This window comes from Sphingopyxis sp. HIX, from assembly GCF_001468285.1.
Classification (GTDB): domain Bacteria; phylum Pseudomonadota; class Alphaproteobacteria; order Sphingomonadales; family Sphingomonadaceae; genus Sphingopyxis.
In genome coordinates this window covers 1-48,113 of sequence record NZ_LNSB01000040.1, presented here as the reverse complement: position 1 = coordinate 48,113, position 48,113 = coordinate 1, and the positions used below count along the sequence as shown (strand labels likewise).

Below are 48,113 nucleotides of genomic sequence, written 5' to 3'. Positions count from 1 at the left end.
GACCCCTCCACCACCCTGCGGGTGGTCCCCCTCCCCACGGCTTCGCCGCAGGGAGGATTAAGAGCGTCCGCCCCCCACCCCAAGACCGCCATCCACCCATTGCCATACGCCCTACTCAGCACCGGCCTTGCGCCCCCGGCGGCGCGGGCCTATCTGGCGCCGATGCGCGATGTTGCCGGAAAAACCCTGATCGTCCTCCTGTCGGGCGGCCTCGACTCGATGGTCTGTGCGGGCCTCGCTAAAGAGGCCGGCGCGCGCATCGTCGCGCTGACGATCGACTATAACCAGCGCCACCGCGTCGAATTGGCGTCGGCCGCGCGCATCGCCGACTATGTGGGGGCGTCCGAACATATCGTCCTGCCCCTCGACCTCCGCCGTTTCGGCGGCTCGGCGCTGACCGACGATATCGCGGTGCCCAAGGACGGGGTCGGCGATGAGGTGCCGGTGACCTATGTCCCCGCCCGCAACCTGATCTTCCTGTCGCTGACGCTCGGCCTCGCCGAGGCACGGGCTGCGCAGGACATCGTCATTGGGGTCAATGCGCTCGACTATTCGGGCTATCCCGATTGCCGCCCCGAGTTCATTTCGGGCTTCGAAAAGCTCGCGCGGCTCGCGACGCGCGACGGCGACAAGGGCGTCGATTTCCACATCCACGCCCCGCTCCAGCATATGACCAAGGCCGACATCGCCGCCGAAGCCGCGCGGCTGGGCATGGACGCGGGCATGAGCTGGTCGTGCTACGACCCGACCCCTGCAGGGCTGCACTGCGGCGCGTGCGACAGCTGCCGCCTGCGCAGCAAGGGTTTCGCCGACGCGGGGCTCGCCGACCCGACGCGCTACGCCTGACCATGGCCTATGCGGTCAAAGAGATTTTCCTCACGCTGCAGGGCGAGGGGGCGCAGGCGGGCCGCCGCGCGGTCTTCTGCCGTTTTGCGGGCTGCAATCTGTGGACGGGGCGCGAGAAGGACCGCGCCAAGGCGATCTGCCAATTTTGCGACACCGACTTCGTTGGTACCGACGGCACGCTGGGCGGCAAGTATAAGGACGCCGCCGCGCTCGCCGCGACGATCGCCGCCAGCTGGGGCGAGGGCGCGGAGGACCGCTATGTCGTGCTCACCGGCGGCGAGCCGATGCTGCAGGTCGACGATGCGCTGATCGGCGCGCTGCACGCCGAGGGCTTCACCATCGCGATCGAGAGCAACGGCACGCTGGCGATCCCGCGCAGCATCGACTGGATCTGCGTCAGCCCCAAGGCGGGCAGCGCGCTGGTGCAGACGAGCGGCGACGAGTTGAAGCTGGTCTGGCCGCAGCCGGGCAGCGACGTCGCGGGCCTCGCCGAGCTCGACTTCGCGCACCGGCTGGTCCAGCCGCTCGACGATCCGAACGCCGCCGCAAACGTGCAGGCGTGCATCGACCTGGTGATGGAAGACCCGCGCTGGCGCCTGTCGCTGCAGACGCACAAGAGCCTGGGACTGCGCTAGCCTATTCGCCGGCCTTCTTGGCCGCCGGCGCCGGACTTTCGGTCTTCTTGGCCACCGGCGTCGAAATCGCTTCGCCTTCGCCCGCGGTTTCCGACTCGGCGCCCTCTTCGGTCACCTCCTCGTCCTTCTTCTCGGCGGGCTTGGCGGTGCCGTCGTCGGGGACGCTGTTATCGACCGCGGTGCCGTCGCCGCTCGCATCGTCGAGGATGATCATCGAATCGCTGATCGTGCCGGGTTCGACCTCGACCGCGTCGAGCTTGGTCGTGGTCTTGCCCGAGGGCTCGTTGCCGCAGGCGGCGAGGGCGAGGATCAGCAGCGAGGCGATTGCGATACGGGTCATGGCCTTGTCCTAGTCGCTGCCCGACAGCTTGTCGAGAAAGGCGGGGAAGGCGGCTTCGAGCGCGGCGTCGACTTCGGCGAAACCCGCCGCCTTGCCGAGCGCGGCGAGGCTGGTAACCGGGAATTCGGCGATGCCGCACGGCACGATGCCGCCGAAATGCGCCAAATCGGGCGCGACGTTGAGCGAGAAGCCGTGAAGCGTCACCCAGCGTTTCACGCGCACGCCGATCGCGCCGATCTTGGCTTCGCGGCCGTTCTCGTCGTCGGTCCAGATACCGATCCGCCCCTCGGCACGCCGCGCTTCGACGCCGAGATCGGCAAGCGCGTCGATCACCCAGCCCTCGAGCGCCGAGACATAGGCGCGCACGTCGCGCCCGCGCTTCGCGAGGTCGAGCTGGACATAGCCGACGCGCTGGCCCGGGCCGTGATAGGTGTAGCGCCCGCCGCGCCCGGCGGCATAGACGGGGAAACGCGGGTCGAGCAGTTCGGCGGGATCCGAGCTGGTGCCGGCGGTGTAGAGCGGCGGATGCTCGAGCAGCCAGATACGCTCGCCGGAATCGCCGGCATAGATCGCCGCCGCGCGTTCTTCCATATCGGCGAGCGCGGCCGGATAGTCGGTCAGGCCCGGCGAGACGGTCCAGTGGGGTGCGGGGAGGGCGGTCATTGCGCCGCCTGTTGCCCCCGTCCGCGGCGCGTTGCAAGGGGCGGCGGCTAAATCCCTGACAGGGCTGGACAAGCGGCGCCGACGCGGCCACTCTCCCGCGCCACGACATCATAAGAACAACGGGGTATCGATGCCGAAATTCGACCTGGGCGCGGCGTGGGACGACAGCATGGTCTTGCTGAAGTCGCATATCGCGCTGACATCGACCGTCGCGGCGGTTTTCCTGTTCCTGCCGACGCTCGCGGTCAGCTGGTTCGGGCCGGTGCCGATCGAGCCCGCCGACACCGCGACCTTCGAGCAGATCATGGCCGCCGCGCGCACCAGCGCGATGCAGGCGGCACCCTACCAGGTGCTGGTCGCCGTGATCGCGGCGATCGGCGGCGTCGGCATCCTGCGGCTCTGGCTGTCGCGCACCGGGACGAGCGTCGGCGACGCCTTGGTCTTCGCGGTCAAGATGATCCCGACGATGATCGCGATCCAGCTGATCCTCGGCGTCGGGCTCGGCCTTGGCGCGGTGCTGCTGATCATGCCGGGCATTGCCGCGGGCGGCGGTGCGATTTCGGCGCTGCTGCTGTTCGTCGGGGTGATCGCGCTGGTCGTGATATTGCTCTATCTATGGGGCCGGCTCGCGGTCATCTCCCCCGCGCTCACCGACAAGGGCCTGTACAACCCGATCGCCGCCATCCAGGCGAGCTGGCAGCTGACCCGGGGCAATGGCTGGCGGATCTGCCTGTTCCTGTTTCTGGTCACCCTGATCGTGCTGATCGTCGCGGTGATACTGGGCGGTGTCGTCGCGGCGGTCGCGGGCACGGGCGAGGGCATCGGGCGTATCCTGACCGGGCTGGTCGAGGCCAGCGTCGCCGCCGTCAGCGGCTTGGTGACCACGGCGATCGTCGCCGCCACCTATCGCCAGCTCGCGAGCGGCGACGGCAAGGACATCTTCTCCTGACCCTTGGGGCAGGAACCCCGGGCTTTCCGTAACGTCAGGAAAAGTTCGCCAACGGGCCGGCAATCGGTTAACCAGAACGTTCGGGACGCAAAAGAAGGATTGCAAGCAGGTTCAACAAAAAGGGGGAAAATCATGGTCAAGATGAGTGTCGGTGCGGCCATTTCGGAAACCTTCGCGTTTCTGAGGGCCAATTGGATGCAGATGCTGATGTGGCTCGGCGGTGCGGTGGTCGTGGTTTGCCTGTTGGGTTGGCTGTTGCTGCGCAACGCGATGATGACCATGATGATGGCGCAGGGCGATCCCTCGGCCGCCTTCGGGGCGCTGGGGTCGTTTTTCCTCTTCGCGATCGTCGCCGGGACGATCGTCACCGCGGCCAGCCTGCTGATCTGGCGATCGGGGCTCGTCGGCGGCGAGCCGGCCGGCGACATCGGTTGGGGCCTCGGGGCCGGGGCGGCCTATATGTTAGCGATGATCGTCGTGTACATCGCGACGGTCATCCTGATGTACATCGTGCTGCTGATCGTCGGGCTGCTCGCCTTCGCGGTGTTCGGGGCCAGCGGGATGTCGATCGAAAGCCTGTCTTCGGGCGGGGCGTCGGCGGGGCTGATCTTCTTCGCGATCCTGATCTACGCCGCGATCATCATCTTCTTTACCTGGTTCTTCGGCCGTCTGTCGGTCGCCGGACCGCTGATGGCGGTAAACCGTTCGTCGAACCCGTTCACCGCTTTCGGCGAATCGTGGCGGCTGACCAGCGCGTCGCAGTGGACCATCGTCGGCTTCAACATCGTGATGGCGATCCTGTTCTTCGTCTTTTTCTTCGTCGTCTCGATGGTGCTCGGCGGGGTCATGGGCTCGGCGATGTCGTCGCCCGACGCGGGGGCGGGCGCGATGATCGTCGCGCTGATCGTCGCGCTCCTCATCTATGTACCGGTGGTGCTGGTATCGGTGTCGATGCCCGCCGCGGTCTATCGCTGCATCGGGTCCAAGAGCGGGACCGACGTCTTCGCCTGACCGGCAGGGCGCGAAGCCAGGAAAAGGGGCGCTCCGGAAGCGGGGCGCCCTTATCCGTTCAGCTCCATTTGGCGAGCGGCGGCAGGCTCATCAGGATCGCGTCGATATTGCCGCCGGTCTTGAGCCCGAAGAGCGTGCCGCGGTCGTAGACGAGGTTGAATTCAGCGTAGCGGCCGCGCCAGATCAGCTGCGCCTCGCGCTCGGCCTCGGTGAAGGGCAGCCCCATGCGCCGCCGCACGATCTGCGGAAAGATGTCGAGAAAGGCTTCGCCGACCGCGCGTGTCAGCTCGAAATTGCGGTCGAACTCGGCGTCGTCGCCGCATTCGAGATGGTCGTAAAAGATGCCCCCGACCCCGCGATGCACGCCGCGGTGCGGGATGTAGAAATAATCCTCGGCCCATTTGGCATAGCGTTCATAGACGTCGGGCCCGAAGGGCGCGCAGGCGGCGCGAAAGCGCGCATGAAAGGCGTCGGTATCCTCTTGATAGGGGATCGGCGGATTGAGGTCGGCGCCGCCGCCGAACCAGCGCCGCGTCGTGACCAGGAAGCGCGTGTTCATATGCACCGCGGGCACATGCGGGTTCGCCATATGCGCGACGAGGCTGATCCCGGTCGCGAAGAAGCTCGGGTCGTCGCCCGCGCCGTGGATCGACGCCGCGAAGTCGGGCGCGAACTGGCCCGCGACGGTCGAGACATTGACCCCGACTTTCTCGAACACCGCGCCGGTCATCACCCCGCGCACCCCGCCGCCGCCTTCGCCCGGCGCCAGCCCCTCGGCCTCGCGGTCCCACGGGGTGTAGGCGAAGCGCGCCTCGCCGCCCGCCTTGGCTTCGATCGCCTCGAATTCGGCGCAGATCCGGTCGCGCAGCGATTCGAACCAGTCGCGCGCGGCCTGTTGCTGGGGGTCGAGCGAAATCATGCGGGAAAGCCTTTCGTCTGCCGGAGCGCCTCGGCGAGCGCGATGCCAGCCGCGACCGCGACATTCAAGGAGCGAAAGTCTTTGTGCATCGGAATCGCGACCCGCGCCGCCGCGGCGGCATGGACATGGGGTGGCACACCCGAGGATTCGGCGCCGAGCAGCAACACGTCGCCCGGGCCGAAGCCGAAGTCGGGCAGGCGCGTCGCGCCGGCGGTGGTCAGCAGCACGATCCTCTTGCCCGCTTGGGCAGCCCAGGCCGTGAAGGCGGCCCAATCGGCGTGGCGCGTCACATTGGCGCGCGTCGCATAATCCATGCCCGCACGCTTCAGCGCCGCGTCGGAAAAGGGAAAGCCGCACGGCTCGATGATATGCGCAGGGCTGCCGAGGCACGCGGCGGTGCGCAGCGTGGTGCCGACATTGCCCGCGATGTCGGGTTGAAACAGGGCGATTTCCATGGCGCGGCCATAGCCGGGGCGGCGCGCGGAATCGAGCGCTTCGGCGCGATGCCTTGGTACAGTCAAAGAAGCGGAAATTGCCTGTTGGCAAGCCCCGGATGTGCGGCTATCAGGCCCGCAATTCCCGGAGGGGCCGCCGGGACGCGCCATTTCGTGCGCGCGCTGCGGGCGGCCGAAAATTCCGGGAAAATTGTCAGTTCAGCCATACAAGGGCAATCGAATGGCCAGTGAATCCGAACACAGCGCAGTCGTCGAAGATGGCGTGCGCCGCCGCGACTTCATCAATATCGCAGCGGTCAGCTTCGCCGGGGTCGGCGCGGTCGCCGTGGTGCTGCCGCTGGTCAACCAGATGAACCCTTCCGCCGACGTGCTCGCGCTGTCGTCGACCGAGATCGACATTTCGGCGATCGGCACCGGCCAGGCGATCAAGACCAGCTGGCGCAAGCAGCCGGTGTTCGTGCGCAACCTGACGGCGGACGAGATCAAGGCGGCGAAGGCCGTCCCGCTCGGCGAACTGCGCGACCCGCAGACGATCGACGAGCGCACCAAGCCCGGCAAGGAAAACTGGCTGATCACGCTCGGCGTCTGCACCCATTTGGGCTGCGTGCCGCTCGGCGCCGCCGAGGGCGAGAATCGTGGCGATTTCGGCGGTTATTTCTGCCCGTGCCACGGCTCGCACTACGACACCGCAGCGCGCATCCGTAAGGGCCCCGCGCCGACCAACCTGGTCGTGCCGCCCTATGAATTCACCAGCGACACCGTCGTGACGATCGGCTGAGGAGCGAGATAAGATGAGCTTTCCCTGGGCCAAGAATTACGAACCGCAGCAGCCGCTGATGAAGTGGCTGGACGAGAAGCTGCCGCTGCCGCGCCTCGTCTACAACGCGGTCGGCGCCGGTTACCCGGTGCCGCGCAACCTCAACTATTTCTGGAACTTCGGCGTCCTCGCCGGCGCCGCGCTGGCGATCCAGATCATCACCGGCATCGTGCTGGCGATGCATTATGCCGCCAATGCGGGCGTCGCGTTCAACTCGGTCGAGCATATCATGCGCGACGTGAACGCCGGCTGGTTCATCCGCTATGCGCATATGAACGGCGCGAGCATGTTCTTCATCGTCGTCTATCTGCACATTTTCCGCGGCCTCTATTACGGTTCGTACAAGGCGCCGCGCGAAATGGTGTGGTTGCTGGGCGTCGTGATCTTCCTCCTCATGATGGCGACCGCCTTCATGGGCTACGTCCTTCCGTGGGGCCAGATGAGCTTTTGGGGCGCGCAGGTGATCACCGGCTTCTTCTCGGCGATACCGATGGTCGGCGAGCCGATCCGCCAGTGGCTGCTCGGCGGCTTCGCGCCCGACAACGCTGCGCTCAACCGCTTCTTCTCGCTGCACTATCTGCTGCCCTTCGTGATCGCGGGTGTCATCATCCTGCACATCTGGGCGCTGCACATCCCGGGTTCGTCGAACCCGACCGGCATCGAGGTGAAGGACGAGCAGGACACGGTCCCGTTCCACCCCTATTACACCGCGAAGGACGGTTTCGGCCTCGGCGTCTTCCTGTTCGTGTTCGCCGCGCTGACCTTCTTCACGCCGAACCTCTTGGGTCACGCCGATAACTATATCGCCGCCAACCCGCTTTCGACGCCCGCGCATATCGTGCCCGAATGGTATTTCTGGCCCTTCTACGCGATCCTGCGCGCCTTCACGTTCAACTTCCTGTGGATCGACGCGAAGCTGTGGGGCGTCATCGCGATGTTCGCCGCGATCGCGCTGCTCTTCTTCCTGCCGTGGCTCGACAGCTCGCCGGTGAAGTCGTCGACCTATCGTCCGCTCAACCGCATCTTCTTCTGGATCCTCGTCGTCGACGTGCTGATCCTGGGCTATTGCGGCAAGAGCCCGGCGGAACAGCCCTATGTGATCCTCAGCCAGCTCGGCTCGATCTACTATTTCGCGCACTTCCTGATCATCCTGCCGATCATCTCGCGGATCGAACGTCCGCTGCCGATGCCGAACTCGATCACGGAAGCGGTCCTCGCAAAGCATGCCGACGACAAGTCGGCGGCCACGGCCTGAGCGCCGGACTTAAATAGGAGCTGATACAGCCATGGTTCGCCCGCTCGGTTTTCTCGTCGGCCTCGGCTTCATCGCCGCGCTGGTGCTCGCGATCTTGACGACGCCGCTCAAGAATGAGCCCAACGCCGCGCATGAGATCCACAAGCATCCGCGCCACCTCGCCCTGACCAGCGACGGCCTGTTCCCCCATTGGGACAAGGCCCAGCTGCAGCGCGGGATGCAGGTGTACAAAGAGGTCTGCTCGGCCTGTCACAGCCTGAACCTCGTCGCCTTCCGCAACATCGCGGACTTCGGCTACAGCGAGGGCCAGGTGAAGAGCTTCGCCAAGAGCTATGACACCATTCCGTCGATCAACCCCGACACGGGCGAGCCGGCGACGCGTACCGGCCTGCCGTCGGACCATTTCCCGTCGCCCTATCCGAACGAAGTCGCCGCGCGCGCTGCGAACAACAACGCGCTGCCGCCCGACCTTTCGCTGATCACCAAGGCACGCGAAGGCGGCAAGGACTATGTCTATTCGCTGCTGACCGGCTACCAGAACCCGCCGAAGGACCTGCCCAAGGAACTCCAGCCGGGCACCGGGCTGCACTACAACCCCTATTTCGCGAACCTCAACCTCGCGATGGCCAAGCCGCTGAACGACGGTCAGGTGACCTTCGCCGACGGCAGCAAGAACGACGTCGAGCATATGGCGCGCGACGTCACCGCCTTCCTCGTCTGGACCGCCGAGCCCAATCTGGTGAAGCGCGTGTGGACCGGCTGGGCCGTGCTGCTCTTCATCGCGATGTTCACGACTTTGACCTATCTGTCGTACCGCAACATCTGGGCCGACAAGAAGCATTGATCGGGCAGGGAAGGGCGCGTCACCCATGATCGCCCTTCCTCCCGCTCCCGAACTGGACCTTGCAGCGCTCGTCCGCACCATCCCCGACTTTCCGAAGCCGGGCATCCAGTTCCGCGACATCACCACCCTGATCGGCGACGCCGCCGGCTTTTCCGAAGCCGCGCGGCGTCTTTCCGTTCGCGCGGCGGAGTATCGCCCCGACCTGATCGTCGCGGTGGAGGCGCGCGGCTTCCTGTTCGGTGCCGCGATGGCGACGATGATGGGGCTGGGGCTCGTCCCGGTGCGCAAGGCGGGCAAGCTGCCCGGCGTCACCATCGGCGTCGATTACGAGCTCGAATATGGCAGCGACCGGCTGGAACTCCACGAAGGCGCGGTGTTGCCCGGTCACCGCGTCGTGCTGGTCGACGACCTGCTCGCGACCGGCGGCACGATCCTCGCGACCGCGGCGCTGATGCGCAATGTCGGGGCCGAGGTCGCGGCGGCACTGTTCGTGATCGACCTGCCCGATCTCGGTGGCTCGCAGCGGCTAAGCGCGGCAGGTCTGGCGTGCGAGACGCTGATCGCCTTCGACGGAGAGTAATGTCCGCGCCTCAAACGGTCAGTTGCGGCCCTCGACCCAGCGAATGACGCGAAGCCACAGCGGCAATATTGCCGAAAGGGCAATCAGGCCGAGGGCCGGCACCCAGATCAAAACGGAATAGCTGTACAGCTGGAATGCCAGGCCCGGATCACTCCTGTCGAGCGGTTCGACAATCGGAAACGCGACGGCCCGGATGATCGCGACCACGAGGAGGATCGTTCCCAATCTGAAAAGCCGTGCCGGTTGAAGCATGGCCCCTGCCTATCATGACCTAAGCCCCAAGCAAAACGCCCGCGCGGTCAGGCACGGGCGTTCGCAGCGTCCAAGGGGGATGGGCGCTTTAGAAGGGCAGCCAGCTCTGCTTCTTGCGGAACTTCATATAGCCGACATTGGCGCCGAGCCGCGCGCCGACGCCGACGCGGATCGGGATCAGCACGACATCGCCGCGGCGGAGGTACGAGGCATTGAAGCCGCCCACCAGATAGGCGGCGCCTTCGCCGGCGGGGTAGCGCTTGTAGAGATCCTCGCTGTCGAAGAGGTTGTAGACGAGGACGAAGGTATTGCCCGCATTGGCGCCGGCATCGAAGCCGATCGACGGGCCGGTCCAGTATGCAGGCTTTTCGCCCTCGACCTTGTGGAACAACGTGCCCGAGCCGTAGCGCAGCCCGAGGACCAGCGCGCCGCCGGCTTCGCGGCCGACGATATAGGCATTAGGTTCGCCCTGCTTCTTGAGCACATCCTCGATCAACCCGGCGAGCCCCTGTGCGCCCTTGCCGAACACGCCCTCGGCGGCGCCGATCAGGTCGTCCTTCTTGTAGGTCGTGCCCGGGGGCGCGGTGTTGGCGACGGTCCCGGTATCGGACGTGACCGTCGTATCGCCGGTGACGGTGACCTGGTCGTCGCCGGTCGCAAGGTCGCTGTCGTACGGGGTATCGCTGCCGGTCACCGTGTCGGTGGCAGGCGGTGGCGGCGGGGCGGGATTGTTGAGGTCGGCGTCGATTGCGGTGTTCGGATCGATCTCGGTCATCTGCGCCGCCGCGGGCAGCGCCGACAGCGCGAGGCCGAGCGACGCGGCGGCCGCCAGGGCGAAGTTGGTGATCGATGAACGCATATTATCCCCCAAATCTCGGGCCGTGGACGCGAAACCCTGTCCGGCACGCGTTTACCATGACTCCCCGATTGGCGCGCGGGCAATGAACCGGCGATGACCCGAGTCGATTTTGCGCCAGACCGAATCCTCTCGCGCGACCGGCCGACGCAGCGGCGCCAAAAAAAGGGCAATGTTAGGCGTTGCGGGGCGCGAGACTGCTGGCTATAGCGACCCGCCTAGGCCAGCCTGTCGTTAGCGCGATGGACCATGCGGAGACGTGGGTGAGTGGCTGAAACCAACGCTTTGCTAAAGCGTCGTACGGGGAACCGTACCGAGGGTTCGAATCCCTCCGTCTCCGCCACCTGGTCCTTGCCTGCCGCCATCCACCCGCTAGACCCGGACGATGCGCTATTTCCTCGATACCGAATTCAACGGCTTCTGCGGCGAGCTGATTTCGATCGCCCTCGTCCCCGAGGATGCGGCGCTGGCGCCTTTCTACGCGGCGATCGCGATCGACGAGCCGACCGACTGGGTGCGGACCAATGCGCTGCCGGTGTTGGCGACCGAGCCGCGGCCCCGCGAGGAAGTGCGCGATCTGTTCGCCGCCTATCTGATGAACGATCCCGCGCCCTTGCTCGTCGCCGACTGGCCCGAGGATATCGCGCTCGCAGCGCGGCTGCTGATCACCGGTCCGGGCTATATGAAGCCGGTGCGCAGCATAAGCTTCGAACTGGTCGATCCCGACATCATCGGCCCCGGCGTGCCGAGCGCGGTGCCGCATAATGCGCTGCACGACGCGGTCGCGCTGCGTGCCACGGTTCTGGCGTGGGAAGCGCGGATGGCGCGCTAACGCGGGCTCGGCTCGAAATGGGCGACCATGTCGAACATGTCGCCGCGAAACACCTGTCTTACCGTGGTGACCGGTGCGTCGCCGCGCCAGGTGCTGCGCTCGAGGATCAGGCAGGCGGTGCCGGCGGGGACGCCGAGCGCTTCGGCCTCGACCGAGGTCGCGCCCGCGGCAAGGATGCGGTGGCGCGCCGAGGTCCAGGGGATATGCGCGAGCAACCAGGTGCCCGGTGCGACCTCGGCGAAGCTTTCGGCCGCCGCGTCGGGGACTGTCGCAACCGTGATCGCGCGGGTTTCGAAGGCGAGGGGGGTGCCGTTCTCGAAATGGAGCCCCTCGACGTGCAGCTCCGGCCCGTCCTGCCGCCGTTCGCGGCAGTGCCAGCGATAGGCGTGACCGCGCGCGGCGATCAGCTGTTCGAGGTCGGGAACCTCAAGCACCGCCGAATGCACATGCTGGTCGGCGACGAAGCTGCCCGCCTTGCGCCGCCGCTCGATCAGCCCCGCGCGGTGCAGCGCCGCCATCGCCTTGCTCACCGTCGCCCGCGAACAGCCGTGGTGCGCGGCGAGTTCGTGCTCGGACGGCAGGCGGTCGCCGGGGCGCAGCGCGCCGCTGCGGATATCGCCCTCGATCGCGGCGCGGATGCGCGCGTCGAAACTCATGCGAGCAGGGCCTCGACCACAGTACGATAGCGCGCGGCGACGGCATCGCGCGCGACATGGCGCCCGCCCGCGACCCACTGGCGCCCGGCGTGCCACACGCCATCGATCACCGGCGCGCGCGCCGCGAAGATCCAGCGGTCGAGGATCGTGCGCTGGTCGGCGCCCGCGAAGACCGGATCCTCCGCCGCGAGGGTGAAGAAGTCGGCGGGTTGCCCCACGGCGATGCCGGTTCCTGCACGCGTCGCGCGTGCGCCGCCGGCCAGCGCCTCGCGGAACAGCCTTTCGCCGATCGACGGGATGGCGTCGCTGCCGAGCATCGCGCGGCGTCGGTCGCGGAGGCGCTGGCTATATTCGAGCGCACGAAGCTCGCCCGCGGCGTCGATCAGGATGTTCGAGTCGGTGCCGATGCCGATATGGCCGCCCGCCGCGAGATAGCGGGCGGCGGGGAAGATGCCGTCGCCGAGGTTCGCCTCGGTCATGGGGCACAGTCCTGCGACCGCGCCGCTCGCGGCGAGGCGGTCGCATTCGTCGTCGGTCAGGTGCGTAGCGTGGACGAGGCACCAGCGCGCATCGACCTCGGCATTGTTCAGCAGCCATTCGACAGGGCGCTGGCCGCTCCATTTGAGAGACGCTTCCACCTCGCGCATCTGCTCGGCGGCGTGGATATGGATCGGGCCGTCATCGGCTAGCGGCAGGATGGCGGTGAGTTCCTCGGCGGTCACCGCGCGGAGCGAATGCGGCGCGATGCCGAACGCCGCGTCGGCGGGCAGCTTGGCGCGGCTCGCCTCGACGAGCTTCGCGAAGCCGTCGACGTCCGCCAGGAAGCGCCGCTGGCCCGGCGCGGGCGACGCACCGCCGAAATCACCATGCGCGTAGAAGACGGGAAGGAGGGTCAGGCCGATGCCGCTCTCTTCGGCGGCGGCAACCACCGCACCCGCCATCTCGGCGGGGTCGGCGTAGCGGCCGCCATAGGCATCGTTGTGGAGATAGTGGAATTCGGCGACGCGGGTGAAGCCGCTTTCCATCATCTCGACGAAGGCGAGCGCGTTGATCGCGGCGATGTCCTCGGGGGTGAGCCGGTCGAGGAAGCGGTACATGATCTCGCGCCAGCTCCAGAAATCATCGTCGGGCCGCCCGCGCGTTTCGGAGAGGCCCGCCATGCCGCGCTGGAAGCCGTGGCAATGGAGATTGGCGAGACCGGGGAGGGCGATGGCGTGGCGTTCGTCGCCGGGCTGCGGTGCGGCGCCGATTTCGACACCGGAAATCCACCCCGCATTGAGCGTCAGGCGGACGTTTTCGGCCCAGCCATCGGGAAGGAGCGCCCGTTCGAACCAGAGTGTCGTCATGCCTCGCTCCTCGCCTGTCCGATATTATGTCTAGACATAATAATCCAAGCTGGCAAGTTGGCGCCATGGATCGACTCTGGACCAATGCGCGACTCGCGACGCTCACCGGCGATGGGCTGGGATTGGTAGAGCAAGGCGCGGTGGGCGTGCAGGACGGGCGGATCGTGTGGGTCGGACCCGCTGGCGAAGCGCCTCCCGCCGCGGCGGTGATCGATTGCGAGGGCCGGCTGCTGACGCCCGGGCTGATCGATTGCCACACGCATCTCGTGCACGGCGGCAGCCGCGCCAATGAATGGGCGATGCGGCTCGAAGGCGCAACCTATGAGGAGATCGCGCGCGCGGGCGGCGGCATCGTGTCGACGATGCGCGCGACGCGCGACATGGGCGAGACCGCTCTCGTCGCCAGCGCGCTCCCGCGCCTCGACGCGCTGCTCGCCGAGGGCGTCACGACGATTGAGATCAAGTCGGGTTACGGCCTGACGAAGGAGGACGAAATCAAGATGCTGCGCGCCGCGCGCGGGCTGGGCAAGTCGCGTGCCGTTCGGGTCGCGACCACCTTGCTCGCGGCACATGCGGTGCCGCCCGAATATAAAGCCGACCCAGACGCCTATGTCGATCTGGTCTGTCAGCAGATCATACCCGCGGCGGCGGGTCTAGCCGACGCGGTCGATGGTTTCTGCGAGGGCATCGGCTTCTCGCCCGAGCAGATCGCGCGGGTCTTCGATGCCGCCAAGATCGCGGGCCTGCCGGTCAAGCTCCACGCCGAGCAATTGTCCCACCTCGCGGGCGCCAGCCTCGCCGCTTCATACAAGGCGCTGTCCGCCGACCATCTCGAACATATCGACGATGCCGATATCGCGGCGATGGCCGACGCGGGCACCGTCGCCGTGCTGCTGCCAGGCGCCTTCTACTTCATGCGCGAAACGAGGAAGCCTCCGGTCGCAGCGCTGCGCGAGGCCGACGTGCCGATGGCGCTCGCGACCGACTGCAACCCCGGTACCTCGCCGACGACCTCGCTGCTGCTGATGCTCAACATGGGCGCGACCTTGTTCGGCCTGTCGGTCACCGAATGCCTGCGCGCGGTCACCGTCAATGCCGCCAAGGCGCTTGGGCTGCAGCGCGAAATCGGCACGCTCGAACTGGGCAAGGCGGCCGACTTCGCGATCTGGAATAGCAGCGAGCCCGCCGAGCTCGTCTACCGTATCGGCTTCAACCCGCTTCATACGCGCATCAAGGACGGAATATGCACCTGACCCCCGGTTCGATTGGCCTCGCCGACTGGCGCGAGATCTATGCGGGCGCGCCGGTGCGGCTGGCGCCCGAATGCCGCGCGGTGATCGCGGAAAGCGCTGCCGCGGTCGATCGTATCCTCGCGTGCGGCGAGGCGGTGTACGGGATCAACACGGGCTTCGGAAAGCTCGCGACGGTGCGGATCGAGGCGGGCGACCTCGAAACGCTCCAGCGCAATATCGTGCTCAGCCATGCTGCGGGGGTCGGCGATCCGATGCCCGAGCGCATCGCGCGGTTGATGATGGCGCTCAAGCTCGCGAGCCTCGCGCGCGGCGCGTCGGGCGTGCGCCCGGCGACGATCGAACTGCTCGAGGCGATGATCGACCGTCATCTGATCCCGGTGATCCCCGCGCAGGGCTCGGTCGGCGCATCGGGTGACCTCGCGCCGCTGTCGCATATGGCGGCGGCGATGATCGGCGAGGGCGATATCTTCGTCGATGGCGCACGCATCCCCGCTGCGCTCGCGCTCGCCGATGCAGGGCTGGAGCCGCTGGTGCTCGGCCCCAAGGAAGGGCTCGCGCTGCTCAATGGTACGCAATTCTCCACGGCCTATGCGCTCGCCGGGTTGTTCGAGGCCGAGCGGCTCCACGGCAGCGCGCTCGTCACGGGCATCCTCTCGACCGAGGCCGCCAAGGGCTCGGACACGCCGTTCGACCCGCGCATCCACGCGCTGCGCGGGCACAAGGGCCAGATCGAGACCGCCGCCGCGCTCGCCGCGCTGATGCAGGGCTCGGAAATCCGCGCCAGCCACATCCTCGGCGACGTTCGCGTGCAGGACCCGTACTGCCTGCGCTGCCAGCCGCAGGTGATGGGCGCCGTGCTCGACCTGCTGCGGCAGGCTGCGACGACGCTGCTGGTCGAGGCCAATGGCGTCTCCGATAATCCCTTGATCTTCCCCGACACCGACGAGGCGCTGTCGGGCGGCAATTTCCACGCCGAGCCCGTCGCCTTCGCCGCCGATATGATTGCGATGGCGTTGTGCGAAATCGGCAGCCTGTCCGAGCGGCGCACCGCGATGCTCGTCGATCCGGCGCTGTCGGGGCTGCCCGCTTTCCTCGTCGCCAAGCCGGGGCTCAATTCGGGCTTCATGATCCCGCAGGTGACCGCCGCGGCGCTGGTGTCGGAGAACAAGCAGCGCGCCTATCCCGCCAGCGTCGATTCGATCCCGACCTCGGCGAACCAGGAGGATCATGTGTCGATGGCGGCGCATGGCGCGCGGCGGCTGATCGAGATGGCGGCGAATGTCGATGCGGTGCTCGCGATCGAATTGCTCGCGGGCGCGCAAGGGTGCGATTTCCACGGCGGGCTGAAATCGAGCGAAGCGATCGAGCGCGTCCGCGGCCTGCTGCGCGCTACTGTGCCGACCCTCGATGAGGACCGCCATATGGCGCCCGACATCGCCGCCGCGCAGGATATCGTCCGTACCGGCAAACTCGTCGATATGGTCGGCGACCTCCCCGGAATCACGGCATGAGCTGGCTCCACGTCGAACGCGGGGACACGCCGCTGATCCTCGCATTTCCGCACGGCGGCACCGAGATTCCGGACGAATATCTGCCGGCCTTCCGCGCGCACGATCTCGCGCTGCTCGACACCGACTGGCACATCCGCCGCCTCTACGACGGGCTGGTCGACGCAACCTTCGTGTGGACCGATATTTCGCGCAGCGTCATCGACTGCAACCGCGACCCTTCGGGCGCCTCGCTTTATCCTGGGCAGGCGACCACGGGGCTTTGCCCGACCGAGACCTTCGACGGCGCGCCGCTCTACAATGACGGCGCGGCGCCCGACGTCGAAGCGCGGCGCCTCGCGTACCACCAGCCCTATCACGCCGCGCTCGCCAATGAGATCGAGCGGCTGCGCGCGCGTCATCCGCGCGTCGTCCTCTACGACTGCCATTCGATCCGCGGCGTCGTGCCGCGGCTGTTCGGTGGCGAATTGCCCGAGCTGAATGTCGGCACCGACAATGGCACGACCTGCGATATCGCGCTGAGCGACGCGGTGATGGCCGAATGCGGGCCGCGCTGGTCGATACTCAACGGGCGCTTCCGCGGCGGCTGGACGACGCGCCACTACGGCCAGCCCGAAGTCGGCGTGCACGCGATCCAGATGGAGACCGCGATGCGCGCCTATCTCGACGAAAGCCCGCTCGCTGACGGTCACGCCCCGGCGTGGGACAACGACCGCGCCGCCGGACTGCGCACCGACCTCGCCCGCGTCCTCGCCGCGGTGCTCGATTTTGCGAAAGGACGCCCATGACCCGTCTCGACAACAGCCGCCACATCCGCGCGGCGACCGGCCCCGAGCTGTCGGCCAAGAGCTGGCTGACCGAAGCGCCGCTGCGCATGCTCATGAACAATCTCGACGCGCGCGTTGCGGAGGCGCCGCAGGAGCTGGTCGTCTATGGCGGCATCGGCCGCGCCGCGCGCGACTGGGAAAGCTATGACCGCATCGTCGAGACGCTGAAGCGGCTCGAGGCCGACGAAACGCTGCTGATCCAGTCGGGCAAGCCGGTGGGCGTGTTCAGGACGCATGCCGACGCGCCGCGCGTGCTGCTCGCCAATTCGAACCTCGTGCCCAAATGGGCCGATTGGGAGCATTTCCACGAGCTCGATAAGGCCGGGCTGATGATGTACGGCCAGATGACCGCGGGCAGCTGGATTTATATCGGCAGCCAGGGGATCGTGCAGGGCACCTACGAAACCTTCGTCGAGGCGGGGCGCCAGCATTATGGCGGCGACCTCAGCGGCAAATGGATCCTCACCGCCGGCCTCGGCGGCATGGGCGGGGCGCAGACGCTCGCCGCGACGATGGCAGGCGCGTCGTGCCTCGCGGTCGAATGCCAGCCGAGCCGGATCGAGATGCGGCTTGAGACCGGCTATGTCGACCGCATGACGACCAGCCTCGACGAGGCGCTGGAGATCGTGACGACGGCGAAGACGCCGATCTCCGTGGGCCTGCTCGGCAATGCCGCCGACGTCTATCCCGAGCTGGTGCGGCGCGGGGTGCGCCCCGACCTGATCACCGACCAGACCTCGGCGCACGACCCGGTGAACGGCTATCTGCCGCAGGGCTGGACGCTCGACACCTGGTTCGCCAAGCGCGAAAGCGACCCGGCTGCGGTCGCCGCGGCGGCGAAGGCGTCGATGGCGGTGCATGTCCGCGCGATGCTCGATTTCAAGGCCGCGGGGCTGCCCGTCGTCGATTATGGCAACAATATTCGCCAGGTCGCCTTCGACGAGGGCGTAAGCGACGCGTTCGACTTTCCGGGCTTCGTTCCCGCCTATATCCGCCCGCTCTTCTGCCGCGGGGTCGGGCCCTTCCGCTGGGCGGCGCTGTCGGGCGATCCCGAGGATATCTGGAAAACCGACGCCAAGGTGAAGGAATTGCTGCCCGACGACGCGCACCTCCATCGCTGGCTCGACATGGCGCGCGAGCGTATCCACTTCCAGGGCCTGCCCGCGCGCATCTGCTGGGTCGGGCTCGGCGACCGCCATCGGCTGGGCCTCGCGTTCAACGAGATGGTCGCCTCGGGCGAACTGAAAGCGCCGATCGTGATCGGCCGCGACCATCTCGATTCGGGCTCGGTCGCCTCGCCCAACCGCGAGACCGAGGCGATGCGCGACGGCACCGACGCGGTGTCCGACTGGCCTTTGCTCAACGCCTTGCTCAACACGGCTTCGGGTGCGACCTGGGTGTCGTTGCACCATGGTGGCGGGGTCGGCATGGGCTATTCGCAACACAGCGGCATGGTGATCGTCGCCGACGGCACGCCGGAGGCAGCGAAGCGGCTCAAGCGCGTGCTGTGGAACGATCCCGGCACCGGAGTGATGCGTCACGCCGACGCGGGCTACGACATCGCCATCGACTGCGCGCGCGAGAAGGGGCTCGACCTGCCGAGCCTCTAGCCGGCGCTTGCGGCGGACGACCGGAAAATCGGGATTAATTGTTGTAATTGCGAATCACTCTCGATAGTGGCGGCGCAACGCCATCACAGAATGATTTCATGCACGCTCCCACCAAGTCCCGTCCGGCCCCGACCAGGAAGAGCCGCAAGGCCTTCTGGCTCAAGCAGTTGCACATGTGGCACTGGATGAGCTCGGCGATCAGCCTGATCGGGCTGATCCTGTTCGCGGTGACGGGCTTCACCTTAAACCATGCCGCCGACATCGAAGGCTCACCGGTCGTCACCGAAAAGACGGCGCAGATCCCGCCCGCCTTGCTCGCGCAGCTGACCAAAGCCGAGCCCGCCGACGCCAAGGGACCGCTCCCGAAGCCGGTCGCCGATTGGGTCGAGGCGAACTTTCCGGTTAAGGCAGGGGGCGAAGCCGAATGGGCGCCCGAAAATGTCTATCTGCCCGCGCCGCGGCCGGGTGGCGACGCCTGGGTCGACATCGACCGCGCGACCGGCGAAGTCACCGGCGAGGTCACCGACCGCGGCTGGATCTCCTATCTCAACGACCTCCACAAAGGCCGCAATTCGGGCGGCGAGTGGAGCCTGTTCATCGACATCTTCTCCTTCGCCTGCCTCGTCTTCGGGATCACCGGGCTGTTCCTGCTGTGGCTCCACGCTGCGAAGCGCAAGAGCACCTGGCCGCTCGTCGGCGCTGGGCTCGCCATCCCCGCCGCCATCGCCATCATCTATATCCACTAGGGAGTCCCGACCATGCAGCCTTCCCCTCGCGCCATCCTGATAGGGAGCACGCTCGGCGCCGCGCTGGCCGCGCCGACGCTCGCCGCGGCGCAGCCCGCGACGATGGACGTCACGGTCAACATCCCGCGGCTGAAAGTCGCCGAATATCACAAGCCGTACGTGGCTTTCTGGGTCGAGAAGGCGGGCGCCAAGGCGAAGACCATCGCGGTCTGGTACGACCATGACATGAAGGCCAATGAAGGCACCAAATGGCTGCGCGACGTGCGCCAATGGTGGCGTGTCTCGGGCCGTTCGATGACCTTCCCCGCCAACGGCATCACCGGCGCGACCCGCGCGCCAGGCGCACACAAGATCAGCTTCACCCGCGCGCAACTGGGCGCGATGGCGGCGGGCGACTATGTGCTGGTGGTCGAGGCCGCACGCGAAGTCGGCGGCCGCGAGATGCTCCGCATCCCCTTCACCTGGCCGGGCAAGGCCGGTGCGGGCGGCAAGGCCGCGGGCAAGGCCGAGCTCGGCGCCGTTTCCATTTCTTTCCGTTGATCGATCAGAAGAGGGCAGGACGATGAAGATGAAACTCTGGACCCTGGCCGCGACCGCCGCGCTCGCCGCCGTCGCCGCCGCACCCGCCAATGCGCACCGTCAGTGGATGATGCCGTCGTCGACCGTGCTGTCGGGCGACGACGTCTGGGTGACCGTCGACGCCGCGGTGTCGAACGACCTCTTCTATTTCGAGCACCAGCCGCTGCGCCTCGACGCGATGAAGGCCTGGGCACCCGACGGCACCGAAGCAGTGATCGAGAACAAGGCGACCGGCCGTTACCGCAGCACCTTCGACGTGCATCTGACGCAGAAGGGCACGTGGAAGATCGCCTCGGCGGTCGATGGCGTGATGGGCAGCTATGATCTGAACGGCAAGACCGAGCGCCTGCCGCGCGGCACCACCACCGCGAACCTCGCCGAGCGCATCCCGGCGGGCGCGACCAACGTGCAGACCGCCGAATCGAACAACCGCAACGAGATTTTCGTGACCGTCGGCGAGCCGACCGACACCTTGTTCAAGCCAACCGGCAAGGGCATCGAACTCGTCCCCATCACCCATCCCAACGACCTGATCGCGGGCGAGGCGGCGACCTTCCAGTTCCTGCTCGACGGCAAGCCCGGCGCCGGTTTGCCTGTGACCGTGATCCGCGGCGGCATCCGCTATCGCGACGACCTCGGCGAAGAGACGCTCAAGACCGACGGCGAGGGCAAGGTCGTGCTCAACTGGGCCGAGCCGGGCATGTACTGGGTCAACGTCACCACGCCGCGGACCGAAGGCGAGGGCGAAGGCCCGCCGCCCGCGAACGCCGCGCCGCAGCGCCGCGCGAGCTATGTGACGACGCTGGAAGTGCTCGCGCCCTGACCGACCGCATCCTGATCCCGCGCGCGCTCACGCCCGCCGCTTTTGCCGGGCGCGACGCCGGGGCGGTCATTGAGACTTTCTCCGGTGAAACGATGGGGACCGACTGGTCCCTGCACGCCGTCGCGCCGCCCACTGGGACGGGAGAGGGCGTGCAGGCCGCGTTCGACCGCGTCGTTGGACAGATGAGCCAGTGGGAGGCGGATTCGGACCTCTCGCGCTTCAACCATGCGCGTGCGGGCGAATGGCAGGCCATTCCGGCCGAGTTCGCCGCGGTCGTCGCGGCGGGTCTCGATATCGGCCATCGCAGCGGCGGCGCGTTCAGCCTGACGCTCGGCGAACTCAGCGAGGCCTGGGGCTTCGGTGCTGCCGGACCGGTGGATGTCATGCCCGATACCGCCGCAACGCATAGCGGCCTCGAATTCGACCCCGACGCCCGCAGCATCCGCCGCAGCGACGGCGCGCGCCTCGACTTCTCGGGTATCGCCAAAGGCTATGGCGTCGACCTCGCCGCCGAATGGCTGCTTGGCGAGGGCGTGCGCCATTTCCTGCTCGAGGTCGGCGGCGAACTGCGCGGCGAGGGCCTCCGCCCCGACGGCCAGCCCTGGTGGGTGGATGTCGAAGTGCCGCCCTCCTGGCCCGGCGCCGGCTGGCGCGTCGCGCTCCACGACCTGTCGGTCGCGACCTCGGGCGACTACCGCCGCGGGCTCGACATCGACGGGCAGCATTATTCGCACAGCTTCGACCCGCGCACCGGGCGCCCGATAGCCAACGGCGTGCGCTCGGTCACGGTGCTGCACCGCAGATGCACGATGGCCGACGGCTGGGCGACCGCGCTCACGGTGATGGGCGCCGATGCCGGTATCGCGCTCGCCGACGAGCAGGACCTCGCCGCCTGCATCCTCGCCAACGGCCACGAACATGTCTCGCGCGCCTGGCGGCAAATGCTCGACTAGATCACAGCTAGGCGTCGGCCCAGCGGCGCAGCAGATTGTGATAGACGCCGGTCAGGCGGACAACCGCCGGGTCGCCCTGGCCCAGCCGGGCGGCGGCGCCCTGTACACCCATGTCGAGGTCGAAGAGCAGGTCGCGCTGGCCCTGGTCGCGGATCATCGACTGAATCCACATGAAGCTGGCGACACGCGTTCCCGCTGTGACCGGCTCGACGCGGTGCACGGTCGACGAGGGGTAGAGGACCAGATGCCCGGCGGGCAGCTTGATCCCCGGCGCTTCCGCCATGCCTTCGATCACCAGCCCGCCGCCCTCATAGCTGTCCGGGTCCGACAGGAAGAGCGTGGCCGACAGGTCGCTGCGAATGCGGAAATCGGTGCCGCGGCGCATGCGGATGGCGTTGTCGATATGGTCGGCGAATTTGTCGCCGCCCGAATAGCGATTGAAATAGGGCGGGTAGATTTTGAGCGGCAGCGCCGCCGCCATGAACAGCGGCACGCGCCCCAGCGCCTCGCGCACGATCCGCCCGGCCTCGGCCGCGGCCTCGCCAAATTCGGGGAGCTGCTGGTTGTGCTTGGCAAGCGCGGCCTGCGGGCCAGAGGTCTCGTTGCCATCGACCCACGACGCGGCGTCGAGAATGGCGCGCAATCTGGCGACGCCATCGGCGTCGAGCACATCGGGAATGATCCGGATCATGCAGCGCTTCTAGAGCGAAAAGGGCGGGAACGGCAATCGCCGCACCCGCCCTTTGGGATCAGAAGTTGTAGAAGAGACTGAACACCGCCGAGCGCGAGTCGCCCGGGGTCGCCCAGCCACCGCTGACTGCGCCGCCACTGACGGTGCCGTTTGCGGCGGTGGTCGCCGCGGCGACATTGTTACGCACGCCGGTGTAATAATCCTCGTTCGTCAGGTTGGTGACGTTGAGCTGTGCCACCAGGCCGTTCTTGAAGTCATACGACACGAAGGCGCGGTGGATCAGATAGTCGTCGACCATGAACTGCGTCCGCTGCAGCAGGTTGCGCTGGTTGGTCGCAAACTTGCCCTGATAGGTCACGCCGTAACCGACCTGCAGCCCGAACGGGAAGACATAGGTGGTGAACAGGCTGCCCGAATGCTTCGGCGTCTGGATCAGCCGGTCGCCGCGCTGCGGATCCGGGATCGCGGCGCTGTTGGCGCAGGGGTTGGTGATCGCGGTCGCGGGCGGCGTCGGCAGGATCGGTCCCGGGTTGGCAAGGCAGAAGTCCGAAACGCTCTGCTTCACCGTGCTGTCGAGATAGGTGTAATTGGCGAAGATCGCCCATTCGGGGGTCACATTGCCGGTAATGCCGAGCGCAAGCCCGTCGACCCGCGATCGGCCGTCGAGGACCTGCAGCGAGTTGGGTGCGGCCGGGTCGTTCGACGGCGTGCGGAAGTTGGTGCGTTCGTTGCGGAACAGCGCGGCGGTCAAGAGCAGCTTCTTGTTCATCAGTTCGGCCTTGGCGCCGATTTCGAACGTCCGGGCTTTTTCCGGCGCAACGGCGCAGGGATCGGCCGCTCCGGGCGCCGCGGCGGGAAGGCCGCAGCCGGCGCGCACGGTGGCCGAGGTCGGCGTCTTGGCATTGCCATAGGCGGCATAGAGGCTGACATTCTCGACCGGGTGGAAGACCGCGCCGACGCGATAGGAGAAGAGATTTTCGTCGCTGATCTGTTCGGCGCCGCGGGTGTAGACCGCGCCCGTCGCGGGTGTGGTCACCGTGTCGGCGCGGAAGACCGTGCGGACGCTTTCGTAACGGACCCCGGCATTGATCTCGAACATCGGCGAGATTTCGAGCGTGTCGAAGGCATAGATGGCGAGGTTGCGCGTGTCGCCATAGCTGTTGCCGGTACGGATATAGTTGACCGGACCCGTATAGACGGTGTTCGGGTTCGACAGGCTGATCGGCGGCAGCACCGGGTTCGGCGTCGTGCCGTTCGGATTGCGCAGCAGCTGTGCGTTCTCGATCGAATAATCCTCCTGCGTCGCCGAGGCGCCGATGACGAGGGTGTTGAAGAAACCGCCCTTGGCGCCGCTCAGGATCGTCAGGTCGGTCTGGTTGTGGAGCAGATCGTTGATCTGGTCGCGCACCAGCCCGCGCGGACCCGCCGGATAATAGAAGCCGGGGGTATTCTGGCCAGCCGGGCAAGCGCTGCCTACGGTCGCGTTGGGCCCGCTGCCGATCGGCTGGAGGCCGTTGGCGAGGCAGAAGACGCCCTGCGGCGCGCTCGTCTGGCTATATTGATGCACGCGCTGCCAGCGGGTCAGGTTGCGGACCGACACCTTGTCGCTGAATTCATGACGGAAGGTCGCGGTCAGGCGATCGACCTTGGTCTTCTGTTCGTCGAGATTGACGATGCCGAAATAGTCGCTGTCGTCGACGCCCGGCAGCGGGCCGTCGTTGACGCCGCTGAGATAGAAGGGAACGCCATAGATTGGCGTGTTGTCGTCATCCTGATGGATATAGGCGAGCGTGAGGCTGGTGTCGCTGTCGACGCCGATCGTGATCGACGGCGCGACGCCCCAGCGCTGATAGGATTCGACGTCGCGGCCCGGCACGTCATTCTCGTGATACATCGCGTTGATGCGCACCGCGATCAGCTCGTTCAGGCGCCAGTTGCTATCGACCGCTGCGCGATAATAATTGTCGGTGCCGACCGCCGCCTGCACCGTCGTCGCGTTGCGCGCAAAGGGGATCTTGCTGACGAGGTTGATCGTGCCGCCGACGCTGCCCGATCCGTTGAAGACCGAGTTGGCGCCGTTGTAGACTTCGATCTGCTGCAGGTTGAAGGGGTCGGTGCGGCTGTACTGGGCGCTGTCGCGCACGCCGTCGACGGTCAGGTCGTTGTTCGCCGAATAGCCGCGCAGGTTGATCGAGTCGCCATAGCCGCCGCCGCCTTCGCCCGCGCCGAAGGTGATGCCGGGGATCGTCTGGAGCGCATCGCGCAGCGTGAGGAGGTTCTGCTGGCGCAGCGTTTCCTGCGAGATCACGGTGACCGTCTGCGGGGTGTCGACGATGGGCGCGGTCGACTTGGGCGATTCCACCTCGGTCGCGAGCGTGCCGGTGACGATGATCTCGCTACGGCCGCCGGGCGCATCCTGCGCGGCGTCGGCTTCGGCGGCAAACGCCGGCGCGCTGATCAGGCTTCCGACGCAGGAGAGCGCAAGGAAAGATGCGGACGTCGATGGTTTCACGGTAAACCCCCTTCTTTTTTGGTTTGTTCGAGGGCGCCGCTATTGAGAGTCGTTCTCAGTGTCAATGCATATTGATAATCATTCGCGATATTGTCGCATTTTTGTGGCGTTTTCGGGCGATATTGCGCGCTAGCGGCGCTCGAGCCACCAGGTCTGGCGCCAGCCGTAGCGGCTCGCGACCGCGAGTCCCGCGGCGTTGGTCGCGGGTTTGAAGCGGAAGCGCTGCTCGATCAGGCGGCAGGTCGTCGCGTCGAGCGCAGCGTCGCCGCTCGACCTGCGGACGCGGCAGCCGGTGACGCGCCCGCTCGCCTCGATCGTGAAGCGCACCTCGACCTCGCCGCCGACCCTGGCACGGCGTGCTTCACGCGGATAGTCGCGATCCTCAATCGTCCCGCTGCGCCATACGGGGCGGGTGCCGCCGCCGCTGCCGTTTCCCGATCCGCCCGCGCCGAGCCCGTCGCCGCGCCCGCCCGCGCCCGATCCCGGCCCCGCGACCGGCGCAGCGCCCGCCGAGGCCTCGCTGCCGCTATCGGGCTTCGGCGCAGCGACGACGGGCGGGGGGACCGGGGGAGGGAGCTTGGGCTCGGACGCGACGACCGGCGCGGCCTTGGCACGCCGATTGGCCTCCGACGCGGCGCCCGCAGCCTTGTCCGACGGCGTATCGGCAGGCACCGAGGCCGGCTCGGGGCGCTTTGGCGCGGGCAGGGAGACCGCGCTGATCGTTTCGCGGACGAACACCGGAATCTCAAGCCGCAGCCCCGCCACCAGGCCATAGAGGGTGAGCGCTGCCGCCAGCAGTGTCGCGGCGGCGGCGATCCCCCGCTGACGGCGCGGCAATCGTCCCGAATAGGCCATGGCATCCCTGTGCGCCGGACAAGCCCCGGCACCCAGAGCCTTAGCCCATAGTGCCTAACGCCGCGATGAACCGCGATCAGTGGCTGCCGTGCATGACCGCCGGGTTGTTCTTGCCGAACGGCGCCTGCGGCAGCACGACTTCGACATTCTGCATCATGCCTTGGTCCTCATGGTCGAGGATATGGCAGTGGAGCACATATTCGCCGATATAGCGCTGATAGCGCGTGCGGACCTTGACCGTATAGATGTCGCCCGGGGGCGCATCGCCCGGCGCCGCGAACAGGCTCTTGATCCACAGCGTATCCTTCCACACGCCGTGCAGCCCGGCATATTGGCCGTCGGTCGGATCGGGAATGTCCGCCTGCCCGGGCAGGCTGAGGTCGATCAGGCTGCCGTCGGGATTCTTGGCCTTGGGGTTGGTGATCGACACGATCTGGAACGGATTGACGTGGATGTGAAAGGGATGGCTGACGAAATGCGACTGCAGCGTCCATTCCTCGACCCCGCCGAGCGGTAGCTGGCGGTCGATGCGTGCCGGATCATAGGGCTTGGTGTCGGCGCTGTTCAGCGTGTTGCCGACCTCGAACTGCGTCGGGCCGCTGATGTCGATGCGAAAGGTCAGTTCCTGCGTCCCCGTCAGCTCGTCGTCCTCGACGGTCGGATGCGGCACGAACGGCGTGAATTTCATCTGGTCGGTCAGCGCGGCGACGACCGTGTCGCGGATATTGGGCGGCATCAGCGTCTTGGCGCGCTCGATCAGCCGGTCGCGGACATAGGCCTTGGGATTGTTGGTGAAGGGCGTGCCCTTCGCGACCTCGACATAGCCCATCAGCTTGCGGCCGAGCGCGTCGCGGTTGAGGCTGCCCGATTCGCTGTTGGGCATGTCGAGCACGCAATATTGCCCGGCCTCGGGAAAGGCCACGAGCGCGTCGAAACGATAACCCGGCTGGAACACGGTGCCGCGGCTCGGCTGCGCCTGCGCCATGGTCAGGCCGTCGGCGGCGATCAGTTGGATCGGCAAGCTGTCCTTGGCGCAGCTGCTTTCGATGAAGCGATCGACCTCGGCGGCGGTGGCGCCGAGCTTCAGCACCTTGTTGTCCAGCCGCTTGGCAAAGGTGAGCTTGATCGTATCGCGCACCCCGCCGTGGATCATCCGCCAGCGTTCGACGACGCCCTGCGTCGCGCGAAAGGTCGGCATGACGACGCCGTTGAACGAGGTGTAGCGCCCCGTCGCGCCCCAGCTGCCGGGTCCGAAATCGTCGATGTTGCGAATCTCGCCGACATCGCCGGGGTTGCACAGATAGGATCCGTCCTTGTTCTTCTGGATCGCCCCTGCCTTGTCGTAGCAGGCGTACTGGATCTGCTGCATCACCAGCACGCGTTCGGGCATGCCCTTCAGCAGCGTGTCGATGTCGCCATTGGCGGTCGGCGTGGGCATGCGCTCGCCGCGGATGATCAGCGCGCCGGCCATCCCGCTCGACACCTGCAGCGCGGTCGAGCCGTGGCGATGCGTGTGGTACCAGAAGGTCCCCGACGGATGGTCGCTCGGCACATTATATTCATATTGGAACGACACGCCGGGGTTGATCGACAGCAGCACATTGTCGCCATTGCCCGCCGGATTGACCCACAGCCCATGCGTGTGGAGGTTGGTGCCGTTGAAACAATGCGGGATGTTCATATTGGCCGGATGGCCGAGGCAGGTCGGGTCCGTCGGCAATTGATTGTCGAGGCTGATGCGCACGGTCTCGCCCGGCCGGATCTCGATCTCGGGCGACACGAGCGGCGTGTCGGGCAACATGCCCTTGCCGGTATAGCCGCGCAGCAGCACCTTGTCGTCGCGCCCGGTGTTCGGGTTGTAGAGCTTGCTCGCGATCATCTCGACCTTCAGGTCGAGCAGGCGGTTGTCGGTCGGGGTCGCGGGCGCCGCCTCGGCAGTGAGCATCAGCGACGGCGGCTTGCCTTCGGCCTCGAGCTCGGGCGGGTTGGCGATTTCGCGAACGGCGGTGTTTTGCAAGGCGGCGGCGGGCGTCGCCGCCAGCACGGCGGACACAGCAAGCACGGATACGGCAAGTCTCATCTTCCATCCCCCTCATGGATCGAGCAGGAGGGGATGATGAAGTAATCGCCGAACCTTGTCTATCCTGTCACCGTTACAAATGGAAAGGCGCCATCAAGTATTTTACAGAAATGCGTCGAGCTCGGCCAAGAAACGGTCAAATTGGTCGTGATGCAACCAATGCCCCGCATTATCGAATTCGATGACCTTGGCATTTTTGAAATGCTCCATGCGGCCGTCCTTTTCGGGGTTCGAGGCCCAGCTGTCGGCGCCATAGAGTAACAATGTCGGGCAGCTGATGTTCGCCCACAGCTTGTGCAGATCGTCCTGCGGCATGTCGAAGATCGTCCAGATGTTGAGATAATTGTCGAACTTCCAGCTCCAGCTCCCGTCCTCGTTGCGGTTGATGCCGTGAATCGTCAGGTGCCGCGCCTGCTCGGGGGTCAGATAGGCATTTTCCGCCGCCATGCGTGCCAGCGCGTCGTCGAGCGTTGCATAGCGCTTGGGCTGGCGCCCGGCGGCCTGACGCTTGTCCTCGATCCACTGGCGCATGCGCTCGTCGAACGGTGTCTTGCTGCGCTCCTCCTGCACCGCGGGTGAGGGGCCGAGGCCCTCGATCGACACCAGCTTCTTCACCTTGTCGGGGTAGAGCCCGGTGTAGCGGGTCGAGATATTGCCGCCCATCGAATGCGACACGATCGTCACCGGCGCGAGGTCGAGCTGGTGGATCAGCTGCGCGAGGTCGTAGACGAAGGCGCCCATTTCGTAATTGCCGTCGGGCGACCAGGCGCTGTCGCCATGGCCGCGCAGGTCGGGGGCGATGATATGATAGCGGTCGCGGAGTTTCTCGGCGACCCAGTCCCAGCTGCGGCAATGGTCGCGCCCGCCGTGCACCAGCAAGAGCGGGGGTGCGTCTTCATTGCCCCAGTCGGCATAGTGGAGCTTCAGCCGCTGCGAGATGAAGCTGTTCGAGGTGGGGCCGCTTGCCATCGTCTGATCCTTGCTGTCTTGTCGGGTTTCAAAAGGCCACCGATTCCATTCCGTCAACCCCATCCGGGCCGGAAAGGAGATAGCCGAATGGGGAGAAGATGATGACGAGTGCGTTTCGCGACAATCTGCTGGCGGGCAAGACGGCGTTCGTCGCCGGCGGCACCAGCGGCATCAACCTCGGCATCGCCAAGCGCTTCGCCGAGCTGGGCGCGAAGGTCGCGGTGGCCGGGCGCGATCCCGACAAAGCGCAGCGCGCCGCCGTCGACATCGGCCATGACGCGATCGGCCTGTCGGGCGATGTGCGCGACTATGCCGCGATTCGCGGGGTGATGGAGACGGTCGTCGACACATTCGGCCCGATGGACATCGTCATCTCGGGCGCCGCGGGCAATTTCCTCGCGCCGGTGCTCGGCATGTCGGCGAACGCCTTTCGTACCGTGGTCGATATCGACCTCAACGGGACCTTCAACGTCTTCCGTGGCTGCCATGACCTGCTGAACCGCCCCGGCGCGTCACTGATCGCGATCACCGCGGGGCAGGCGATCAACGCCTCGGCGCTGCAAGCGCACGCCTGCGCGGCGAAGGCGGGGATCAACCAGCTCATTCGCGTGCTCGCGCTCGAATGGGGTCCGGACGTGCGCGTCAACGGCATCTCGCCGGGGCCGATCGCGGGGACCGAGGGCATGGCGCGGCTCGCGCCCGATGCCGCGACGCGCCAGTCGCATTTCGACCGCATCGCGATGAAGCGATGGGGCGAGGTCGAGGAGGTCGCCGAATCGGCGGTGTTCCTGTGCAGCCCGGCGGCGGGCTATATCACCGGCACGATCCTCGACTGCGACGGCGGCAGCCAGATCGGCGACGCCTCGCGCGGCGATCTGTCGAAGGGTATGGCCTAGAGTCAAAAACGCCGCCAACCCGTTGGGGCGGCGGCGTTTTTAATGGTGGGCGTGGCAAGGATTGAACTTGCGACCCCTGCGATGTCAACACAGTGCTCTACCACTGAGCTACACGCCCATCCCTTGGGGTGACGCGCCCCCTATAGGCCCTCGCGCGGCTTGGCAAGCCCCTCGCGCGAAGATGCGGCCTTATTGTTGGTGCGACCGGTCGGCGCGGCCGAAAAGATTGTCGACCTCGCGCACCAGATCCTTGAGGTGAAAGGGCTTCGACAGCAGTTTCGCCTGCGGCACATTTTCCTCGGCGCGCAGCGAAACCGCGGCGAAACCGGTGATGAACATGACCTGCGTCTGCGGCGCGACCTTGGCGGTGTGCTGCGCGAGCTCGATCCCGTCCATTTCGGGCATGACAATGTCGGAGAGCAGCAGGTCGAAGGTGCCCGAATCGATCAGCGGCACGGCCTCGGTGCCGCGGTCGACCGCGGTGACGTGATAGCCCGCGCTGGTCAGCGCGCGCGCGAGATATTCGCGCATCACGTCATCGTCTTCCGCCAGCAATATGCGAATCATGCTAATCGTCGCCCCCATGGTCCCGCCGCCGTGCCTCTGGGCATCGGTGCTATAATCGAAACCGTCTCATAGCGCGACAAACTTAACAAATTTCGGCGGCGCTGGATTCCCCGACCGATTTTTGCCACGTCATGCCGATGCGCCGCCGACCCGACCTTCCCGCCGCCATCGCCGTCGAACGTCCGGCCTCCGGCGCGGCGCCGGTCGTGGTGTCGCTGGCGCACGCCGGGCGCATCTACCCGCCCGAGATTCTCGCCGCCGCGCGCGCGTCGCAGCCCGAGCTCGAAAGGCTCGAGGACGGCTGGTCCGACCTCATCGCATCGCGCGCGACCGAGGCGGGGGCGACCGTCGTCCACGCCTTGTGGGCGCGCGCGGTCGCCGACTGCAACCGCGGCGAGGGACAAATGGCCCCCGGCGAGGTTGCGCCGCAACTGCGCGCGCAATTTTCGGCGCCGGGGCGCAAGGAGCGCGCGGGGCTTGGCGTGATTCCCACACGCCTCGCCGATGTCGGGCCCTTGTGGAAGAAACCGCTCGACCGCGCGGCACTCGCCTGGCGGCTCGAATCGCTGCATCGCCCGTTCCATGCGGCACTGGCGGAGGCGCTGGAGGCCACTAGAGCCCGCTTCGGGCATGCGATTCTCGTCGATCTGCACAGCATGCCCTCGATTCCGGTGGGGCAGGCGGGGCATGGCGCGCAGATCGTCGTGGGGGATCGCTTCGGCGATACCGCCGACTCTTGGCTGGTCGATACCGTCGTCGGCTCGGCGGAACGCTTCGGCGTGCCCGTCTCGCGCAACCAGCCCTATGCCGGCGGGCATATCGTGCGCACCCACGGGCGCCCCGATCGCGGGGTGCAGGCGGTACAGGTCGAGATCGACCGCAGCCTTTACCTCCGCCGCGACCGCACGCCCGACGGCGACAAGCTGAAGCCGTTATCCGATTGGTTTTATGCGCTTTTGCAAGAAGTATCGACCGCCTGGCCGGGCGCCGCGGCGCTGCCGCAGGCTGCCGAATAAAAAACCACCTCGTACCGAAGTACGAGGTGGCCAGGGTCCAGGGAGGACGCGCCCGCACCTTTCGGTGGGACACTGCGCCGCGATGGAAAGGGGGAAAACCATAGCGGCGTGACACCAATCTAGGTGTTCTGCCCGCAGGTTACAAGGGGTGTTGATATCAAAAGAAACTGGTCGGGGAGAGAGGATTCGAACCTCCGGCCCCTGCCTCCCGAAGACAGTGCTCTACCAGGCTGAGCTACTCCCCGACCGATCTTGGCGAACGGCCTTATGGGCCGCCGCGAAGGCAGAGCGGTCCCCTAGACGCGCATCTTGCGAACTTCAAGCGCCAATCGGCATAGTCGCGAACATTGCTCGCGGGAGGGTCAGAACCCATTGCTGGCGCATTCGAGGTTTGAGTCAATTTTGGTCAGGGCGAGGAAGCGAGGCGCAGGTATATGAGCATATTCCAAGGCTCGCTGACGCGGCCATGGACAAAATTGGCCAAATCCCAAGGGACGTCGAAATGGCTTCGATCTCGCCTCCGCGCGGCCTTGCAGATGGAACCACCATCCGCGGCGGCCACGCGAAGGCGATATCTTCGCCATTTCGACGCCTCGAATGCGCCAGCAATGGGTTCTGACCCTCTAAAGCAATCCGGCACGCCAGAAGCTGAAATGGCCTTCCATCGTAAAGATCATATGGTCCGACAGGGCGATGCCGAGCGGCGACAGGAAGCGTGCGCATTCGCGCGTCGTCGCGATGTCGGCGTCGCTGGGGCGCGCGATTTCCGAGGGATGGTTGTGCGCGAGCAGAATCTGTGCGGGCCGCGCGCCGAGCGCCGCGCGCCAGATATGCGGCGGGACGACGCAGCGGCCACTGCGGTCGCCCTCGGCATGTTCGATGCACAGCAACCGGTCGAAGGTGTCGAAGCCCGCGACCAGCAGCATTTCGTCCTCGGTTGGGAAGAGCGGGCGCAGCAGCAGGCGCGCGAGTTCCTCCTCGTCGCCGCGCGGGACGAAGCCGGGCGGCGCCGGCGTCGCGCCGGGCGTTTCGATGGGGTCATAGCGGGTCATGGCGCGCCTTCATGCGCCGCCGCGTCGCAAAGCCAAAGCGGGGATTGCCCCGCAATGGAGGATCGCCCGCGGCGCTTGCCGCGTCGTCGCAGCAAGCCTAGCAATGGGGCAAAGCCGGGAGCGAATCTTGCCTGAGTCCATCCATTATGAACTGCAATATCTCGACCTGATGCGACGGATCTGGGTCGAGGGCGACGAGCGCGTCGACCGCACCGGCGTCGGCACGCGCTCGCTGTTCGGCGAGACGATGCGCTTTTCGCTGAAGGACGATGCGATCCCGCTGCTCACCACCAAGCGCGTCTATTGGAAGACCGCGCTGCGCGAGCTTCTGTGGTTCCTGACCGGCGATACCAATATCCGCGCGCTGGTGGCGCAGGGCGTGAAGATCTGGACCGACTGGCCGCTCGAAAAATATCGCAAGGCGAGCGGCGAGGATATCAGCGCCGAGGATTTCGAGGCGCGAATCATCGCCGACGCCGATTTCGCGGCAAAATGGGGCGACCTCGGCCCGGTCTATGGCCACCAGTGGGTCAACTGGCCGCGCTACGAGCCGGCAGGCGAGGGGCTTTTCCGCCGTTCGGAGCAGGGCCACAACCAGATCGCGGTGCTGATCGACTCGCTCAAGACCAACCCCGGCTCGCGGCGCCATATCTTCACCGGCTGGAACGTCGCCGACCTCGACCGCATGGCGCTGCCGCCGTGCCACATGACCTATCAATTCCACGTCCGCAGCGACGGCGGCCTCTCGTGCCTGCTCTTCCAGCGCTCGTGCGATTTGGGGCTCGGTTTCGCCTTCAACATCTTCGAGGCGGCGCTGCTCACGCGGATGATCGCCGACCAGACGGGGCTGCACGCGCACGAGGTCGTGTGGACCGGCGGCGACGTACATCTCTACCTCAACCACGCCGAGCTGGTCGAACAGCAGCTGCGCCGCGTTCCCGAGGGCGCGCCCAGACTGCGCATCCTTCGCCGGGCCTCGAGCATTTTCGACTATCGGTTCGAGGATTTCGCGGTCGAGGATTATGCCCCGCAGGCGCATATTTCCGCGCCCGTCGCGGTGTGAGCGCCGCCGTTGCATTCCCATGGCGACCGAAATAATATGTCGCCACGTTGAAATATAACTAGGCGCATCGATTCGCGCCTTCGAAGGACGAGGATATGTCTGACACGCCCGGGCGCCCGGCGAGCAACCTGCCGCCGCTGTCGCTCCATATTCCCGAGCCGCGCTACCGCCCCGGCGACACCCCCGACTTCGGCGACATCGTCGTGCCCGAGGTCGGCGAGACCCCGCGACCGAGCGAGGACAGCAAGCCCGACGCGATGCGCAACCTGTGCTACGGCCTCGTGCGCGTCCTCGATTTCGACGGCGTCGCGACGGGACCGTGGGACCCGAAGCTGACCCCCGAGCGGCTTCGCACGATGCTGCGCTACATGATGCTCACCCGCGCGTTCGACGATCGCATGTTCCGTGCCCAGCGGCAGGGCAAGACCAGCTTCTACATGAAATGCACCGGCGAGGAGGCGACCTCGATCGCCTCGACGATGGCGATCGACCGCGCCGACATGTGTTTCCCCAGCTATCGCCAGCAGGGCATTTTGATCGCGCGCGACTATCCGCTGATCCAGATGATGAACCAGATCTATTCGAACCGCGGCGACCATCTGCTCGGCCGCCAGCTGCCGATCATGTATTCGGCGCCCGAACATGGCTTCTTCAGCGTGTCGGGCAATCTCGCGACGCAATATCCGCAGGCGGTGGGCTGGGCGATGGCCTCGGCCTCGAAGGGCGACAGCCGCATCGCGACCGTATGGTGCGGCGAGGGCTCGTCGGCCGAGGGCGACTTCCATTCGGCGCTGACCTTCGCGACTGTCTATAATGCCCCGGTTATCTTCAACGTCGTCAACAACCAGTGGGCGATCTCGAGCTTCTCGGGCTTCGCCGGCGGCGAGCGCACGACCTTTGCGGCGCGTGCGGTGGGTTACGGCATCGCCGGCCTGCGCATCGACGGCAACGATCCGCTCGCGGTCTATGCGGCGACGCTATGGGCCGCCGATCGTGCGCGGACCAACAACGGCCCGACCTTGATCGAGCATTTCACCTATCGCAGCGAGGGCCACAGCACCTCCGACGATCCGAGCGCCTATCGCCCCGCCGACGAGGCGACGGCCTGGCCCTTCGGCGATCCGATTGCACGGCTCAAGCAGCATCTGATCGCGCTCGGCGAATGGGACGAGGAGCGCCACGAGGCGCAGCGCACCGAACTCGACGATCTGGTCAAGACGACCCAGAAGCAATCGGAAAAGCTCGGTATTTTGGGCCATGGCATGCACCAGCCCTTCGAGACGATGTTTCAGGATGTGTTCGAGGAGATGCCTTGGCACCTCAAGGAACAATCCGCGCAGATGCTCGCCGAGCAAGAGGCCAAGTTCGGCCCCAATTGGAAGCCCGAATGATGCCAGAATCGTCTAGCGCCGACACCAAAACCATGAACATGATCGAGGCGATCAACAGCGCCATGGACGTCATGCTCGAACGCGACCCCAACACCGTAGTGATGGGCGAGGACGTCGGCTTTTTCGGCGGCGTGTTCCGCGCGACTGCGGGGCTGCAGAAGAAGCATGGCAAGACGCGCGTCTTCGACACGCCGATCAACGAATGCGGCATCATCGGCGTTGCGGTCGGAATGGGCGCCTATGGCCTGCGCCCGGTCCCCGAAATCCAGTTCGCCGATTATATCTATCCGGGGCTCGACCAGCTCGTCAGCGAAGCGGCGCGGCTGCGCTATCGTTCGGCGAACGACTATATCTGCCCGATGACGGTGCGCACGCCCTTCGGCGGCGGCATCTTCGGCGGCCAGACGCACAGCCAGTCGCCCGAGAGCATCATGACCCACATCTGCGGCGTGAAGACGGTGATCCCGTCGAACCCCTATGATGCCAAGGGCCTGCTGATCGCGGCGATCGAGGACAATGATCCGGTCGTCTTCCTCGAACCCAAGCGCATCTACAACGGCCCGTTCAGCGGCTATTACGACCGCCCTGTCGAGCCCTGGTCGAAGCATGACGCGAGCGCCGTGCCCGAGGGCTATTACCGCATCGACCTCGGCAAGGCCGCGACGGTGCGCGAAGGCGAAGCGCTGACGATCCTCGCTTATGGCACGATGGTGCATGTCACCAGGACGATCGTGGAGGAAATGGGCATCGATGCCGAGATCATCGACCTGCGGACGCTGCTGCCGCTTGACATCGACGCCATCGAGGCGTCGGTGAAAAAGACCGGCCGCTGCCTGGTGATTCACGAGGCGACACGCACCTCGGGCTTCGGCGCCGAACTCGCCGCGCTCGTCCAAGAACGCTGTTTTTACCATCTCGAGGCGCCGGTCGAACGCGTCACCGGCTTCGACACGCCCTATCCGCACAGCCTCGAATGGGCCTATTTCCCTGGCCCAGTGCGCATCGCGACCGCGCTCACCAAGATTTTGAAGGACTGACGTCATGGCCCGCTATTCATTCCGTCTGCCCGACATCGGCGAAGGCATCGCCGAGGCCGAAATCGTCGCCTGGCATGTGAAGATCGGCGAGCGCGTCGAGGAAGACGCGCAGCTCGCCGACATGATGACCGACAAGGCGACCGTCGAAATGGAATCGCCCGTGTCGGGGATCGTCGTCGAATTGGCGGGCGAGGTCGGCGACCTGATCCCGATCGGCTCGACGCTGGCGGTGATCGAGACCGATGGTGACGGAGACGGAGACGTCGAAGCGCCGCCCACGGATACGCCGGTCGAGGAAGAAATCGTCGCAGAAACGCCGGGCGCCGAAGAAGCGTCGGTCGCCGAAGTCGCTGCGCCTGCACCCGTTGCGGCGCCTGCGCCTACGCCGGCCCCGGTGGCCGCGCCCGCGCCCGCGCACGACCGCCAGGTCCTCGCATCGCCTGCGGTCCGCGCGCGCGCCAAGGACCTCGGCGTCGACCTCGGGCAGGTCCAAGCCGAAGGCGACCGCATCCGCCATTCGGATCTGGACGCGTTCCTCCGCTACAGCGGCGGGCAGGGCTATCACGCCCCCGGCGCCAGCCGCGCGCGCGCCGACGAGCCGATCAAAGTCATCGGCATGCGCCGCAAGATTGCCGAGAATATGGCGGCGTCGAAGCGCGCGATCCCGCATTTCACCTATGTCGAGGAAATGGACGTCACCGCGCTCGAGGATATGCGCGCCGACCTCAACGCCAACCGCGGCGGCCGGCCCAAGCTGACGATGCTGCCGTTCCTGATCGTCGCGATCTGCCGTACGATCCCTGAGTTCCCGATGATCAACGCGCGCTACGATGACGAGGGCGGCGTGGTCACGCGTTATGGCGCGGTGCACCTCGGCATGGCGACGCAGACCGATGCGGGGCTTATGGTCCCGGTGATCCGCGACGCGCAGGACAAGAATGTCTGGCAACTCGCGAGCGAGATCAGCCGCTTGGCCGAGGCTGCCCGTACCGGCAAGGCGAAGGTCGAGGAACTCACCGGCGGCACCTTGACCGTCACCTCGCTCGGCCCGCTCGGCGGCATCGCGACGACGCCGGTGATCAACCGGCCCGAGGTCGCGATCATCGGTCCGAACAAGATCGTCGAGCGGCCCGTGTTCGACGGCGACGAGATTCGCCGCGCCAAGCTGATGAACCTGTCGATCAGCTGCGACCACCGCGTCGTCGATGGCTGGGATGCGGCGAGCTATGTGCAGGCGCTCAAGAAGCTGATCGAAACGCCGGTTTTGCTGTTCGCGGACTAAGATTAATCCTCCCTGCCGCGAAGCGGTGGGGAGGGGGACCGCCCGAAGGGTGGTGGAGGGGCTAGAAACGTTGCGTTCTTTGCCCCTCCGTCAGCGCTCCGCGCTGCCACCTCCCCATGGCTTCGCCACGGGGAGGATTATTCTTAAAGCCCCAGCCCCTGAAAACTCGTCTGGTCGAACTTCAGCTTGAAGGTCACATAGGCGCCCGACCGCGAATAACGGCTGTCTTCGAAATCGCGGTCGTGGAACCCTGAGAAATTATAGCCGAGCGTCACATTGGCGTTCTTCATTGGTGCCAGCGTGATGGTCGGCCCGCCCGCCCAGCTCACCGTGTCGCCGCCGGTGCCCACGCGCACCGTGCCCGATGCCCCGACATCGACATGCTCGCCGAGGTTGAAGCGGAAGTCGGCGCCGAGCAGGTTCGACCAGCCCTTGACGTCGTCCGCCCCGAACTTGTCGAAATTATAGCGCGTGCCCCAGAAGAAACCGACTTCGGCGCGTTCGTACCACATGCGGTCGTCGCTGCGGCGATCGCCCAATTCGCGATTGCCCATCGGGGTCCAGTTCACCGAGAGGCTATTGAGCGCGCGGCGGCTCGTCGCGTCGCCATCGATCGTCAGCGCACCGCCGCCGATCGGGCCCGGCTGGCCGGCGATCGCACCCTGCACCTTGTCTGAGCGGAACTCGGTCTTGTTGAGCCACGACACGCGCGATTCGGCGGGACGGTGCGCCCAGCTCATCTCGAAGCTCATCACCTCGGTCGTCGGCGTCGTGCCGCTGCCGCTCGCCTTGGCGTAGGTAAAGAGCGCCCCGAGCGCGCGGCCTTCGCCGAGCTGGCGGAGACCGCCGAGCGTCAGGCCATAACGATTGGCGAGCTCGCCATCGCGATATTCGGCGCGCCCGGTCAGCGTCCAGCGTTCGGTGCGGTACGTCGCGCCGCTACTGATCGCGACGAAATCCTCGGTCAGCGTGCCGTTGCCGCCGAGGAAACCGCCCGAGGCGACCGGCTGGTCGGGGTCCAGCACATCGCCGGCGCGGATGCCGCCGAGGGTGCGATTGCCGTCGACCGACAGATCGACGGTCAGCTTCTTGCCGAGCCGCAGCGATTGCGACAGGCCGTAAGCGGCAAAGCTGCGCGGGCCATATTCGCCGATATCCTGCCGGTTCGCGGTCGCGAGCAGGCGCGCGCCGGCCCAGGGCGCGAGGTCGAAGCCGAGCCGCGCGGTGCGCGCCTCGATGCTGTCGCCGTCGGCGATCTCGTAGCTGCCCACCAGATTGACGTCGCGGGTGATCGCGAAGCGCGCGCCGAGGCGGTGGCGGGTCGGGAAATCGACGCTCGCATCCTTGCCGCCCAATGCGAATTCGGTTTGCGCGTCGAGTTCGAGGCGCTTTTCGAACAGGCGCTGCGTCGCACCGAACTGGACGATGTTCGAGCTGTTGCGCGTGCCGTCCGAGAGCCGGTCGTCGGCGTGGGTGATGCCGGCGCGCGCGACGGTGGTGCCATTGTCATATTCGACCAAAGCGCGCGCGGCGCGGCGGCGCGAGCCGACGTCGAGATAATCTTCCTGCCAGGCGCTGCCGATCAGCGACAGCGTCCGCGTCGCGTGGAGGCGTGCATCGACCCCGAACTTGCGCGTGCCGTCCTCGCCGCGGTTGAGCTGGCCGGCGCCGAAGCCGGTTTCGCGTTCGCGGACATAGGCGAGCACGTCGACCGTGCGGCTGTGATGCTCGGCCTCGACCAGCCAAGCGGTCGCGCGGCCCGCGGCGGCAACCGCGCTGCCACCCTTCGCTGACGCATCGCTCACCGCCAGTTCGGCGCGGATCTCGGTGTCGACATTCGGGCGATAGCGCGCATCGACGCCCCCGAGGTTGGTCTTCGCGTCGCTGTCCTCGTCGTGGATGAAGGTCGCGCCGACGCGGAGCTTCTCGTCGTCCGACTGGTAGCTCACGCGCCCGCCGGCGTTGAGCACGCGCTCGCCGATGCCGTCGACCTCATATTCGGCGACGATGAATTGCGGATCGAGCCCCGACGAGCGGCTGAGCACCGGCTCGCGGAAGCGCAGGGTGCCGGCGAAATAGTCGATGTCGTAATCGATATGGCGCGTCAGGCTGCGCGTCTCGACGATCCGCTCGCTGTGCAGCCGGTCGCGCGTCTCGATGACGATGCGCTCGCTGTTGGGGAGAATGTCTTTGGCGCCGAGCTGATACGGGCCGGTCAGGCCGTTGCCCTGGATCTCGTCGCGGCGGAAGCGGTAGGGCGTGTCGGCGGCGAAGGCGGTCGCGGCGACGTTCGGCCCGCGATATTCGGCCTTGCCGCCGTTCAGCGCGCGCTGGTAGCGGGCGAGCTGCGGTTCCGAAATCCCGGTCTCGAAATCGCCGAACATCGCGTAGAATTGCGGGCGTTCGAGGCGGAGATAGAGCTTGCGCACCGATGCGGCGTCGTAGCGCGTCTCGTTGCGGTCGGCGTAGATGGTGTAATAGGCGCGCGGGTCGATCACGCCGCCGAAACGGGTGTCGTCCTTGTCCTTGTCGCTGTCATAAGCGAGCGTCATCAGCCATTTGCCGCGCACCCGGCCCTTGGCGTAGAGCGCGAGGCGCGCGTCGCCGTTCAGATCGTCGAGCGTCTCGGCGACCGGCTCCATGCGATCGTCGAGCGTGTTGTAGCCGATCGTGCCCGCGGCGAAGCCGACGACGGTCCACGGGCGATTGCCCGGATCGAGCCAGGCCTCGATCGTCTGGTTGCGCGTCACCTTATCGTCGCGGAAGGCGAAATCGATCGTCAGCGTACCCGACGCGGTGGTCGGCTCGAGCTCGATATAGGCGATGCCGTCGTCGCCATCGATCTTCCACACCGGCCGCGCGCGTTCGAGGCCCGACAGTTGGCGCGCCTGCTGCGCGTCGGCTTCGACCGCCGGGTAATAGGGCGCGGGGACGCTGAAATCGCCGGTCAGGCCGCTGCGAATGGGTTTGCCGTCGCGATCGGTCAGGCGGACTGCGAGCACCGGGCGGGTGACGCCGTCGGCGATCAGCACCGATTTCTCGCGAATCAGCGTCGCGCGCATCGGGGTGATCGAATAATGGACGCCCCGCTCGAGCGTTTCGACCGTAACGCCGTTGGCGTCCTTGACCGTCGCGACGAGGCGGTTCTCGCCCTCGCGGATCTCGATGCCGCGCCAGATGCTCACCGCGACCTGGCCGTCGCCCGACTTGCGCGCGCCTTCGTAAGCGAGCGGATCGACGGGCTTGCCGTTGATCGTCAGCGTGACGGTCTGGCCCGGCGCGTGCTTGATCGCGGCGCGAACGGCCTTGGCGCGCGGGTTGTGGTCGGGGGCGGGGAACAGCCAGGCGATGCCGGGGCCTTCGCCCGCCAGCCAGTCGCGGTTGGCGCCCGCCGCATCGGGGTCGCTGAGCACGACCGGCGCGTCGATCGCCTTGACGTCTGGCGCGGCGCGCGGGTCGCTGGCGACGGCGCGGAAATCGGCGCGCTTCAGCGAACCGCCGCGGCCTTGCACGAAGCGCGAGATCGGGCTTCCCGCGCTCGCCGTCGAGCGCGCGCAGTCGATCGGCGCGCGGTCGAGCGGCAGCGTCGACGGGTCGATCTGCACGACATGCAGGCCGGGGCGCACGCCCTCGAAATGATAGCGGCCGTCGATGTCGGTGACGGCATAGCTGCCGTCCTGGAGCATCACGCGCACGCCGCCGAGCCCTTCGGCCTTGCCCGGATTGACGCCGCAGCCGCCGTCGGTGATCCGCCCGATGATCGTCATCCGGTCGCCGAGTTGGTCGCGCTTGATCGATACGGTGGCTTCGGAGACGTTCGACGTCGCGCCGCGATCGTCGGTCGCGGTGGCGCGATTGAGCGCATTTCCGGGCTGCGCCGAGACGATGACTTCGGCGAGATAGGTGAGCAAGACACGCTGTCCGGGTGCAATCGCGGGCAGGGTGACGCTGAACTCGCGGCCGTTTTCGGCCACGACGGGGTCGATGCGCACGCCATTGGCGCGCACGGTGTCGAGGCGCAGGCGCATGCCCTTGGGAAGCACATCGCGCACGGTCACCACGCCGCTGGCGCGCCGCGAATCGCGGTTCGACACCTCGATCCGGTACTGGATGACGTCGCCAGGCACCGCGACCTGCGTCGAGGTGGTCTTGCGCAGGATCAGTTCGCCCCCCGGCTGGTCGACCGGGATGTCGATCCGCACCGGCGCCGGGTCGTTCAAGGTGAACGCCGCGCCGTAACTCGCGGTCGTGATCGTATAGGGCAGGCCGTCGTCGGGCCTCCGGAAACCGGCCAGCGCCGAAGGATCGGCGGTCGATGGCGCGGTGAACGGCGTGGGCGGCTCGACTATCAGACGATAGGTGCCGGGCGCCACGAAGGGGAAACGATAGTCCCCGGGCGGGAAATTATAGACGGTGCCGCCGCTGTCGGTGACGCTCTGCCCGGTGATCACGCTCGACGGATAGGTCGAGACGCCGTCGTCGCCGAACACTTGGGCGGGCTGGCCGGTCGCGGCGTCGATGATCGTCACGCGGCTGCCCGCGACAGGCGCGCCGTCGCCGCTGTCGAAGACGATGCCGAAGGGATCGACGAGGAAGCTGATCTCGGCCGTGGCGACGAGGTCGGCATTGTCGGCATCGGTGACGCGCATCGTGACCGTCGATCCCGGCGCGACCGACAGGCGGCAATCGCCGGCCACGAGCGGCGGCGGAATCCCGATCGTGTTGATAATCCCGACGAATTCGCCGCTGTTCGCCGCGGTTTCGGACAAAGTGATACGCTCGCGATCGCCATTTTCTAGCTCGAGCGTCACGTCGAGCGTGTCGCGAGCAGAGGGATCTGCGTTGGCGCTGGCGAGCGTGACGCCCACCACGAGGACTTCGCCGGCGTGGAAGCGCCCCGTGGGCTGCAGCGAGGCGGGATCGGTCGGAAGCGAGGCGAAAACGCCGCTCGGTTCGATCAGGCTGGGGCCATCGGTGCCCTGGCAGCGTGTCGGGACGACCGGCGCGGACACCGAGCCGAGATTGTTGGTCAGCCGATAGGTGCGGATGCCCGGCCGCTCGGGGGGCAGGGGCGTCACGGTCACGTCGACGCGGTTCGACAGCGTCTGCGCGCTGGAACCGCTCGCGGTCCATTCGGCCGTCGCGGTATTGGAAATAACCTGGGCGTGCGCGGTCGTCGCGGGCAGCGCGGCTGCCGCGACCAATGTGGCCGCAAATGCCAGATATTTCGAGAAAAAGGCCATGGGCGCTCGGGCAAGGGGGGAGCGCCGCCGGAATGACCCGGCGTCGCTGCCCTTGCCCTGTTCCGCGATCAGTTGACGGTGGCGCGGAAGACCAGCGTGCGCGTCGCGCCCGCAGCCACCGTGGCGATCGTCCCCGACACGACGGGCGCGGCATAGCTGCCCCCCGCCGAGCCATCGGCGTTGCACGTACCGCCGGTGACCGTCCCGTTGAGCAGGATCGTGCTCGGCGTGAACAGCAACTGGGTCGGCACGCTATCGCTGATCGACACGCTCGTCGCATCGGCGCTGCCCGTATTGGCCACCGCGATGCAATATTCGACCGTCGCGCCCGGGATCATCTTGGGATTCGAGGTCAGGTTGAACGGGTCGGAGATCACGCGGCTGGTCTTGGTGACCGTCAGCGTCGCCGTCTGCACCGTATAATCGTCGGCGGCGCTGTGCGCGGCGTCGCGATTGGCGTCGTTGACGCCGATGCCGTCGGCAAAGACGGTGTCCTTGGCCGCCGTATTGGCGCCCGCGGTCTGCGTGACCGCCGCGCCCTGGCTGCCCGCCGTGCCGCCTTCACGCGCCGTCGCGCGCAGCTGCACCCCCGCGACCGAGCCGTTGGCGAGGCCGGTGGGGATGTCGGCGAGCACGAAGATCCGCGCCGTCGCATCGGCCGCCAGTTCGTCGACATAGGTGACGAGGGCGTCGCCCACGTCCCAGCTGCCGACCGTCCCGGTCGTCGGATTGTCGCGATAGACGCGGATATTGGTCGCGTTGAAGCTGTCGGTGCCGCCATGCGCCGCGGTGCCGCCCGTGATCTGGGTGGCCGCGAGCAGGAAGTCGAGCCCTTCGTTCGACGTGTTGGTGACCTGGAAGGTGGTCACGGCATTGGTCTGCCCCGGGACGACGTTGGTCGTCACGGTGCCGACTTCTTCGACGAGCAGGTTGATCTTGCGGTCGACCACGAAGGTGTCCGACGCGCTTTGCTGAACCTGGCTCACGCCCCCGACCTGGAAATCGACGGTGGCGGTATTCGTAATCGAGCTGCCCGCGGTCGTGCCGGCGGCGAGCGCCGGCGCGGAGGCGAAAGTAGCAATCGCCGCCAGACCCAAGGTGCCCATGTTCGTCAGCTTGGTCATCAGCTGAACTCCTAGGCTTTGGTTGGTCGCCATTCCCCACCGCCGGCGACCCTCAGGCGGCTCTTATTATGAGGTTATTTGACTATTCCCCGGAACATCAGCTTGCCCGTTCCGCCCGCCGGGATCGGCTTCTGGAACGCCCAGCGGACATGGGTGACGTCGGCGGGCTGCGCCGCGCGCGACGACCCGTCGCTCATCCGCACGGTCATTTCGGGAAGCAGACCCCACGTCTTGCCTCCGTCGACCGAAACGAACGGGCGCGTGTCCCCGGCGTCGGCAAAGCTGACCGCCGCGGGCATCGGATTGGTGATGACGAACTTGTCCGCCGGCTGCGCGCTCGCGTTGCGATAGTTGAGCACGAAGACGAGCTTGTCGCCGGGAACGACGACCTTGGGCTCCTCGAGCAGCACGCGCTGCTTGCCGCTGGCGTCGGTCGAGACGCGTTCGACGAACACATTGTTGTCGAGCGCGACCTGATTGGCCGCCAGAGCCTGGCCGGGCAAGATCGCCGCGGCTAATGCTATGAAAAACAGGCGCATAATCTGCTCCATCAGTCGATAGTGGTCCGGAAAGTGACGGTGCGGGTCTGGCCGCCGGCGACGGTGCCGAGCGCGACGTTGATCCGCGTTCCATTGAAGTCGCCGGCGTCGGTGTCGGCCGCGTCGGTCTGGGCGGTGCCGCCCAGCGTGATCGAACCCGCTACATAGCTGGTGTCGGCGGGGATATTGTCGGTGATCGCGAGGCTGTTCACCGACCCACTGCCCGCGACGGTGGCGACGATCGTGTAGGTGATCGTCGCGCCCGGAACGGGTTCGCTGCCGCCGAAGGGATCGACGACGACCGCCGATTTGACGAGCGAAACGGTCGCGGCCGAGACCACGAACGCGCCTTGGTCCTGCCCGTCGGCGCCGGTCGAGCCGACGACTGCGTCGCCGCCACCTTCGCCCTGGCCCGTGAAGCTCGTGCCCGGCGCGCCGGTGCCCGTCCGCGATGCCGCGACCAGGCTCACCGTGCCGCGATCGCCGTCGGCGACGCCGCCCGGCGTCGTCGAAAGCACGAAAATCGTGACGCTTTCGTCGGGATCGAGGACCGGGTCGTTCGCGCCCGGGGTGTAGAGCGTGTCGGTGTTGGCGTCGAAAACGCCGTCGCCATTGTCGATGTAGATCTGCGTGACCGCCGGGTCATAATCGTCGCCGCCGCCGTTCGCGACGGTCGAGAGCGCAAAGCTTTCCTCGCCATTGCCGTTGTTGGTGACCGAAAAGGTCAAGAGCTGCGCGGTCGCGCCCGGCGTCGTCGGGACGTCGGCGGGGTCGCTCGAATCGACGGTGACGTCGAGCAGCTCGTCGACGCGCAGGTCGACCTGGTTCGAATCGACCGTCTGTGTGCCGCCGCCGCTGTCGTAGCTGGCGCTGGCGGTGTTGCTGATGGTCGAGCCCGCGCGCGTTCCGGCGGCCTGGGCCTGCATGGGCAGGGCCAGCGCGAACGCGAGGGCAAGGGAAGAAATGGCAGGGATGCGGTACTGATGCATCGCGCCCCCCACAGGCGCTTTCATCATGAGTTTTGACTCCGATTGGCTGGTCCGTGACCCGTCAATCGCCGAAAAAGAGAAATTTCTGGTTAAGACGCTGGTGACCATGGGCGATTCTGATCCAGAACCGGACAGAAGCGGCGCGTGGCACTCCGGTTGCGCACCGTCTGGCGCCCCGCCGCAAGCTCGCGTAAGACGGGAAAATCAACAGGGGAGACCGGCGGCGTGGCGGAGAAGAAGGGGGACAAGGACGCGCAGGCGCGCCTCAATCCCCTCGCGCAGATCGAGATCGACGATTTCCGCCGCGACCGGCTGCTCGCGGCGCTGACGCTCATCATCGGCGCGGCCTTCTGCCTCGCTTTTCCCTTCGCGCTGAAGGCCGGCGCCGAATTCTTCCTGCCGCTGACCGCCGCGATCGTCATCGCGATCGCGCTGGTGCCCTTGCTCGAATGGCTCGAGCGGCGCGGCGTGCCGTCGGCGCTGGCGTCCTTTCTGTCGCTCTCGGCCTTCCTGATGCTTGCCAATGCCGCGCTCGCGATCATCGTCGTGCCCGCGACGGGCTGGTTCGCGCGGCTTCCCGAATCGATCCCGCGGATCCAGAGCAATCTCGCGCCGCTGATCGATTTCTATTCGACGCTGCAGAAATTCGTCGATCGTACGCTGATGTCGGTCGCCAGCGGCACCGAAGCCACCGCACAGGCGGTCGCGGCGCAGGCGCCCTCGTCGGTGATCGATTATTTTATCTCCGCCGCGCCCGCGGCTGCGATCCAGCTCTTCTTCGCGGTGCTGGTGATCTTCTTCTTCCTCGCGGGCTGGACGCGGCTGCGTCGCGGCACGATTCGCCGCCGCGGCAGCTTCGACGGCGCGATGCAGACTGCGCGCGTGATCCAGAATGTCGTCGACGCGACCGCCGACTATCTCGCGACGATCACGATGATCAACGCGATCCTCGGCCTGCTCGTCTCGCTGCTGCTCTGGGCGCTCGGCATGCCGTCGCCCTTCATGTGGGGCGGGATCGTCTCCTTGTGCAATTTCGTGCCCTATCTGGGGCCGATCGTCGCCGCGACGCTGCTGGGGCTCGGCGGGCTGATGACCTTCGATGCGGTGGGACTCGCGCTGCTCCCCGCGCTGATCTTCATCGCGGTGCACACGATCGAGGCGAATCTGGTGACCCCGCTGGTGCTCGGGCGGCGGCTGACGGTCAATCCGCTGCTGATTCTCGTGTCGCTGAGCTTCTGGGGCTGGGTGTGGGGGGCGCCGGGGGCATTGCTCGCGGTGCCCTTGCTGCTGATCCTCCAGACCGTGCTGCAGTCGACCGGAACCCCGGATCTCGCGGGTTTCCTGTTCGAGCACGGCACGCTGACGACCACCGACGAGGTGCGCGATCGATTAAATCGCACCCACCCCGAAAGCGACGGTTGACAGGGTGGAGCGCGGCGCATATTGGCGCTGCTCCCAAGCACACGCGGGTGTAGCTCAGTTGGTTAGAGTGCCGGCCTGTCACGCCGGAGGTCGCGGGTTCGAGCCCCGTCACTCGCGCCATTCCTTGGTCCTTCGGGACGGAATGGCCACCGCAGCTTGGGACGCTTTTCAGCAAGCAAACTGTGGATTGGCGCGGCTTTTCAGCCGCGCCACCGCCCCAGCTCCATCCAGCGCAGCAGCGGCTTCAGCGGCAGGATCCAGACGATCCCCGCGATGACGTAGAACACCGCCTGCACCAGCACCGGCCATTCGCCGACCCATGGCGACAGGCTGGCAACCAGCCCCGCCCAGACGATGATCAGCAGGACGATCAGCAAAATGCCGGCGGGCTTGCGCCAACTGGGCTGCGGGTCGGTCACAATCTCTCTCCGGTCACGATAAATTCCTGTTCGGTCAGCACCGCGTCGAGCGGCATGTCGGTGGCTTCCAGCGGCATGGCATCGACTTCCTGCACCGACCAGCCGATTCCGATGCGCAGGGCATCGGGATGCGCGGCGAACCAGCGGTCGTAATGGCCGCCACCCTGGCCGATGCGCCCGCCGCGGCGGTCGAAGCCGACGAGCGGGCAGAAGAGCAGCGTAGGAACCGCCGATTCGGCGTCGTCGGCAGGCTGGCGGCTGCTCCACGGCCCATTGACGAGCGCATCGCCGGGGTTCCAGCGGCGAAAGCCCATCGTCTCGATACGGCCCTCATGATGGGGCAGGGCGAGTTTGCCCGTCGCGGCATGGTCGCCCAGCATCTGCAGGATATCGGGCTCGTCGCCCCAGGCGGAATAGGCGCCGATCACCGGCTGAATGTCGAGCAACTCGGCGAGCGGCGCGGGAATGGCGCGAAACGCGGCAAAGCGCGTGAATTCGTCGAGGTTCGACGCGAAATGGCGCCGGCGAAAGCGCAACCTCTCGCGCAATTGCTGTTTCTGGCCGGACATGTCGGTCATCGCCTCGTCTCGGCCTTCTCGTCTCGGCGTTCGTCAGCGGGGTTGGCGGGCCCACCGTGGGTCGTTTTCCGGAAAATCCTCTGACGCCAGTAACGTCAGGTGGGGACCATGTACGTCGGACCAGGGTCCGGGCAGGGACAGCCCCCTTGGATGATGTATCGCCTCAGGGATATTCGCAGCGGCTCGTGCCGGGCAGTACCCGCCATCCCCTATGTAGGGGTGCGGCCCCGCTTCCTCAAGGGATTTGCTCGACCTTCGCCGCCAGTTCCTCGATCCGGTCGGCGATCTGGCCGAGCGCGCGGCCGTGATCGGGGCCCGCCGGTGCGGGCACGACGGGGGCGCCTTGGCGCAGTTTCTCGATCTCGGCGCTGAGCGCCGCTTCGCGGTCGGCCGCCTGCTTCACCTGGTCGAGCGCCGCCGATTCGCGCGACACCGCCGCGCGCAATTCGTCGCGCGCCGCGGCCTCGCGGCTCTCGGCGAGCGCCACCGCGGCGCGCAGCGCGTCGAGCTGCGGCTCGGCATTGCCCGCCTTGTTCTGCGCTTCCTGCGTCTCGTCGGCCAGCATCAGCGCCGCGAACAGCAATTGCCGCACCTCGGTGCCGCCCTGGATGCCGCGCGCCTTGGCATCGACGATGCCCGCGAGCTGCAGCAGTTGCGCTTCCTGCCCGTCGGCGCAATGCACGTCATAGGGGCGCCCGGCGATGGTGAGTTTGACGTCAGCCACGCTCGGCCTCCGCGATCAGCCGGTCGAGCTCGCCGATCACCGCGGCGACTTCGGCCTTCAGGGCGGACTGGTCGGCGGGGGGCAGGGCGGTGGCCGTAACGGCGGGAGC

At 66.8% G+C, this 48,113-nt stretch carries 46 protein-coding genes and 4 tRNA genes; 26 read left to right on the top strand and 24 right to left on the bottom strand.

Annotated elements, in window-relative coordinates; translation table 11 throughout:
* Positions 1 to 162: 162 nt before the first annotated feature.
* Positions 163 to 846, top strand: a complete 684-nt coding sequence (gene queC / locus ATE62_RS17565) for a 7-cyano-7-deazaguanine synthase QueC (protein WP_058808891.1) — start codon at positions 163 to 165, stop codon at positions 844 to 846.
* A 2-nt stretch (positions 847 to 848) separates the two neighbouring features.
* Positions 849 to 1,481 carry a 7-carboxy-7-deazaguanine synthase gene (gene queE / locus ATE62_RS17560; RefSeq protein WP_058808892.1) on the top strand — a complete coding sequence of 211 codons (633 nt, stop codon included), beginning with the start codon at positions 849 to 851 and terminating at the stop codon, positions 1,479 to 1,481.
* 1 nt (position 1,482) lies between these two features.
* Here queE and ATE62_RS17555 read toward each other — a convergent pair whose 3' ends face one another.
* Complete coding sequence (locus ATE62_RS17555) at positions 1,483 to 1,821, bottom strand: hypothetical protein (protein WP_058808893.1); 339 nt, start codon at positions 1,819 to 1,821, stop codon at positions 1,483 to 1,485.
* A gap of 9 nt (positions 1,822 to 1,830) precedes the next feature.
* Positions 1,831 to 2,484: a lipoyl(octanoyl) transferase LipB gene (gene lipB / locus ATE62_RS17550; protein ID WP_058808894.1), complete on the bottom strand. Its 654-nt coding sequence runs from the start codon at positions 2,482 to 2,484 to the stop codon at positions 1,831 to 1,833.
* A 130-nt stretch (positions 2,485 to 2,614) separates the two neighbouring features.
* Between lipB and ATE62_RS17545 the strand changes: the two genes are divergently transcribed.
* Entirely contained in the window at positions 2,615 to 3,433 is an 819-nt protein-coding gene (locus ATE62_RS17545; RefSeq protein ID WP_058808895.1) for a hypothetical protein, read from the top strand.
* 132 nt (positions 3,434 to 3,565) lie between these two features.
* Positions 3,566 to 4,444 carry a hypothetical protein gene (locus ATE62_RS17540; protein ID WP_058808896.1) on the top strand — a complete coding sequence of 293 codons (879 nt, stop codon included), beginning with the start codon at positions 3,566 to 3,568 and terminating at the stop codon, positions 4,442 to 4,444.
* 58 nt (positions 4,445 to 4,502) lie between these two features.
* On the opposite strand, the gene hemF is transcribed toward ATE62_RS17540, so the two are convergent.
* Both hemF and ATE62_RS17530 read right to left on the bottom strand, forming a co-directional pair.
* Positions 4,503 to 5,363 (bottom strand): oxygen-dependent coproporphyrinogen oxidase, encoded by an 861-nt coding sequence (hemF, locus tag ATE62_RS17535; RefSeq protein WP_058808897.1) that lies wholly within the window; start codon positions 5,361 to 5,363, stop codon positions 4,503 to 4,505.
* Positions 5,360 to 5,818 (bottom strand): tRNA (cytidine(34)-2'-O)-methyltransferase, encoded by a 459-nt coding sequence (locus ATE62_RS17530; RefSeq protein WP_058808898.1) that lies wholly within the window; start codon positions 5,816 to 5,818, stop codon positions 5,360 to 5,362. Before ATE62_RS17530 ends, hemF begins: the two co-directional genes overlap by 4 nt.
* Positions 5,819 to 6,038: 220 nt before the next feature.
* On the opposite strand from ATE62_RS17530, the gene petA reads away from it, so the two are divergent.
* Genes petA through ATE62_RS17510 form a run of 4 tightly spaced genes read left to right on the top strand, consistent with a single transcriptional unit; the run spans position 6,039 to position 9,314 of the window.
* Positions 6,039 to 6,596 (top strand): ubiquinol-cytochrome c reductase iron-sulfur subunit, encoded by a 558-nt coding sequence (petA, locus tag ATE62_RS17525; RefSeq protein WP_058808899.1) that lies wholly within the window; start codon positions 6,039 to 6,041, stop codon positions 6,594 to 6,596.
* Between the two features lie 13 nt (positions 6,597 to 6,609).
* The gene (locus tag ATE62_RS17520; protein ID WP_058808900.1) at positions 6,610 to 7,890 is read left to right on the top strand and encodes a cytochrome b; all 1,281 of its coding nucleotides are present in this window, start codon (positions 6,610 to 6,612) and stop codon (positions 7,888 to 7,890) included.
* Between the two features lie 31 nt (positions 7,891 to 7,921).
* Positions 7,922 to 8,734 (top strand): cytochrome c1, encoded by an 813-nt coding sequence (locus ATE62_RS17515; RefSeq protein WP_058808901.1) that lies wholly within the window; start codon positions 7,922 to 7,924, stop codon positions 8,732 to 8,734.
* A gap of 25 nt (positions 8,735 to 8,759) precedes the next feature.
* Positions 8,760 to 9,314 carry an adenine phosphoribosyltransferase gene (locus ATE62_RS17510; RefSeq protein ID WP_058808902.1) on the top strand — a complete coding sequence of 185 codons (555 nt, stop codon included), beginning with the start codon at positions 8,760 to 8,762 and terminating at the stop codon, positions 9,312 to 9,314.
* Between the two features lie 18 nt (positions 9,315 to 9,332).
* Here ATE62_RS17510 and ATE62_RS17505 read toward each other — a convergent pair whose 3' ends face one another.
* Both ATE62_RS17505 and ATE62_RS17500 read right to left on the bottom strand, forming a co-directional pair.
* A complete protein-coding gene (locus tag ATE62_RS17505) occupies positions 9,333 to 9,566 on the bottom strand; it encodes a hypothetical protein (protein ID WP_058808903.1) in 234 nt (77 codons plus the stop codon).
* Between the two features lie 88 nt (positions 9,567 to 9,654).
* The gene (locus tag ATE62_RS17500; protein ID WP_058808904.1) at positions 9,655 to 10,425 is read right to left on the bottom strand and encodes a DUF1134 domain-containing protein; all 771 of its coding nucleotides are present in this window, start codon (positions 10,423 to 10,425) and stop codon (positions 9,655 to 9,657) included.
* 250 nt (positions 10,426 to 10,675) lie between these two features.
* Between ATE62_RS17500 and ATE62_RS17495 the strand changes: the two genes are divergently transcribed.
* Both ATE62_RS17495 and ATE62_RS17490 read left to right on the top strand, forming a co-directional pair.
* A tRNA-Ser gene (locus tag ATE62_RS17495) sits at positions 10,676 to 10,765 on the top strand.
* A gap of 42 nt (positions 10,766 to 10,807) precedes the next feature.
* The gene (locus ATE62_RS17490) at positions 10,808 to 11,254 is read left to right on the top strand and encodes a hypothetical protein (RefSeq protein ID WP_058808905.1); all 447 of its coding nucleotides are present in this window, start codon (positions 10,808 to 10,810) and stop codon (positions 11,252 to 11,254) included.
* On the opposite strand, the gene ATE62_RS17485 is transcribed toward ATE62_RS17490, so the two are convergent.
* On the bottom strand, positions 11,251 to 11,910 hold the full coding sequence (locus tag ATE62_RS17485; protein ID WP_058808906.1) for a UTRA domain-containing protein: 660 nt from the start codon (positions 11,908 to 11,910) through the stop codon (positions 11,251 to 11,253). The two genes, ATE62_RS17490 and ATE62_RS17485, sit on opposite strands and share 4 nt — an antisense overlap.
* On the bottom strand, positions 11,907 to 13,256 hold the full coding sequence (locus ATE62_RS17480) for a formimidoylglutamate deiminase (RefSeq protein WP_058808907.1): 1,350 nt from the start codon (positions 13,254 to 13,256) through the stop codon (positions 11,907 to 11,909). The genes ATE62_RS17485 and ATE62_RS17480 overlap by 4 nt, the downstream gene beginning before the upstream one ends.
* Positions 13,257 to 13,321: 65 nt before the next feature.
* Here ATE62_RS17480 and hutI point away from each other — a divergent pair, with 65 nt between their 5' ends.
* From hutI to ATE62_RS17440, 8 genes are all read left to right on the top strand, one after another.
* Complete coding sequence (gene hutI, locus ATE62_RS17475) at positions 13,322 to 14,509, top strand: imidazolonepropionase (protein ID WP_058808908.1); 1,188 nt, start codon at positions 13,322 to 13,324, stop codon at positions 14,507 to 14,509.
* The gene (gene hutH / locus ATE62_RS17470; protein ID WP_058808909.1) at positions 14,500 to 16,020 is read left to right on the top strand and encodes a histidine ammonia-lyase; all 1,521 of its coding nucleotides are present in this window, start codon (positions 14,500 to 14,502) and stop codon (positions 16,018 to 16,020) included. The genes hutI and hutH overlap by 10 nt, the downstream gene beginning before the upstream one ends.
* Positions 16,017 to 16,805: an N-formylglutamate deformylase gene (hutG, locus tag ATE62_RS17465; protein WP_058808910.1), complete on the top strand. Its 789-nt coding sequence runs from the start codon at positions 16,017 to 16,019 to the stop codon at positions 16,803 to 16,805. The genes hutH and hutG overlap by 4 nt, the downstream gene beginning before the upstream one ends.
* Positions 16,802 to 18,454 (top strand): urocanate hydratase, encoded by a 1,653-nt coding sequence (hutU, locus tag ATE62_RS17460; protein ID WP_058808911.1) that lies wholly within the window; start codon positions 16,802 to 16,804, stop codon positions 18,452 to 18,454. Before hutG ends, hutU begins: the two co-directional genes overlap by 4 nt.
* Before the next feature lie 98 nt (positions 18,455 to 18,552).
* The gene (locus ATE62_RS17455; RefSeq protein ID WP_058808912.1) at positions 18,553 to 19,200 is read left to right on the top strand and encodes a PepSY-associated TM helix domain-containing protein; all 648 of its coding nucleotides are present in this window, start codon (positions 18,553 to 18,555) and stop codon (positions 19,198 to 19,200) included.
* 12 nt (positions 19,201 to 19,212) lie between these two features.
* Complete coding sequence (locus ATE62_RS17450) at positions 19,213 to 19,740, top strand: DUF2271 domain-containing protein (RefSeq protein WP_058808913.1); 528 nt, start codon at positions 19,213 to 19,215, stop codon at positions 19,738 to 19,740.
* A gap of 28 nt (positions 19,741 to 19,768) precedes the next feature.
* Positions 19,769 to 20,602, top strand: coding sequence for a DUF4198 domain-containing protein (locus tag ATE62_RS17445; RefSeq protein WP_058808933.1), 834 nt, complete (start codon positions 19,769 to 19,771; stop codon positions 20,600 to 20,602).
* A gap of 92 nt (positions 20,603 to 20,694) precedes the next feature.
* On the top strand, positions 20,695 to 21,555 hold the full coding sequence (locus ATE62_RS17440; protein ID WP_231736308.1) for an FAD:protein FMN transferase: 861 nt from the start codon (positions 20,695 to 20,697) through the stop codon (positions 21,553 to 21,555).
* Between the two features lie 7 nt (positions 21,556 to 21,562).
* On the opposite strand, the gene ATE62_RS17435 is transcribed toward ATE62_RS17440, so the two are convergent.
* From ATE62_RS17435 to ATE62_RS17415, 5 genes are all read right to left on the bottom strand, one after another.
* Complete coding sequence (locus ATE62_RS17435; RefSeq protein ID WP_058808915.1) at positions 21,563 to 22,246, bottom strand: Fe2+-dependent dioxygenase; 684 nt, start codon at positions 22,244 to 22,246, stop codon at positions 21,563 to 21,565.
* A gap of 58 nt (positions 22,247 to 22,304) precedes the next feature.
* The gene (locus ATE62_RS17430; RefSeq protein WP_058808916.1) at positions 22,305 to 24,758 is read right to left on the bottom strand and encodes a TonB-dependent receptor; all 2,454 of its coding nucleotides are present in this window, start codon (positions 24,756 to 24,758) and stop codon (positions 22,305 to 22,307) included.
* 129 nt (positions 24,759 to 24,887) lie between these two features.
* Positions 24,888 to 25,613, bottom strand: coding sequence for an energy transducer TonB (locus ATE62_RS17425; RefSeq protein WP_058808917.1), 726 nt, complete (start codon positions 25,611 to 25,613; stop codon positions 24,888 to 24,890).
* Positions 25,614 to 25,689: 76 nt separating this feature from the next.
* Positions 25,690 to 27,666 carry a multicopper oxidase family protein gene (locus ATE62_RS17420; RefSeq protein WP_231736307.1) on the bottom strand — a complete coding sequence of 659 codons (1,977 nt, stop codon included), beginning with the start codon at positions 27,664 to 27,666 and terminating at the stop codon, positions 25,690 to 25,692.
* A gap of 129 nt (positions 27,667 to 27,795) precedes the next feature.
* Positions 27,796 to 28,662 carry an alpha/beta fold hydrolase gene (locus ATE62_RS17415; protein ID WP_058808919.1) on the bottom strand — a complete coding sequence of 289 codons (867 nt, stop codon included), beginning with the start codon at positions 28,660 to 28,662 and terminating at the stop codon, positions 27,796 to 27,798.
* A 98-nt stretch (positions 28,663 to 28,760) separates the two neighbouring features.
* Between ATE62_RS17415 and ATE62_RS17410 the strand changes: the two genes are divergently transcribed.
* The gene (locus ATE62_RS17410) at positions 28,761 to 29,558 is read left to right on the top strand and encodes an SDR family oxidoreductase (protein WP_443028871.1); all 798 of its coding nucleotides are present in this window, start codon (positions 28,761 to 28,763) and stop codon (positions 29,556 to 29,558) included.
* Between the two features lie 43 nt (positions 29,559 to 29,601).
* Here the strand turns inward: ATE62_RS17410 and ATE62_RS17405 are convergent.
* Both ATE62_RS17405 and cpdR read right to left on the bottom strand, forming a co-directional pair.
* Positions 29,602 to 29,676: transfer RNA gene (locus ATE62_RS17405), tRNA-Val, on the bottom strand.
* A gap of 71 nt (positions 29,677 to 29,747) precedes the next feature.
* Entirely contained in the window at positions 29,748 to 30,125 is a 378-nt protein-coding gene (gene cpdR / locus ATE62_RS17400; protein ID WP_058808920.1) for a cell cycle two-component system response regulator CpdR, read from the bottom strand.
* A 137-nt stretch (positions 30,126 to 30,262) separates the two neighbouring features.
* Between cpdR and ATE62_RS17395 the strand changes: the two genes are divergently transcribed.
* Positions 30,263 to 31,141, top strand: coding sequence for an N-formylglutamate amidohydrolase (locus ATE62_RS17395; RefSeq protein WP_082662882.1), 879 nt, complete (start codon positions 30,263 to 30,265; stop codon positions 31,139 to 31,141).
* 168 nt (positions 31,142 to 31,309) lie between these two features.
* Here ATE62_RS17395 and ATE62_RS17390 read toward each other — a convergent pair.
* Positions 31,310 to 31,386, bottom strand: a tRNA-Pro gene (locus ATE62_RS17390).
* A 378-nt stretch (positions 31,387 to 31,764) separates the two neighbouring features.
* Complete coding sequence (locus tag ATE62_RS17385) at positions 31,765 to 32,193, bottom strand: JAB domain-containing protein (protein WP_058808921.1); 429 nt, start codon at positions 32,191 to 32,193, stop codon at positions 31,765 to 31,767.
* Positions 32,194 to 32,296: 103 nt separating this feature from the next.
* Here ATE62_RS17385 and thyA point away from each other — a divergent pair, with 103 nt between their 5' ends.
* From thyA to ATE62_RS17365, 4 genes are all read left to right on the top strand, one after another.
* Complete coding sequence (thyA, locus tag ATE62_RS17380; RefSeq protein ID WP_058808922.1) at positions 32,297 to 33,256, top strand: thymidylate synthase; 960 nt, start codon at positions 32,297 to 32,299, stop codon at positions 33,254 to 33,256.
* A 95-nt stretch (positions 33,257 to 33,351) separates the two neighbouring features.
* Positions 33,352 to 34,647, top strand: coding sequence for a 3-methyl-2-oxobutanoate dehydrogenase (2-methylpropanoyl-transferring) subunit alpha (locus ATE62_RS17375; protein WP_058808923.1), 1,296 nt, complete (start codon positions 33,352 to 33,354; stop codon positions 34,645 to 34,647).
* A gap of 32 nt (positions 34,648 to 34,679) precedes the next feature.
* Complete coding sequence (locus tag ATE62_RS17370; RefSeq protein ID WP_058808924.1) at positions 34,680 to 35,684, top strand: alpha-ketoacid dehydrogenase subunit beta; 1,005 nt, start codon at positions 34,680 to 34,682, stop codon at positions 35,682 to 35,684.
* 4 nt (positions 35,685 to 35,688) lie between these two features.
* Positions 35,689 to 36,966: a dihydrolipoamide acetyltransferase family protein gene (locus ATE62_RS17365; protein WP_058808925.1), complete on the top strand. Its 1,278-nt coding sequence runs from the start codon at positions 35,689 to 35,691 to the stop codon at positions 36,964 to 36,966.
* 143 nt (positions 36,967 to 37,109) lie between these two features.
* Here the strand turns inward: ATE62_RS17365 and ATE62_RS17360 are convergent, their stop codons facing one another.
* The 4 genes from ATE62_RS17360 to ATE62_RS17345 all read right to left on the bottom strand — a co-directional run bounded on the left by ATE62_RS17360 (position 37,110) and on the right by ATE62_RS17345 (position 44,798).
* Complete coding sequence (locus ATE62_RS17360; RefSeq protein ID WP_058808926.1) at positions 37,110 to 42,209, bottom strand: DUF11 domain-containing protein; 5,100 nt, start codon at positions 42,207 to 42,209, stop codon at positions 37,110 to 37,112.
* A gap of 68 nt (positions 42,210 to 42,277) precedes the next feature.
* Positions 42,278 to 43,333 (bottom strand): DUF11 domain-containing protein, encoded by a 1,056-nt coding sequence (locus tag ATE62_RS17355; RefSeq protein ID WP_231736306.1) that lies wholly within the window; start codon positions 43,331 to 43,333, stop codon positions 42,278 to 42,280.
* Positions 43,334 to 43,407: 74 nt separating this feature from the next.
* Positions 43,408 to 43,872, bottom strand: a complete 465-nt coding sequence (locus tag ATE62_RS17350) for a hypothetical protein (RefSeq protein WP_156420590.1) — start codon at positions 43,870 to 43,872, stop codon at positions 43,408 to 43,410.
* Between the two features lie 11 nt (positions 43,873 to 43,883).
* Positions 43,884 to 44,798, bottom strand: a complete 915-nt coding sequence (locus tag ATE62_RS17345) for a DUF11 domain-containing protein (protein WP_231736305.1) — start codon at positions 44,796 to 44,798, stop codon at positions 43,884 to 43,886.
* Between the two features lie 288 nt (positions 44,799 to 45,086).
* Here ATE62_RS17345 and ATE62_RS17340 point away from each other — a divergent pair, with 288 nt between their 5' ends.
* Both ATE62_RS17340 and ATE62_RS17335 read left to right on the top strand, forming a co-directional pair.
* Positions 45,087 to 46,283, top strand: coding sequence for an AI-2E family transporter (locus ATE62_RS17340; RefSeq protein WP_058808929.1), 1,197 nt, complete (start codon positions 45,087 to 45,089; stop codon positions 46,281 to 46,283).
* A gap of 43 nt (positions 46,284 to 46,326) precedes the next feature.
* A tRNA-Asp gene (locus ATE62_RS17335) sits at positions 46,327 to 46,403 on the top strand.
* An 80-nt stretch (positions 46,404 to 46,483) separates the two neighbouring features.
* On the opposite strand, the gene ATE62_RS17330 is transcribed toward ATE62_RS17335, so the two are convergent.
* From ATE62_RS17330 to ATE62_RS17320, 3 genes are all read right to left on the bottom strand, one after another.
* The gene (locus ATE62_RS17330) at positions 46,484 to 46,702 is read right to left on the bottom strand and encodes a DUF2842 domain-containing protein (RefSeq protein WP_058808930.1); all 219 of its coding nucleotides are present in this window, start codon (positions 46,700 to 46,702) and stop codon (positions 46,484 to 46,486) included.
* The gene (locus ATE62_RS17325; RefSeq protein WP_058808931.1) at positions 46,699 to 47,280 is read right to left on the bottom strand and encodes a 5-formyltetrahydrofolate cyclo-ligase; all 582 of its coding nucleotides are present in this window, start codon (positions 47,278 to 47,280) and stop codon (positions 46,699 to 46,701) included. Before ATE62_RS17325 ends, ATE62_RS17330 begins: the two co-directional genes overlap by 4 nt.
* A gap of 235 nt (positions 47,281 to 47,515) precedes the next feature.
* Positions 47,516 to 48,004 (bottom strand): cell division protein ZapA, encoded by a 489-nt coding sequence (locus ATE62_RS17320; protein WP_058808932.1) that lies wholly within the window; start codon positions 48,002 to 48,004, stop codon positions 47,516 to 47,518.
* Between the last annotated feature and the right edge of the window lie 109 nt (positions 48,005 to 48,113).

What these genes read in the sequence shown, in the direction of transcription:
- ATE62_RS17410 (WP_443028871.1), top strand. Translation starts at nt 28,761, where the DNA reads ATGATGACGAGTGCGTTTCGCGACAATCTGCTGGCGGGCAAGACGGCG.
- lipB (WP_058808894.1), bottom strand. Translation starts at nt 2,484, where the DNA reads ATGACCGCCCTCCCCGCACCCCACTGGACCGTCTCGCCGGGCCTGACC.
- hemF (WP_058808897.1), bottom strand. Translation starts at nt 5,363, where the DNA reads ATGATTTCGCTCGACCCCCAGCAACAGGCCGCGCGCGACTGGTTCGAA.
- ATE62_RS17325 (WP_058808931.1), bottom strand. Translation starts at nt 47,280, where the DNA reads ATGACCGACATGTCCGGCCAGAAACAGCAATTGCGCGAGAGGTTGCGC.
- hutU (WP_058808911.1), top strand. Translation starts at nt 16,802, where the DNA reads ATGACCCGTCTCGACAACAGCCGCCACATCCGCGCGGCGACCGGCCCC.
- ATE62_RS17530 (WP_058808898.1), bottom strand. Translation starts at nt 5,818, where the DNA reads ATGGAAATCGCCCTGTTTCAACCCGACATCGCGGGCAATGTCGGCACC.
- ATE62_RS17450 (WP_058808913.1), top strand. Translation starts at nt 19,213, where the DNA reads ATGCAGCCTTCCCCTCGCGCCATCCTGATAGGGAGCACGCTCGGCGCC.
- ATE62_RS17555 (WP_058808893.1), bottom strand. Translation starts at nt 1,821, where the DNA reads ATGACCCGTATCGCAATCGCCTCGCTGCTGATCCTCGCCCTCGCCGCC.
- queC (WP_058808891.1), top strand. Translation starts at nt 163, where the DNA reads ATGCGCGATGTTGCCGGAAAAACCCTGATCGTCCTCCTGTCGGGCGGC.
- ATE62_RS17545 (WP_058808895.1), top strand. Translation starts at nt 2,615, where the DNA reads ATGCCGAAATTCGACCTGGGCGCGGCGTGGGACGACAGCATGGTCTTG.
- ATE62_RS17500 (WP_058808904.1), bottom strand. Translation starts at nt 10,425, where the DNA reads ATGCGTTCATCGATCACCAACTTCGCCCTGGCGGCCGCCGCGTCGCTC.
- ATE62_RS17505 (WP_058808903.1), bottom strand. Translation starts at nt 9,566, where the DNA reads ATGCTTCAACCGGCACGGCTTTTCAGATTGGGAACGATCCTCCTCGTG.
- petA (WP_058808899.1), top strand. Translation starts at nt 6,039, where the DNA reads ATGGCCAGTGAATCCGAACACAGCGCAGTCGTCGAAGATGGCGTGCGC.
- ATE62_RS17365 (WP_058808925.1), top strand. Translation starts at nt 35,689, where the DNA reads ATGGCCCGCTATTCATTCCGTCTGCCCGACATCGGCGAAGGCATCGCC.
- ATE62_RS17510 (WP_058808902.1), top strand. Translation starts at nt 8,760, where the DNA reads ATGATCGCCCTTCCTCCCGCTCCCGAACTGGACCTTGCAGCGCTCGTC.
- ATE62_RS17445 (WP_058808933.1), top strand. Translation starts at nt 19,769, where the DNA reads ATGAAACTCTGGACCCTGGCCGCGACCGCCGCGCTCGCCGCCGTCGCC.
- ATE62_RS17540 (WP_058808896.1), top strand. Translation starts at nt 3,566, where the DNA reads ATGGTCAAGATGAGTGTCGGTGCGGCCATTTCGGAAACCTTCGCGTTT.
- ATE62_RS17440 (WP_231736308.1), top strand. Translation starts at nt 20,695, where the DNA reads ATGGGGACCGACTGGTCCCTGCACGCCGTCGCGCCGCCCACTGGGACG.
- ATE62_RS17435 (WP_058808915.1), bottom strand. Translation starts at nt 22,246, where the DNA reads ATGATCCGGATCATTCCCGATGTGCTCGACGCCGATGGCGTCGCCAGA.
- ATE62_RS17360 (WP_058808926.1), bottom strand. Translation starts at nt 42,209, where the DNA reads ATGGCCTTTTTCTCGAAATATCTGGCATTTGCGGCCACATTGGTCGCG.
- thyA (WP_058808922.1), top strand. Translation starts at nt 32,297, where the DNA reads ATGGGGCAAAGCCGGGAGCGAATCTTGCCTGAGTCCATCCATTATGAA.
- hutG (WP_058808910.1), top strand. Translation starts at nt 16,017, where the DNA reads ATGAGCTGGCTCCACGTCGAACGCGGGGACACGCCGCTGATCCTCGCA.
- ATE62_RS17350 (WP_156420590.1), bottom strand. Translation starts at nt 43,872, where the DNA reads ATGCGCCTGTTTTTCATAGCATTAGCCGCGGCGATCTTGCCCGGCCAG.
- ATE62_RS17515 (WP_058808901.1), top strand. Translation starts at nt 7,922, where the DNA reads ATGGTTCGCCCGCTCGGTTTTCTCGTCGGCCTCGGCTTCATCGCCGCG.
- ATE62_RS17520 (WP_058808900.1), top strand. Translation starts at nt 6,610, where the DNA reads ATGAGCTTTCCCTGGGCCAAGAATTACGAACCGCAGCAGCCGCTGATG.
- ATE62_RS17490 (WP_058808905.1), top strand. Translation starts at nt 10,808, where the DNA reads ATGCGCTATTTCCTCGATACCGAATTCAACGGCTTCTGCGGCGAGCTG.
- ATE62_RS17345 (WP_231736305.1), bottom strand. Translation starts at nt 44,798, where the DNA reads ATGCAGGCCCAGGCCGCCGGAACGCGCGCGGGCTCGACCATCAGCAAC.
- ATE62_RS17485 (WP_058808906.1), bottom strand. Translation starts at nt 11,910, where the DNA reads ATGAGTTTCGACGCGCGCATCCGCGCCGCGATCGAGGGCGATATCCGC.
- ATE62_RS17415 (WP_058808919.1), bottom strand. Translation starts at nt 28,662, where the DNA reads ATGGCAAGCGGCCCCACCTCGAACAGCTTCATCTCGCAGCGGCTGAAG.
- ATE62_RS17455 (WP_058808912.1), top strand. Translation starts at nt 18,553, where the DNA reads ATGCACGCTCCCACCAAGTCCCGTCCGGCCCCGACCAGGAAGAGCCGC.
- queE (WP_058808892.1), top strand. Translation starts at nt 849, where the DNA reads ATGGCCTATGCGGTCAAAGAGATTTTCCTCACGCTGCAGGGCGAGGGG.
- hutI (WP_058808908.1), top strand. Translation starts at nt 13,322, where the DNA reads ATGGATCGACTCTGGACCAATGCGCGACTCGCGACGCTCACCGGCGAT.
- ATE62_RS17385 (WP_058808921.1), bottom strand. Translation starts at nt 32,193, where the DNA reads ATGACCCGCTATGACCCCATCGAAACGCCCGGCGCGACGCCGGCGCCG.
- ATE62_RS17480 (WP_058808907.1), bottom strand. Translation starts at nt 13,256, where the DNA reads ATGACGACACTCTGGTTCGAACGGGCGCTCCTTCCCGATGGCTGGGCC.
- cpdR (WP_058808920.1), bottom strand. Translation starts at nt 30,125, where the DNA reads ATGATTCGCATATTGCTGGCGGAAGACGATGACGTGATGCGCGAATAT.
- hutH (WP_058808909.1), top strand. Translation starts at nt 14,500, where the DNA reads ATGCACCTGACCCCCGGTTCGATTGGCCTCGCCGACTGGCGCGAGATC.
- ATE62_RS17425 (WP_058808917.1), bottom strand. Translation starts at nt 25,613, where the DNA reads ATGGCCTATTCGGGACGATTGCCGCGCCGTCAGCGGGGGATCGCCGCC.
- ATE62_RS17355 (WP_231736306.1), bottom strand. Translation starts at nt 43,333, where the DNA reads ATGACCAAGCTGACGAACATGGGCACCTTGGGTCTGGCGGCGATTGCT.
- ATE62_RS17370 (WP_058808924.1), top strand. Translation starts at nt 34,680, where the DNA reads ATGAACATGATCGAGGCGATCAACAGCGCCATGGACGTCATGCTCGAA.
- ATE62_RS17395 (WP_082662882.1), top strand. Translation starts at nt 30,263, where the DNA reads ATGCGCCGCCGACCCGACCTTCCCGCCGCCATCGCCGTCGAACGTCCG.
- ATE62_RS17375 (WP_058808923.1), top strand. Translation starts at nt 33,352, where the DNA reads ATGTCTGACACGCCCGGGCGCCCGGCGAGCAACCTGCCGCCGCTGTCG.